Origin of the sequence: Paenibacillus woosongensis, assembly GCF_009725165.1 — a bacterium.
Lineage (GTDB): Bacteria > Bacillota > Bacilli > Paenibacillales > Paenibacillaceae > Fontibacillus > Fontibacillus woosongensis.
The window spans coordinates 1-57,426 of sequence record NZ_WNZW01000015.1 but is presented as its reverse complement, the minus strand read 5'-3'; the positions used below and the strand labels follow the sequence as shown (position 1 = coordinate 57,426).

Genomic DNA, 57,426 nt, shown 5'->3' with positions numbered 1-57,426 from the left:
TCAGCCAACTCCTCAATGCCGATTTGTAATATGGTTTCTTCCCCTAGCTCCGGCAGGACGTTGGAAATATAGTTGGAAAAAACTTTGTTCGGCGAAATGATCAGAATGTTTTGAGACGTTAGCGTTCCTTTAAACCTGTACAGTAAAAAGGCGATGCGGTGCAACGCGACCGAGGTTTTTCCCGATCCGGCAACACCTTGAATGATCAGCTCGTGGGAATGCTCATTTCGGATAATGACGTTTTGTTCCTTCTGAATTGTCGCGACAATGTTTTTCATTTTTTCGTCTGACGTTTGGCTCAGTTCCTTTTGCAGCACCTCGTCACTGATATTCATGGAGCTTTCAATCATGTATTCCATGACCTGGCCTTTAATCTTAAACTGCCGTTTTAAACTGATCTCCCCTTCGACTAGTCCTGCAGGTGCCGAATAATCGGCTCTCCCGGCACTATAATCGTAAAACATACTGGCGACGGGGGAGCGCCAATCATAAATTAGATTCTCCTGGCTGTCTTCTTCGTTGAAGGCGTGTACCCCAATATAGTAAGCGTCTCCCTTCGCGTGTCCGTCGGGAATGAAATCCACTCTTCCGAAGTAAGGGGCTTCCACTAATTTTCTGAGTTTTCTCTGTTTATCGACAGCCTTTTCCCCATGATCGATAGCGAGCGAAATGTCGACCCGGTTGGCCGCTCTTTCCGCCGGATCAAGTCCAGCCATGTGATCCCAGACGTACTTTTTTGCTTCAATAACTTCATGACGGGTTGTGCTTATTTTGTTTTCCAAGCGTTCAATCGCTTTTTGCAGCCTGGACACCATTGTGCTTAGATATGCCCTTTCTTCCGCTTCCGTTTGATTCACGGCCATCCTTATCCCTCTTTTCCCTTGATTTCACTCCAAAGTATAGAGAAATTGGAAGAAAAATATAGACTTATATTTACCTTTGTAGTATTATATTTTTATCGTGGCTCCAAAAATAGGGTTACGAATATACCCGATATTGCGTAAAAAACCAAGCTCCTGAGCATCAGGGCTTGGTTTTCTTGTTATTATCTAATCCTTCTTGTTGTGGCTGAGCGCTTACCAAATGGAATTCGTTAGTCACACATATCTGTTACGCAGCCTATCAAGACCGGTCTACGTATGCTGATCTTGTGTCCCCCGGCTAAAAGCTTTAGCGATAATGCCTACGATGAAGCCCCATACCGCATTTGTCACAAAGACACTAACAATGGCAAAGGGGTTCGTCAACGGGCCTTGCAGTTTCCCAGTGAGAATGGGGGAGACAATCCCGCTCAGAAGAATGGCGAACAGCGCATAGCTCAGGCCCGCGCCAATCAGAATGCCGACAGGGTGAGTAACCCGCTTCACCAATACGATAACAAGCCAAACCAAGGAGATCAGGACAGTCATCAGAATGCTGCCGAATTGCTGACCAATCAAGTCCATGACCCCAGTCATTTTCATTACAGGCCTGACAAGCGCCAACGCGCCTAACCCTATGATCAAAAGCTTGTTTTCCTTCATAATATCTTTGGTACTCATTTCTATCACTCCGTTTAAATGAATTAGGATCGGTTGAACCCACTATAACGAAGAAATGTTGCAATCTTATTGCGAACTTATTCGATTACTATAATTTTTAAGGAGTTGCTGAACACTCAGGGTATACTAATATGGGGGAGTTGAGATTATGGCTGAGCATATTTTATTGGTGGATGATGAGGAGAAGGTACTTGAATTCATAAGCTCCTTTTTACAAGGAGAGGGCTACCATATCACAACCGCACATACAGGAATAGAGGCTCTTGCCATAGCAAAGCAGACGAAGCCGGCAGTAATCGTACTCGATTGGATGATGCCCGGGATGAACGGTCTTGACGTGTGCCGTGAATTGCGGAAGAACAGCAAGGTTGGCATTATTATGGTTACGGCCAAGTCGGATGAGATTGACAAGATCATAGGTCTCGAATCGGGGGCGGATGATTACATTATCAAACCGTTTTCTTTAAGGGAGTTATTAGCACGCATTCGCGCAGTTATTCGCAGATTAAACGACAGTCCGTCAGCGGAAGACCATTTGGTCAGAGGAGATTTGATCATATCCGCTTCACAGTATCGAGTGTGGAAGCAAGGGGTCGAGGTAGAAATGACACCCACTGAATTCAAGCTCTTGCTGACGCTAGCCGCCAAACCCGGTATTGTATACAGTCGGCTTCAATTATTGAATGCGGCGTTGGACGATGATTTCATCAATGTGGAACGAACAGTGGACGCCCATATTAGCCGGTTGCGGAAAAAGATTGAGGATGATATAACAAACCCAAAATACATCCAAACCGTGTATGGATTCGGTTATCGATTCGGAGGCGTATAGTGAGATTTCATCTAAAAATATTTCTGACTATGGCTTCGGCTATTGTAGGGATCAGCATCATTTTTGTACTGCTGACACACTTGATTGTGTCCCGCTCCATTGAAGCCGTCATCCAGGAAGCAAGAGGCAGTGAGGTGTCTCTCATTGCCTCGGAACTAGAGAATTATTATTTGCGCCACAATCAATCATGGGAGGAAATCGAACAGTCTGATCTGCGGCTGTCCGTTCATCAGAAGAGCTCCTCCGTCCTCGTGATGGACAATCATCATCAGGTGATCCTGCAGCAGGGCGATTCGCCAATGAAATTAGTAACCCGTCTTGGGGTCAAGCATACCATTCTTGTTCAAGGAAAATCCGCCGGCTATTTTTATTACTACGACCCGGAGATCGCAAGTTTTAATAAAATCTTGATCGGCATTCCGATATCCGTTGTTATTGTCATAAGCGTTAGCGGTTTGTTGCTTCTATTGGTTGCACTTATTATTGCTTATCAATTATCGAAGTGGCTTGCATCCCCGCTGAAGAAGCTTCTACCATCCATTGAGCGGCTAGGTCAAGGAGAGCTTGGCATACAAGCCGATGTGAAAGTTCAGGATGAATATGGGCAAATAGCCAGCGCATTCAATTTGATGTCGGCAGAACTGCAAAAAGCGGAGAAACTACGCAGGAATATGAGTGCGGATATCGCTCATGAGCTTAGAACACCTCTCACCATTATTGGAGGGAAGATGGATGAACTGCAGCAGCGAGGTCAGCCTGTCCCCCCGGAGATGCTGCTGCCGCTGCAAGATGAGCTCATTCGTCTGAATCGGTTAGTCGAGGAATTAAGAACATTATCCCTGGCGGAAGCAGGGCAGCTCCATATAAACAAAGTGGAGACGGATATGGCAGATTTGGCACAGCAGCTGTGCGCTGTCTTAGAGCCTCTTGCAGATGAAAAGAATATTGCGATTCATCTGGAGGTCTTAACACAACAAACAAACCTGCTTGTAGATCCTAATCGAATCCGACAGGTGTTGTTGAATTTGCTTACCAATGCCATTCGCTATACACCAAATCAGGGAACTATATGGATACGCGTGCTCAATACAGACGATCAATGGCTGAATATTATCGTGGAGGATACCGGGATCGGTATAGCTGCCGAACATTTGCCGCATCTATTCGATCGCTTCTACCGTACCGATGACGCTCGTTCGAGAGCGCGCGGAGGTAGCGGCCTGGGGCTTGCAATTGCCAAGCAATATGTAAGATCCCATCAGGGAACAATTAAGGTGGAGAGTCAGGAGAATCAAGGGACACGTTTTACGATTCAACTGCCTTACGCAAATGCGTAAATTGCCTCCTTTGCAAAGTCATTTCCGAACCATTTGAGCTTTGCTGCTGCAACCCGATTACATCATATTCGTGACTAAAACCAAGACCCCTTTGGAGGGGTCCTTTCCATTTTAAAGAGTATCATACACGTCAGCCATCATTTCATACTTATCCGTATTTGCCATTCCTATCTCTCCAATCTACCCTAATACAAAAACTAAGACGAGTGTTAGTATTGTCCCAGCAGACCTTTCTTCATGGCTGTTTTTTCGCAGCGATGAAATACAACGAGCCCCACAATTAGATAGACCAGCGAGTTCAAGATTAAGACCGCATAGTCTGCCAATGGCAGCTGTGTCAACGTCAGATCCTCCATCATCACCGTTCTTACCATATTCACTCCTTTGACGAACGGGGCAAACGCTAGAAACGGAGCTACTGTTAACGGAACAAAGACAAGCCCCATCAATACAAATTGGAAAATTTGCAGAAATGCCTCAATTTGTTTCACGATAACAGCCAGGCCAGCAATCATGAAGCTGACACCCACCATACTTATCATTGTAATTGCAATAATTGGAATTGTCGTCATGGGATTAAGATTTAACCACTGTCCAGAGGTAAGCATCGCAGCAAACAGCAAGATGACCATAATAACCGACTGTAGGCCAAATTGCCCGATGATGCGTGTAAGCATGATTTTCCATACCCCCATTGGAGACATATATATCTGTTCTAACGTTCCGCGCGTGGCCTCTGTGACCACCGAATAACCAATGAAATTCATCGTCATCATCGTTAAGCTCCAGAAGGCTACACTTACAATCGAATATTGCACATTCGCATCAAAGCTTGCTGGATCACCGATGAACATAATTCCAAAGAATGCAGCCAAAAAAATAATATAAAAAGTGAAAACCAACGCAAGGGTATTCGGCAAATAGCGTTTCAGTTCGATATATTCCTTACGAAAATTAGCACTCAATAAGTGTAGCCATTTCATGGTTCTTCCCTCCCTTTACAATCTGAATAAACACTTGCTCGAAGTCGATAGTTATACGGTCAATACTTTCCACAATGGTACCTTCCTCTTTTAGAAGATCAAACAACTCGTAGATGTCCTGACTGTGCTCTAAATTAACTTCCACGATGCTCTCATGGAGACTTGCTTTATATATACTTAAAGGGAATCGGCTGCACAGCTTACTCTCCTGTTCCAAGCTTAACTGCTGACCCAGCTTAATCGAATACGCTCTGGTTTCAAATAGCTTAAGCAAATTCTCCACCCTGTCATCGATGACCACTCCACCTTTATTGATAATAATGGCCCGATCACATAGCTCCTGAACGACGGGCATATCATGGGAGCTAATGATAATCGTACGTTGTTCTTCCTTAACGATTGTCTTTAGAATTTCACGCAATTCATAACTAACCTCAACATCTAGGCCGAGAGTTGGCTCATCCAGCAAGATGACATCCGTATTCGCTAATAGGGCTACTGCGATGGCCAATTTTTGTTGCATCCCTCGAGATAATCCATTGACCAGCTCATTCTCCTTGTCCTTCAGGTTGAATTGCTCTAATAATTTATCCGCTTGATCGGCAACCTGCTTCCGAGAATAACCGCGGTTACCCGCAAAATACTCCAGGTTCTCCCGAACGGTAAGGCGCCAATATAAATTACGGTTCCCCTCTAATACAGCACTAATATGCTCTAGAGCTCTAAGCCTCTTCTTGCTGATATCTAGACCATTAATGGAGATAGAACCCGCATCCGATTCCAACAAACCACAGAGCATCTTGATCGTTGATGTCTTCCCAGCCCCATTGGGTCCTAATAAGCCGACAACCTCACCACGGTTCACAGTGAAAGAAACATCGCGGACCGCATGGATTTTCTCTTTCATTTTTCTTCTTCCGTACGCTTTGCTGATGCCTCGTACTTCAATAATTTTGTCCACCTCACAACCATCCTCTCCGAACGAAATTAAAAAGGTGATGCCATTGTTACCTTCATTGTATTTTTGTATATTCGTTTCTTGAACTGGCTCCAGATGGAAATGACCTCCGTCTGAGGAAGGAGATTGGTGTTGTAAAAGAGATATTAATTCAGGCCTGCAAAAGAGGATTTTGTATCATCACTATTGAACATGATATTTCTGTGCACGGATTGCAAGGTGCTATCCTCTAACATCCCTTATAGTAAGCTTTGAAAGGAGGATCTGGATGGATTGGCTGAGCCGCATGAATAGCGCAATGGAATATGTCGAAACACATTTATCTGAAGAAATTGAATACGAACAAGTAGCTAGAATCGCCTGTTGCTCCACTTATCATTTTCAACGCATGTTTTCGTTTATAACTGGCTTGCCACTTTCGGAGTATATTCGCCGCAGGAGGCTGACCCTTGCCGCATTCGAGCTGCAACAAAGCAATGCAAAAGTAATCGACATCGCTTTGAAATATGGTTACGAATCGCCCGAGGCATTTTCCAGAGCGTTCAAAAAATTACACGGAGTGATGCCTAGTTCTGCGCGTGACAAAGGCATTGAACTCAAGGCCTATCCCCGGTTATCCTTTCATATTTCGATTCGAGGAGATGTGGAGATGAACTATAAAATCGAGGATAAACAAGCTTTTGACATGTTCGGCATTTCTACTGTAATCAATGCCAATAAAGATTTCTTAGAGCAACCGTTTAGTGAAATCCCTAAATTTTGGACCAAGTGTGTATCCGACGGAACTATAGATCGTATCCGTGCCGCCGCAGGCTTGGGAGAATGCCAGCTCCACGGGGTATTATATAATAGCCAGGGTGAGAAATTCTCCTACATGATCGGTTACTTCCTACCCCAAAGTGGCCTGCCCGAGGGGTTTGAACAACTTCAAATCCCCCTACAAACTTATGCGATCTTCTCAACTGGCCTCTACCCTGACGGACAGAGCGGGATTCATGATTTGTGGAGAAGAATTTGGGGGGAATGGTTCCCAAGCTCTAATTACGAATTCGCAAACGGACACGAATTTGAAATGACTTACGATCGAGGCAACAACATGTATGAGATGGAAATTTGGATCCCTGTCGTTAAGAAGCTTAATGCTTAGAAAACAGAGAGCAACACAAGTGCCTGTCACTACGTGTTGCTCTCTTCTTTATAGTATAAAATCACACATACTAAAGATGGGAACGAGAGGAAGATTTAGGGCGCGTGTTGATTCTGGATTATGTACAGGAGCTTACAAAGGGTTAGATCATTCGCAACGGAGAGTATGCTTTCCAGCCATTGGAGCTAGTTTTTAAGAACAAAGAATAAGCACGAACGATCTGGGTTAAGGTCGTTCGTGCTTAAGAGATGGTATTTTTGTTTAACACTCGATCAGCTAAATCATTGACTATCTAATGAACCCGGATAACTAGGTTCAGGTTTATTCTCGCCGTCGAAGTCAGCTTGAATGATATGATTAACCTCGTCCAATATGGCCTCGTAGCTAGTTTCCAATGAAATTGCAATCTCATGAAACAAAATCTGCTGAGTGGAGATTAGCAAATTCTGATCTTGTTGGCTAAACTTTTTATTGTTTAGTTCAACCTTTAGCTTTTGTCGCATTAGAGTATTAATAATTTTTGCAATTTCCTCCCTATTACCTGTATTAACGATTTTGGAATAGGTATGATTCCGTTCCGTATTTTTTTCTATCCAATGAATACCTGGCAATTTAAAGGATTGAATAATTTTCTCTGCTTCATCCCTTTTAATAAGATCTAACATAAGTATGGACTTGTTATCTACTGGAATACTGATTTTTAAACTAGCAGCATGCAGCGGATGTAAATCATAATAATACCTTGATACGCCTGAAATTTCTTTTTCACTTATACTATCGATTCGGCATATGCCATGTCCTGAATATATAATCAATTCACCCACTTCAAACAATGCAGTCGCCCCCTCGCGATCGTCAACTAAGATGACAATATAATTCTATTATACCATATTGTCATCTTAGTTGACGATGAACAAACGCTTTTGTATATTGGATGAGAATTATATTGAAAGGAATGAATAGATTGGGTTCAGAATCACAGAACTTTGACTTGATAGACTTGATTAGCGAGCGCCATGTCCTACTCCGCAACTTAAATAGCCAGTTGTGGAATGATAGTCATGAGTTATATATATCTAATTCGGAATGGTTTATTATGGCAAGAATCTACAAGAAGCAGCCAACGATATCCTATGTAACGAAACAGGCAGGCATTTCCCGGCAGGCCACTCATAAATTCATTAAAAATCTGGAATCCAAGGGATTAGTTGAAATTAGCAAGGCACAACATAACAATAAAGATAAATGCATACGATTAACAAAATTGGGCGAAGAATGTTTTGAAAAAAGAGAGGTCATCAAAGCAACACTTGAGGCAAAAATCATCAAAACGATCGGGGTTGAACAAGCAACTCAGCTTAAGAAGATTTTACAGTCCGATTGGGGACTATAGTGAAACAATCGCTTAAATATGCCGGCTCTAGCCATCAACCTCGGATATCTTCAGGAAGATCACATCAATATATTCTTGCTTGTGAGGGTTTAATTATAATGAAAATTACCCAGCAACATTAGCAGACGAGGTGGGTGTGACACATCATACGATTTTATCCCTTGAAAAAGAAGATTATTCACCATCTTGGTAGCCTTTCGTATTGGGGGAATATGGATGAAAGCAATTGTTCAGGCTCAATATGGTCCACCAGAAGTGCTTCAGTTAAAGAATGTTGAGAAACCAACCGCCTTAGCGAATCAAGTGCTTATCAAAGTACGCGCTACATCGTTAAACAAAGGAAACATAGTCTTACTGCGAGGCAAACCATTTCTAGCACGTTTAGCATTTGGTTTAACAAAGCCCAAATTCGCAGTGCAAGGTGGGGATATGGCTGGAGTAGTTGAGGCAGTCGGAAAGGATGTCCAGCATTTCAAAGCTGGGGATGAAGTGTATGGTGATATGTCGGCCTTTGGCTGGGGAGCTTTTGCTGAATATGTAACTGTTCCTGAAACTGGGATCGTTTTAAAACCCAGAAATCTTTCTTTTGAGGAAGCTGCTGCCGTTCCGATGGCAGGGTTAACGGGATTACAGGGGCTAAAGAAAGGAAACATCAAGCGAGGAGACAAAGTCCTTATTAGCGGAGCGTCAGGCGGTGTTGGAACGTTCGCCGTACAAATTGCCAAAGCCTATGGTGCCTTTGTTACTGCGATATGCAGTACAAGAAACGTAGAATTGGCGCATTCACTAGGGGCAGATGAGGTCATTGATTACACTCAGGAGGATATTACCGATCACGAAGAACAGTATGACTTAATTATTGCGGTGAACGGCTATTATCCACTATCTGTCTATAAACGTGCGTTACGTCCGAACGGAAGATACGTGATGGTTGGAGGATCTGATAAGCAGTTAAACGAAGCGATGTTTTTTGCACCATGGCTCTCCATGACAGGGAATAAGAAAATGACAACTCTGTTGCAGAGGGCTAATCAAACCGATTTAGAGGAACTAAAGAAGTGGATTGAAGAAGGCAAAGTCAAACCTGTAATTGATGCGAGCTATCCGCTTCACGATATTCAACAAGCTTTTCGATATTTGGAAGAAGGCCATGCGAAAGGGAAAGTTGTTATTTCGGTTTGACCTACGTTGAAAGACTGAGGGGCAGCCCCCCTTACCTGCCTAAGCCCCTGAAGCAAGAAAGCCAAGGAACCTGTCCCCATGGCTCTCCTGGCTCTCATTATTTTAATGGATTTGTTCAACCGCACCCCCGCCGATTACAAAGAGCCCCCTGGAGCCGTCCAAAAGGGCTGTTCTTCTTACGGTTACAGTGATTCGCCTTCTGTCGCGGCAGCTTCGGACGGCTTCATCAAGCCTTGAACAGCGCCCAGAAATGGGCGTATGGATTTGATCATGCCGTATCCTAACTTCACGACCGGGATAAATCGCTGGATCATGCCGAACAGCTTCATGCCGCTGCCCAGCGCACCGCCGAGCGCTCCCGCAGCAGCGCCGGTGCCGCCTAATCCCCCGAACAGCGAGCCTAAAATCGGCAGAAAAGCCGATATCCGGGCGTCCGGCTTGCGTGAGCGGGAACGCGCGGAGGGCTTGCGCGCACCGCTTCGCCGGCTGCGGGAACGATTGATCGAGGCATGGGAGCCAGCTCTGCGCTGCTTAGGCCGGGAGCCTTGCTTCCTGGATGAGGTGCTCGGCTGAGCTCCGGCGCTGGCCAGCGTCAAGCCGCTGCTATCGACGTCAGTAATGTAGCCAACGTAGGTCTTACCACTATGCAGAGTGATGCATACCGGCTGACCCTGTAAATATTTGGCCCGCCCGAGCACCTCTTTGGATTGTGCCATGGAAGTTTCACCTCGCTCACTGGTTATGGTTCATTGTACGCCAGGCGCGGGCTGCCCGCTTGTGCGAATGCAGGATGAGCACAAGCCCTCTTCGCCGCACCTGCGACGATCCCCGTGGCTGGTTTGGTGAGTACACAACTAGAACAGGCACATCAAAATTCAAAAAGCCACTTCTATTGAGAAGCGGCTTCTTGCGAAAGTACTCTGATAAAATACGGTTCAAGCCTGCGCCCCCATGCCATTATCCGGGGCAGAAACAGGCTTCACGAGCGCCTTCTTCTCCCAGGCCCGGCTTCTCCAGCGAAGCAGCATGATCATGCCGCGCAGCCATTCATCTACCGTGAAAGCGATCCATATCCCAAGCAGCCCCATACCGAAATGAACGCCCAAGGCATACGCAAGCGGCACCGAGACTCCCCACATCGAGAGCACGCCCATCAATACGGGAAAGCGCGCATCCCCGGCAGCCCGCAGCGAATTGATGATGACCATATTGAACGTCCGGCCGGGTTCGAGAATAATGGAAAGGAGAAAAATACCCGCTCCGGCGGCAATGATCTCAGGGTCTTTCGTGAATATGCCGATCAGGTCATGCCGGAACAGCGATGCAATACCGACAATCCCTAGAGTTAACCCAAAGCTGATCCTCACGCTTCTCATGAGTCGCTTGTAGGCCTCTTTCATTTCCCCTGCCCCGACCATTTGTCCGACAATAATTTCCGTACCTGCTCCGATCGCCAGAGCAAGCGCCATAAAATAGTTCGAGATGTTCATGACGTAAACATGGGTATTTAGCGCAGTGATGCCGATCATATTGACGAAACTGATGATCATGAGGTACTGAGACTGCCAGGCGAGATGCTCGCCCGCCGCGGGCAATCCGACGTGCAGAATCTGTTTGACATAGGTGCCGTTCCAGACCACGTAATCTTTAGCATGAATTGGTGCAGGACTCCGGCGATATAGAATGATAAACAGAACGATAATGCCGAGCAAGCGGCTAACGACCGTGGATATGGCCGCTCCCGTCACGCCTAGCTCTGGAAAGCCGAAGTTCCCGAAAATAAGCAGATAGTTTCCTGCAACGTGTACGAGATTGACACCCAGGGTGACAAACATCACGCTTTTGGTGTGTCCGGTCGAACGGATCACTGACGAAACCGCATAAGAAAGCGCCTCGATCCAGATAAAACCGCCAATGATTTTTAAATAATGACTCGCAATTCCGATTTGCTCGGGATTTAACTTCATCAAATGCAAAATAGGCTCTCCATACAGAAACAGAACCAGGCTGACGAGCACCCCGAATATCAGATTTAACGTAATGGCATTGGCCGAAATGCGGCCCGCCTCTCTCTCCCGCCCGGCGCCGATATACTGGGCAACCGCGACGCTAGTGCCGATACCGACAAAGCCGAACATCAGAATGCAGAAATAAATAATTTCGTTGGCTAAACCTACGGCCCCGGTTACCTTATCGGAGATACGGCTTAACATGAACACGTCCACTGTGCCCAGCATCATCCGCAGCACGGAATCGATGAGAATCGGCCAAGTTACAGCAAAAAGACTAAGTTTCTTCCATGATGGAACACGATCGGTTAATGTCACTTTTAACAAGCTCCTACCCTATTTTTTCTCTGTCGCTTTACCTAGTGTAGTGCCCAAAATCCAACAAGTCTATAATTAATTTTTCCTTCTGGATGAGCCGCTCTTAAGACATATGTACATGTTCTTCCCCTACTTTCTATTAAGCAGAGGTCATTGCTTTGCCGCTTTGTCGCTTTATCCCTTAATAACATACTTATAATGCAGCTTTCAACGAACCGCCGACAGGCTATACCTGTCGCCTTTAGCAGACGAAGCAGCAGATCCTTGCGCGGTTCCTGCGCCTTGCGAGCCATTGCCGCCAGCTTCTCCGCCTTGCCCCAGATCGGGTACAGTACCCGCTCAGCCTCGCCATCCGACAGAGTCTCTATATGCTGCACGAATAGCGACAGCTTGTCTTCGGTTTCCAGCTCTGGCTGAATCTTCAGCTTTAGCGAATCGTGGGAGCGCAGCAGGCAGAAAGTCAAGGTAGGAGTCGAGCGTTCCGTTATGCCATAGGTGTCGGCAAAAACAGCTGTGAACTTGTCATGCATCAGCTGATGCTCATCATCCACAAGGTCCATGTAAGCTTCAACAAGCGGAAAATATCGCTCTGACGAAAGCCCTAGCCCGAACACCGTATAACTGCTTGGCATAACGCTTTTTTCGTCTTCCGTATCTTCATACCATTCAAATTCGACCATCGCCTCACGAGCGTACTCCTCCAATAACGGATGCAGCTCGTAATAAGCCAGCGCATTCGCAAAGAAACGGTGCGTGTCCGATTTGGCTAGCCCCTTGATGGGCAAATACTCTCTCACGCTGGATTTTAGCTTGATTTTGTAGCTTTTCGGAAAGTCCTTTCGGAGTAGAGAGAGAATAAACGAAATCGGTATTCATAAACATAACTTCAAGGATACCATGTAATTGACTCCGATTTTCCTTGCTATTTTAATGGGGAGTTGCTTGCGTCTGTACTCTTTAAAGCCTAATTTGCTATATAGTTTCATGGCTGGAATATTAGTATCCGCTACTTCTTCAATCAAATAAGTTTCATAAGGGGTGTGCTCGAGGATATGACGAATCAGTTGGGAGGCAACACCTTGCCCCCTGAATTCTACGGCCGTCCCTACAAATTCAATGGAGCCTGTGCTCGGCGAAAGATGAACGGTCCTTTCAAATTCTTTTTTCAGAAAAATACCTGCCAAAGTGCCTTTAAAATACCCTAAATATTTACGAAGCTCCTTCTTATCCAGTTTAACTGAAAGTGAAGCCCCATCCGTACATGCAGCCATGCCGGCCACTTGCCCCCGGTATAAAGCCACGTAAAATTGATCCAAGACGAACATATGGGCGAACGCTGCAGCAATTCTATCCGGATCCTTAGAGAAAAAAACAAGCCATTGTGCAAATCCCTCTGCAAATATTTCAGAAATCCCCCTTCTTACGTCCGAATCAGCCAGATCGGCTCGAACCACGTTGATCATAACAAGTTCACATCCTTTCCTTCAATAGAAATGCGGTGAGAGTTGACGGCGAGGGCATAACAAAGCTGCTTTTTAGCAATATCTTGATCTGAGCTAACCCCTGTATAGATCCGTAAAAAAGGAGGGCCATCTCCTTCGCATCACCCGACCTGAACTCCCCAAGCTGCTGGCCCCTTCGAATGAGCTGTGCCGTTGAATCCAGCAACGTGATGTTTATCTGGAGGATCTCCTCATGCTGTTTGGAGTCTGTGGCAGTCCCGGCTAATAGCGATTGATTGATAAGGATCAGCAGATGAGCCAGTTCTTCCCCGTTGATCATGTCGGTGTAGACTTCATCGACAAATTGTGTCAATAACTTTGTAGGAGATTGATCGGACTCGAAGAGCGCAATATTTCGCTTCAATCCTTCAATCGCGAAAGCAACCAGCTCGTTAAATAACTGATCCTTCGTTTTGAAATGGCGATATAGCAGCCCTACACTAATGCCTGCTGTATCCGCGATATCTTGAACGTTGGTCGACCCGAAACCTCGAGTAGCAAATAGCTGAATCGCGGCTGATTGGATTTTTTCTCTAGTGGCATTACGCATTTCTTCAAACTGTCCCTTGGTACGCGGCATATGACTAACCTCTTTTAATGAATGAATTTTCACTCATTATAAACACTGGAATTGAAGCCGTCAATTCCCATTTGTAAAATTGGCCTGTCACCCCATCCGAGGGGGTTTTTGTATGAACTGACGCCTTCCGACATAACGGCGAAGAGGACTTTTGCTGCGCAAGCAAAAGTCCCCTTCAGGCAGCGCACTACTTCAGGAGTTTGACCACAACATAAGCGCCAAATTGGGCACCAAGAGTTATGCTAGAATTGTTCCGTGTACTTTTTGAAATTGTCCATAATCGCTTGCCAGCCAGCCTGCTGATGCTCAGCTGGAGCCGTACTATCTGCGTCAAACGTTTCAACGACCTTCGTTTCGTCTCCTTGATCCGTGAAGATGATCTCGACCCTTCTCCCATCTGCCATCGTATATGAGATCAATTCATGCAGCTTCACTTCGTCATATACTCCAGCAAAATCAAACCCCATGCTGCCATCCTTCGCTTCCATTCGGGTCATAAACTTGCCGCCAGCCCGCAGATCATTCTCTGCCCTCGGCGCATGCCAATCCTCGGAAGCTTGATTCCACTTCGTAATATGCTCCGGCCCTGTCCAACAGCTCCATACCTTTTCAATAGGCGCTTGAACAACTGTCTGAACAGTTATCTTTGTCGGATTATTTGTTCCCATTTTAAAAGACACCTCACTTTTGCTTATTGTTTCTCAATGATATAGACGTCATTCGGATTCAAAATTCATCGGTGAATTTGCTCCGGCAGCCCAAATCGGGAAAATAATTTGGCGTTAATAAAAATTTGGACATGGAGTATTTTCCGGTCTCTGACTTCAATCACGTGAATTCCCCAAGGGGTGAGCACAGATGATGCTTCAAGGCTCGGTATATACTGCGCAAAAGCAGGATATCCGCCGTTCACCGTAACCGGTATAAAGCGGGAGCCCTCGCAATGCCAGCGAGTCAATGAGAAAAACTTGCACAAATCATCCTTCCCTCGCACCCACATGGCAAAAGGCGGCATGGACAAACAGCCCTCCTCATGAAATAGTGCGACCAGCGCATCGATATCAAATTGTTCGAAGGCATCCACATACCGTGACAGCAGCTCACGATCAGGTTCATTATCCATCCGGCTGAGCTCGTCGGAACGGAGCCGGGTACGGCTCATCGTCTCCCTGGCTCTTTGCAAAGCGCTATTCACGGCCGCCGGCGACATCCCCAAGGTTTCTGCGATCTGTTTGGAGGACCAGTCGAAAACATCCTTTAATATAAGAACGGCACGTTGGCGCGGCGGTAAGGTTTGTAAAAGTGCGATGAAGCAGATCTGCAGGGTATCTTTGCGAATAAGCACATCTTCGGGATTCTCTCCAAAGTCAGGAGCAAGCCATATCCATGAAGAGTCGGGCAGCGTTTCGCGCGGTTCGACGATGGTGACCGCCGGATCGGACAGATCAACGGGCAGGGTACGGCGTTTGGCTTGTCTCAGTTTGTCCAGGCACAAATTGGAGGCAATTCGATAAATCCATGTTTTGTGGGACGACTCCTGCCTGAATGAATCCCAGCTTTGCCAAACACGGATGTAGGTTTCCTGGACTGCATCGTTTGCGTCCTCGATAGAACCCAACATTCGGTAGCAATACGATGTTAGCCCCGGCTTCAAGCTCTCTAGTAATTGCAGGTCCAACGCCGTCTCGGTCATATTAAACCTCCTTTGGACGGGGGAAATAGTGTGCATTTTGTCATAGTTTAACACAGGAACGTTCGGTGATCATCCTTCGTTTGGGGATGGATTCATCACGCCGCTACACAAAAAAGCGGATACCTTAAGTATCCGCCGCGCAACAGTTTGTTCGAATGGCTGCTTGAATCAAGAATAGCTGATTACCGGAAGTAATTACTCGTAACGCAAGGAATCCACCGGTTCCCACTTCGCCGCTTGGTAGGCGGGAAGCAGGCCAAAGAATATGCCGATGCTCATGGAGAAGAGAACGCCGAGGAGGATCACCTGCCACGAGACAACCGGGGGCATATTACTGATCATCGCGACGGTATATGCTCCGCCTAATCCAAGCCCCACGCCAATCATTCCGCCAATGGTCGTAAGCGCAGCAGATTCAGTGAGAAATTGCGCCAACACCATGCCTCGGGTCGCCCCTAGCGCTTTGCGGATGCCGATCTCCCTTGTCCGTTCTGTAACGGAGACTAGCATAATATTCATCACCCCGATCCCTCCGATAAATAGAGAAATAGCGGCAATTCCGCCGATGATGGCCGTCATGATCGTTGTAATGGAAGAAAGCGCCTCTTTGATCTGCTCCATATTTAATACGTAATACTCGCCAGGCAGCCCTGTACTGGCCGCCTTCTGCGTAAAATAATCCAAGGCTTTCTGGCCGGTCTCTTCCAACAGAGACAGGTCCGAGACTTGGATAATCAAAGATTGATAGTCTCCGTTACCGAACAATGAAGGCCATACGGTTTGCGGCACGAGGAGGCTCTCTTTACTTAACTCCGCCAGCCCGTTTTGTTTAGACGCGAACATACCGATAATAAAGAATGGAATTCCTTCTATTTCAATGATTTCGCCGACGGGATTTTTCTCCTGCCCGAAAGAGCGCGCTGCTTCCTCGCTGATTAATGCCGCTTTCAGGCCGCCCCGCAATTCATTGTCGGTCATAGTTCTCCCGGCGACGATCTCGATGGATTGAAGCTCCTCGAATTGTTCCGAGACGCCGATGATCTGCATCTGCTTGATGGTATCCCCTGCCGTGACTGAGGACATCGCGGAGCTAGTCGGAGTGACCTTGACGATGGATTCGATTCGCTCAAGCTCGAAGACATCTGCTTCGGTGAACGGGGATATTGTAGCGGAGGCGGCAGCGCCGACGACAGCATCCGTGTTCATATGCATAATTTCCAATGTGTTATTCTTGCTGCCTGCAAACTGCTTCTTTAATGCGGCATCTCCACTTTGACCAAGGGATACGATCGTAATAACTGAACCGACACCAATCATAATGCCAAGCATGGTGAGTAAAGAGCGAAGCTTGTGAGCCAGCAGGGAGGAATAAGCCATTTTGATACATTCCCAGACCATTAGCGTAACCCCCGATCTTCAACCAATGCTCCGTCTCTAATGACCAAAATGCGATCTGCGCATTCCGCGATGGCCAGTTCGTGTGTCACGACGATAACCGATGTCCCGACATCGTTCATGACCCGAAACAAATCCATAATTTGTTCTCCAGTCTTGGTATCCAACGCCCCCGTCGGTTCGTCCGCTAACACCAGGTACGGTTCCGTAACCATTGCCCTAGCGATGGCAATTCGTTGCTTCTGGCCGCCGGATAATTGGTTAGGATAATGGTCCTTCCGTTCGATCAGTCCGACGGCTTCCAGCGCTTTGGTTACTATCCGCGCCCGCGAAGAAGCAGAATCGCCTCTGTAGATAAGCGGGAGCTCGATATTCTGGAATGCCGTAAGCCGGGGAAGCAAGTGAAACTGCTGGAATACAAATCCGATATGTGCGTTCCGGAGCTTCGCGCGTTGCTTATCGGTATACTGTTGAACATCAATCTGGTTTAACTTGTAAGTTCCCGATGTCGGTTTATCCAATAACCCCATCAAATGCAGTAATGTTGATTTTCCTGAACCTGACATTCCCATGATCGCTACGAATTCGCCCTTGCCAATTGAAAAGCTGACATCCTTGAGGACATGGAAGTGCCGCTCGTCGACATGATAAATTTTGCTGACATTGTGGAAATTAATCATGAATCTCAACTTCCTCTTCTTCGTCCCAATGATTGGAGGGCTCGAGAAGGATACGATCGCCTTCAAGTATGCCGTCGACGATATCGATATGCTCTCCATTAACATTTCCTGTTGTCACCTCTCGCAATCTTATGCTATCACCTTCCAGGACGTAGACATGAGTCTTGTCTTCTTTCCGGACGATTGCGGAGCTTGGAATTGAAAGAGGCTGTTGCAGCCCGGTCTCCTCAATCCCAATATACACATGGTACCCGGGTAATAAAGAGGAGTTCGGCTCCTCCAAAGTTACGATAAAGGGGTATTTTGAGATTGTTCCTGATTCGCCGCTCTCCGGCTTGTTTGGGATGCTTCCGATATGCTGCAGCTTTCCATTCCATTTGTGATCCGGCAGAGCCTTCGACTTGATCCATACGGATTGGCCGGGACGAACGCGAACGGAATCGAATTCGTTAATCGTACCGCGTATGACGTAACTATCTGAGGTGATATGTACGACTGGGGGAGCGTCGGATGAGCGTGGGTGAGCGTTCACGGCCCTAACGGTGCCGTCAATCGAACTTTTTACGAGCAGGGACGATTCCTTCGCATCCAGTTCTTCCAGATCCATCTCTAACGTTTTCAGTTCAACCTCTGAGAGTTCCACCTGCAATTGCAGATCCTGAAGCTGGCCAATGTTATAGCTTTTTGCCTCGTCAGGTCCTTTCGCTATAACCTCCTCCTTGAACTGTGCTTCCATTTCAGAAATCTGACGACGGTTCATCTCGGTTTGCAGATGTAGTCGTCTCCTCTCTAGCTCAATCTGTCTCTTTTGTTTCGCAATTGATTCGCTGTTATATTCGAATAGGGGGGTACCGATCTTAACGGATTGTCCTTCCGAGACAAGGATGTTCTGGATTTCCCCCAACGTCTTGTCAACGTAAATTAGCTCCTCCTCCTCATATTCAAAAACGCCTGAAATCAATGTCGTCTCTGAAAGGGATTGGCTGGAAACAGTAAAAATGTTATTATTGGAAATAATCGTATTACGCGGAGCTTCCCGGGTTATGATTAAGTAAGTATTGATTAGCAAAAAAAGTATGATTGCCGATGCGAGTATCCATTTTATTTTCATTTCGATTCACCACGGATTATCGAGGCAGCAGGAAAATGACTGCCGTGTTCAGAACGAATACAAGAGCCCAGATGACAAAGGAGGCTAGGAATCCCTTCTTGATGGAACATGCTGTGGCTACAGAGATGCCTAATCCGATTAATGCATAGCTCCATATTTCGAAAATATTCACATTCGCAGCCAATCGAATAAGCGTGCCGTCTGTCGTGAATTGCGATACAAGGAGGCCAAGGCTGCCGATAGCAATTTGCGCTTCCTCGTTCTGGAGCTGGTCTGGGTTAAAGAAGGGAAATTGCAGGATTTTTCCGATGATTTGAGGAACTTGGGATAACAGGATGATTGCGCCAAGCGCCTTTCCTCCGAGTGGCAGCTTCATAAATTTGACCACCGCAAGTTGTAATAAGTACACGATAAACAGCATAAAAAAATACCATAGCGATGAGAACAAAACAATCAAAAACTTAATCAAATTTAACACGGCCGCTGGCATTTGCACATCATTTTGATTCAGAAGCCCTTGCATTTCGCTAGTCTCTAGTAAGCCTTCGGAAACGAAAAACGTGATCCCGATATGGGCTGTCAACAGAATAAAAATTAGCCATCTAAGCTTCGGAGACTGACCAAGCGCACGAAAAGTATTCGTAGGTGCATAAAGAATCGTAAGGAGATGAGAGAGCTTCGTCTGCTTCTGATTCGTATTCACAACAACTAATTGACCGTTCTCCATTGGAACTTCACCTCCATTTTTATAACTTTGATGTGATCAATCCTTCCACAAGCGCCGCACAGATTAACAGTGAGCACATCACAAGGATGCTCTTAAGGTAATACACCCATGGACGGTGCTTATGAATATAGAAGGTAATCCCTTGAAATCCTACGAATCCGGCAATAATTAATGCCGGGATTTCAAATATGCCGTGCGGGACGATCTTCAGAGCTAGCTCGAACGCGGAAACTCCGTCCATATAACGGCTGGTCAAGCTTGCCCCAAACCAGAACCCGTTAAGAAATAGGATGATGATCGTCGGGAGTGACAAGGAAAACAAGCCAGAAATCAACAAAGCGCTTGTAAACAAGTTTTGGTACAATATAGGGAGCACGCTATTGTCCAGATGATCGATTTGCCGGGAGACCACAGAGGAAGGCCCAATCTCGTTAGACATTCCACTTACGAAAGCCCATCCGGCGAAATACGAAAATAGAAGCCAGCCTGCCGAAGCCAAAAGAAACCACCGATTGCGGTGAAGGTAATTTCGCATATATTTCCATCCCTTAATTTAGGTGAATGGGATAAGGGTGGCACCCCTTATCCCATAGATGAAAGCTAACGTATTTACCAGGCGATAGCTGCCTTGGTACCGTTCTTCTTGACGAACTCTTTTACAACTAGAATGAGACCTGCACTAAGACCTGCGCTTGCAAAAATGGATGCAAGGGCAATGACCGTAGAACCAACATTAATCGCGTTGACGATGACCGTAGCCCAGGCTGTGGAAATGCCTGTGTATGCAGTCAAATCAGCAATGATAAGCTCCAGCATAATTTATCACCTCCTTTCCAGCAGCCCTAGTTTCGTACAAGGGCTCGCTTCACTTTTTGAAACCGATTAAGACAAGCATCATGCCAAGACTTACCGTAACAACAGCCGTTAGAAGCCAGTTCCCAAAGTACAAATGATACAGAAGCGGAGGGGCTCCGAACAAAATAACCATGATGCGCATAAGATTTTTTGATGGTTTCATATTCACCTAATTCCTTTTTGCGCAGTCTCGCTCGATTGTAGCTGGGACAAGAAGTACGATTCGATCGAATCGTTGTCTTGCAAAATCTCGGGCAGCGTTCGCCGGTCCACAATACTTCCTTCGTTTATAAAAATCGCCCCATCGCAGAACGACTTTACAATATCCAACTGATGCGTAGAGAGAAGAATCGAGTTCCCGCCCTTTACGTATTCGCGTAATATCTCCCGAATAAGGATAGAGTTCACAGGATCTAAGCCCGAGATATACTCGTCCAGCAGCAGGAGTGGGGAGCGCCGCAGCATTGCGCATAGCAATGCGAGTTTCTTGCGGTTTCCTAACGAGTAGTGGAGTATCTGCTTATTGTACTCCGTTTGAAATCGGAAACGTTCGATCTCGTCCTCCACCTTCTTGGCAGGAACATCCACCGCGAACAAGTCCATAAAGAAGCGAATGTACTCTTTGCCGGTTAATTCATCGTATAATAACGGGTTATCGGGAATGAACGTCATCATTTGCTTCGCGACTTTTCTTTGTTCGGTTAAGGAAACGCCCCTAACGAGAACCTCCCCGGAGGTTGGCTTTACAAGACCCGCAGCAATCTTCAACGTAGTAGTCTTCCCTGCTCCATTCGGACCTAAGAAACCAATAATCGACCCGGGGAGGATATCGAAGCTAACATCCGAAAGTATGATCTTCTCCTCCGCCCGTTTGGAAATCTTGGATAAGGATAAAATTGTTGCTATGAAAATCACCGCCTACTTCAAATGAAGATCGTTGATGTCAATCCAACGGTGCAATTTGGCCTTCATCAAACGCAAACCAATTGCCGCAACTCCGAACATAAGACCGGGAATTACGATGTATTGCAGGCTGACGAACCAGGAGAACTCAATATAGTCCGCCATGTATAGGATTAACGGCAACAGCGCGACAGGGAGAATGACCCCGAGTACAATATAGTGCGTGATCCCCCTGATAACTTCCTTTTCGGGATAATCTTGAATTTGTTCCGGGTTCAAATAATCAAATCTTGGGTGGATTACACTAGGAATATGGCAGATTAACGTAAAGCACCAAACATAGATGGCCTGGACCGGCAGGAGCAGCAGGAGTAGTATCGAGAACTTCCCCGATAGCAAAATAACCACCAACTGTCCAAATGCAAAGATGGGCCAAGCGAGCAGCTTGTGAATGCTCCACTGCTGCTGCAATTCATTCCAGAGCGTTCTCTCTGCCATGAGGTCAAGGATGATACGTTCGCCGCTTGCTTCTAGTGAAATCTTGCCTGATAGAGAGCTATATAACTCGAACGATAAGAAGTACATAATCATGAACGACATAAAGCTCAAGACAGCGTATTCAATCTTGTCAACATTGACTCTGCTCAGCATCCCGGAGAATATGCCGATCAGGATCCAGAATCCTATGCCGCCGAATAGAGCCTGGAGATTTCTAAGAGTATAACTGCTACGGCAAAGTACTTTGATTCGCGCGGATAACAATCCTGCGTCCTTCGCCGGTACAATCGAATGCAACTTTCCATACAAGGTTTCCAATATTTTGTTGAATGCTATTTGCCGATTTCGGCGTGAGAAAGCGTTTAGTCTTGTCCCAGTAATAGCACCGCCGAATACAATCGCCCAAAGAATCAGCCAACCGGATGCTTGGAGCATAAACAGATCGGCCAATGCAACATGAGGCCACCAACTTTCCAGCAGAAAGCGCAAAACATGCTGAACTTCCTCCATGAACAGTTTCGAGCCTTCCCGCTGCCATGTCTCCAAAGCTTGCACATCCAATTCTCTCTGAATGAGAGGGAAGGTATTTACCCATGGAGCCGCGATTCTTCCAGCTATGGTGCAGAGCGCCACGATAACCGTTCGGGCGATGATTGCCCCGGCCATCGTTCCAACGAGTGCAGCCCGACTCCGGTCTCTTGTCTTAAGGATTCCGGAATATAACGCTGCAATTCCCTGAGTGAGAATTGTAAATACCAGAAACGACAAGGCAAGAATCCAAATGGCATGGAGAGGTGGAATGCGCGTTGTCCATACAATGGCGGCCAGTACCGGAAGCAAGAATGAAATCCACTGTTTGGCATCCCATAGAATATGCTCAAGGCGAAGGAGCAAATGTTTGATCTGCTCTGAGAACCACACATTCTGCAATAAGAAGTCATCTTGCGTATTGAGTTCCCACTTTGCCGATTTAATCCCGCTCAAAGTGGAGACCGCGATCATTAGGAAACTAACTATCGCCCATATCAAATGCAGATGATCGATGCCGCCTTCATTCGGGTTCATATATTTGCTTGTCAGGAATGCGGTTCCCCAAAAGTAGGCAACCATTTTAATGAGTTCCCATAGGAGCATCAGGAAGAATAACCGTGCTCTGCTTTTCCACTCGTTCCTCCAACGAATATACAATCTCCATTTGAGCCATCGAGTTAAATATGGAATGTGTCACCACCCCCTTACGTTGTGGCCCCAGGCATCGTTTGCATATAAATATATCTTAATATGGAATATTATTACATAGGATGAATGTACCAAATTTCTACAATATACCCATATAATCTCACCAGCTTCTTCGTTCTGGGGTAGGAGATTTCCCCCTCATTTTGGACAACAAAAAACCCTCATCCTTAAAGGGACGAGAGCGGCTCACATGGTACCACCCCATTTTTAGCGAATGCCTCAAGACATTCACCTCTTTTAGGTATAACGTTGTATAATCCTATCTATCCACGAAGTCTAAGTGATTTGGATTTTACATCGAAATAGGCAGCAAAGCCAAGCGAAATTCCCCAGACAAGGAACAGTGCATACCACACATATCCCCATGCCGCCATCGGGCTTGCATCCTGTTCTGCAAAAGAGGGAGCGGAAACGACACGTCCGATCGCCATCTCTCAATTTGTTCTGTAAGATAGTCGCTCACCTGTTTCACCCCCATTTACAAAACCCAGCTTTTCAGCCGTATTAATGGCCGAATAATGATTGTTCGTTGAACGAGAAACCCATGCAGACCGAGAAGGAGAAAACAGATAAAACCGTTTTAATTCTTTTTTATCTGTTTCTGGCATTGATAATTGAAAAATACATATTGATCATTATTGTGATATAGACAAATGTCAAACCTATTAAAATTCCGATAGCCTTAATTTTTGGATCAATAGAAGAAAACGCTAAACTAAAAGCAGCTATACCCATATATGATAACAACTGCCGGAATAATGAAAAATTTCATCTTATTTTCTACTTTTACAACCATGTATGACAACCACATCCAGTACATTGTTCCCACATATATCCACCCTCATCTTCACACATTTCAGCAACTTCTTTTTTTCCTGTTTCTGAGCAAATTATTTCTCTCTGGTCATAAATATGAACAAATTGCTCTTGTTCCATAATAGTCTCCTTGGTTTATTTGTTAATAAATAGTTTTATTTACTCTATATTGGTATTATGGTAATATAACCATTGAATTAAAATATAAGGAGATGATTCTATGAAAAAAATCTTCTCAGCTATTTCTGCAACTATTCTTACTGCTTCTCTGTTAGTCATCCCTGTATCTGCTGAACAGGCAACCACACAAAATAGCAGTACCAAAGGAGTGGTACAGTTAGGCGGTTACTGCCCAACATGTAACGCGGTTGGCATTCCTTATCCAAAAAAAGATTATAAAAGAAGCGATTTTAATGGAACCAGTATTCAATACCAAGGCTCCACCTATTATTTTTCATTCATTGATGACAATTTGACTACAGATACACATTGGTGGACAGTTTGGATTAAATAATATAAATATTTCATCTGAGAGAGCTTATAGAGGCTCTCTCTTATTTTTCTAATTTAATAATCGAATCTACTCTCTAATTCAGCTACATTTCTCTTTTTAAATGAAATACTGTTTTCATCGACTAGTATAAACAATATACATATCATCAAATGATCTTGCTTCCTCAATGTGGGATGGTTTTTGCTCTAGACGTTTCAAGCTACCATCAAACATCGAATTACAGTCCAAATCTAAATCCTCCCATAAACCAATAACCAATGAGTCGTGTTAATAATTCGTCTGGCACCTTTGCAAAATTTCCCGGGAAGCCAAAAGAAATTCCCAAACCCCACCAAAAGTGCGGAAGTGCATATAATAACCCGCAGATGAACGCCATATACCCTGCCCAGTTCCGTTTTTTAACGTTCATTTTCATCACCTCAACCGCAATCTTAACATCCTTAGGTTCGCTTTAAGGCGCACTCAAGTTTAATCTTTGTTTAATTTTATGTGCTGGTTTTCCGGACGTGTTGAATCTCATTCCACTTCTCCTTCAAAGCCTTTAAATCTTCTACGAAGAACCTTAGTAGATTGGGTCGTCTTCTTACTGCCAGCGGGTGATAGGTGAAGCTGATAGGCGTACCCTGAAACTCCTGCCAACTGCCTCGTAATTCCTTAACACTGGCACTCTCCTTATCCGGGAATAAGCCTTCCACCACGACATTTCCAAATCCAAATAGTACAAGCGGCTGCTTCTGAAAGATCTGCATCTCTAAATGAGGAAGACACGCGGCTCTAGTGTCAGGCTTATTATAGGCACGCATCGGTCGGCGTTTTAGCAAATAGGTGACATAAACCTCATTTACTTCTATCCCTGCCTCTCTCATGCCGAGTTGGAGCGTTTCTCGGGTACCACACAGAAATGAATTTCCTTGCCGATCCTCCCGGGCTCCGGGATTATCCAGAATCATCATAAGCGAAGCTCTCGGATTTCCTTCACCCCAGATGAGACGATTCCGCTGCTTGGATAGTTCGCACAATTCACAGTGCTCTATACCTTTGGGCGCTTGTTCTTCAGGTAAGATTACAAAGGGATGATCCATCACTTGTCATATAGCTCCTTCCTATCACACACCATGGATCTATTATGCCCGCCCGCAGCAAAAACTTTCCATTCCTTATGGTACGGTTCCCCCTCCCCAAGGCTGTAACAGCAAATTTTAAGGCCATCCTGTTTCAGGATGGCCTTTTTATAAAACTAAATCGTCCGTACCTCATACTCAAAGGGTTCTTCACACGAGTAAATTTCATGGAAAAAACCCATGTAGGGAATATCATCTTCCAGGCATTTTATGCGATATGACAAGTCTTCATCACACTCCGGCTCTTCGCCATTGTTCCGCATAACCTCGAACGCATCGTTAATACTCTCCATAAGGGATACTTGGATAAATAGGGGTAATTTTTCTAGCATTGAACACTCGATACTTGTCTCAGTTCTGTATCCCGCAAGGACGGTTTCAAAATAATCATCCATGAACTTTTTTCGTTTATCGGCATCTGGTTCAAATTGTATCCAGCCCACTCCGTGTGTCCAAAGACCCGCTAGGTCAAACATATACCAGCAGTAACATGAATTATCGAAATCGTATACCATTATCTGACCTGTATCAAAATCTATCGAATAATTCCCATCGTTGTAATCAAAATGGACCATACCAAAGGATTCGAGGTTCCTGTCCAACCCATCTAAGGCTTCTAGGAGCTCTAACAGCTTCTCCTTCAGCAATGGTAGCGAGCCGGGGATCAGTTTCTCGATATAGTCAGCATTGTACTTGTCAAAAAAACTAGACCGGCGATGAACAGGTTGGTATCCTTTCGATATCTGATGCAGTTTCCCCAGGACTTTACCACAATTGTAGTAATACTCGGTAATTGGAACGCCTTCCCGATACTGATAATGATTTTCTACGAGCAATTTTCCCCTTGCTTTCTTAAACAGACAGATAAAGAAGGTATGATTATTATGGGTGATCTCTTCCAGCAAATTCCCCTTCCGAGAGCTGACAACATCCGAGACACTTCCGCCATGCTCGAACAAATACCTGACATATTCCACTTCGGCCAGAAAATCCCCCCGGCTCCTGTCAGGCAAGAAAGCAATTCGGAGTATTGCGTCGTCACCCTCTTTCTCACAGGTATATACGACGTTCCGTCCTCCGTCATGTGCCGGTATCAGCTGAAATTCATAACCTTCCAATCCGTACAGCTCTGTTACTAATGAAAGTAAATAGGCATCACTGATTTTAACAACTTCGCAATGATTTATAAATATCTCCTCCAGTCAAATATTTCACAACGACTTCCCGCATTGAATGATAATCACCTTATTTAGCATTGAAACATCCTCCTCTAAGCTACTTCTCCATATTTTAGTTAAGGACTCCACCAAATTCTAGGGAAACTTTAAATATAATAAAGCGTTTTTACAAAACGATTACCGTATCAACCAAGTTATTTTGTGATGTGGCCTTCGTAAAATAATACTTTTCATTTGGAATAAGTCTCTGGCTTACGCGGGTACGGTTCTCCAATTTAATACAGGTAAGCATACAATAAGTCATCTCTCGGCGCCTTTACGATGAATACTCCAGCAGCACAGTCATTTCATACCGCATCTATACATCTCTCTCAAATAAACTTAGGGATATTTATAGCCAACCGGGAGTCGAAGCGCATTAAATGGCTTACGGTTGAATCTAAATCTAGTCCACTTCCCTCACTGGTTTCACGAAGACGGTTCGAAAAGCCTGCGCACCTTTCCAAATTTCTAACGGTTGCCACAGCTGTTAATCTGGTGAAAACGAACACATCGATGTTCTAACAGTTGGAATCCACGTTATATGTGCCGAATTCAATTCAACATATTAAAAACGTTAAAATAGCAGCATCTACAACCGTTAGATTCTTAAAAAGTGAAAAATCGGCCGATTAACAGCCATGGCAACCGTTAGTACTAAGGGGTATTGTTCGATCCTGTCCACCTTCGCGCAATCTGCCCACTAGGTCGTCATCGTTTCGATGAAGTGATTCAGAACACAGGTGCTACGAATATCGTACGACTGAAAAATGGAACTGCGGCTGCAGCAACGAGTATGTAGAAGAAGTGGATTTTTCTGAGCCAGGTATTCATGCGCATCCATCCTTACGACGACTACGTTAATTCAATCAAGTGCCCGTATAATATACTCGAAAAATCATACTAAATTGCCCTTCAAACGTTTACTCTATGGTTTCTATATGAAAATTCATACACATTTGCTCAAATTGACAAAAAAATAACGATTCAGTATGAATTTTCAAACAGAATCGCTGATAACGCAAAATTCGTATCGATGTTGTTCTCTATGATTCCGCCGTAATCCCCCACGATTTACCGGTAGTAATGCAACTATCGTTCCGTATACTCCACCTGCGGGCTTACCCTACGGAGTTCGGAGACTTGCCCACTCTGGCCGGTCCGGAGAAAAAGCTCATCTCCGCAGGCGAAGCGCAACACGTTTTGGAAAGGATTCAGGCAATTTACCAACGTGAATTTTTACTACGAAATTGAAGTCTAACGGCTGTATAAATCACTGCCTTCTTCGCTTAGCAACTAATAGCGTAACTTATAATAAGGTTAATCTCGTTATCGATTCTTTATTTCTGTGAGAATCATATCCCATAGCACGACATTCGTATTCGGCTTATCGTTTTCATTCCTAATCGTTATGGTAAGCTCTTTCGCCCCATACACGTCCATTTCAAAATAACTGGCGTTTTCGCTGCTGACGATCCTCTCGCTGACCTCGCCGTCCAAGGCGATGATCACCGTACTTTCACCCTGAGGGATGGCGTCCGGAACGCCCATGTTGCCAGAGAAGGTCAAATACTTCCCATCCAACGCGTACGTTACACTCGTTGATCCCGGGTTCTCTCTGCTCAACAAATTCACCTGAGGCTCCATTTGATGGCCCCCGACTTCAAATCCAGCGGGGCTGGGGTCCCAGGAGATCAAACCTTCCTTTACCGGAAGACTGTCGATCCCGACCTCTCTGCCTGCCTCGACGCTTGTTGCCTTCGCAATCCAATGATTTATCCCCTGGACTGCAATGATCGTTCCGAGCGAGAACAGAGCCGCCGCGGCGAAGATCATCCCTATTCCCTTCAAGGTATCCTTCGTGCGAGGCACCCATCTCTGCGCCATATACCCAACGACACCCCCTAGCACATTTGTGAGAATGTCGTCAATATCGAAGCTTCCCAGCCCGGTCGCCCATTGCAATGCTTCAAGAATCGAGATCGTAACGAGAAACAACCCTAAGAACCGGAGAAACCGGACCGATGCCACCCGCGGAACGAACATCCCATAGGGCAGGAACGCCGCAAAATTCGCAAAGTTATAAAACCAAAACCAGGTCACGTTACCCGTTGGTAAAGATAGTGAAATACCGTCCGGGATCAGATTATACCTATTCGCCCCATCGTGGATGCTATTGATCCGGTCAAAGCCGAAATACAGAAAATATAACATAAGTGCGGTATAAGCAGTTAGTCCGATAATCGTTGCGGTTCGAGCTTTTCCTACAATTATATAGACCTCTTTTCTAGCACTTGGTGCGACATGTTGAATGTTTCGGCATCATTATTATCAGTCCATGTGGGCGACGGCACTGATTTCAATCAGTTGCTCAGGGAAAGCCAACGTTGTCACGCCAATGAGACTGCCGGCAGGCCGATGCTGCCCCATATATTCTTTAAACAGCTGGATGCAAGGCTCAAAATGTTCTTCCACATTGGTCAGATAGATCTCAACATAAGCGAGGTTAGACTTTGTAGCACCAAATCCTGCCAGTACACGATCAAGATTCTCTAGCGTCTGCCTAGTCTGCGCCTCGATATCTCCTGCGCCGATCAATGTGCTCTGCATTATCGTGGGAGAATTGTCACGAAATGTAAATCGTGCCGTTGACGGAATAACCTTGGGAAATGCCGCTGCCTTCTTCCCATGCAACACCGTGATTATAAGTTCTAGCCATCATTATTTTGTACACTCCTTTAGCTTAAAGTACGATTAGTATAAAATGGAGACAACTAAAAAAGTAGTACGCACTTTATGGATAGATACTACCAGAAAGGATAGTGTAAACATGGGTATGGCTCAATACAAAGGTAAAGTTAAAGATATTCAAGATACTCCGTTCGGATATACATTATCAGTTATTGGCGGAAAATGGAAGATGGTGATTATTTACCTTTTGGCAGAAAACGAACCGGTTCGTTTTAATGATCTGAAGAGACAGATTGGGGCTATTACTTATAAAATACTGAGTTCACAACTCAAAGAATTAGAGAGAGATGGCATGGTTGAGCGGAAAGAATATCCGCAAATTCCTCCAAAAGTCGAGTACCGTCTCACAGAGAAAGCGAAAACACTGCTGCCTATTTTGGAAGGCCTATGTGAGTGGGGGGCAAAAAACCAACACCCTTGAGTCTGCTTCCTCTTTTGGTATAACAGCTCGCCTTATTCCCGAATTTGTATCCCTAATTTTCCCCTGGTATGCTTGGTTTCAATTTGAGTATGCGCCATGCGCAGAGCTGCCTCACTCAGAGGGAATATGTCGCTGATGTGGACCTTTAGCCTTTGATCCTGCATCCACTCATGGATCTGTTCCAGTTCTTCACGCTTCGGATCGACAATGACAAATTTACCATTCACATCATATGCTCGTGTGATGTCGGCAATGTCTGGAGTTACAATTGAAACCACCCTACCGCCTTTCTTCAGTACTTTGCAATTTCTCTCTTGCTCCAGACCAACAATGAAATCAAGCACCATATCCACGTCCCTGACGACCGCAGAGAAGTCAACGGCCGTATAATCGATGACTTCATCCGCTCCTAGTTGGCGAATAAATTCATGATTTCTTGAGCTTGCTGTTGCAATAACATGGGCACCCGTTAACTTGGCCATTTGAATTGCTATATGCCCAACACCGCCTGCCCCGCCATGGATGAGCACACGTTCGCCTTCCTTCAACTCCCCATAACGGAACAATGAATGCCAAGCGGTTAAGGCAACGGCAGGCAACGCTCCCGCTTCATTAAATGATAGGTTAGAAGACAGTTTTGCGATTTGGGTTCCTTCGGCAACCGCATATTCAGCATAGGTTCCTGAACTCCCCAAGCCGAATACTCGGTCTCCTCGCTTCACATGTTTTACCGCCGCTCCCACTTCCTTAACCACACCTGCAAGATCCAGTCCTAGAATATGAGGAAATTGATGTACCGGAAAAACCTCCTGCACCAGACCTGCCCGGATGTTGCTATCGACAGGATTAACGGAAGTCGCAACTACCTCCACAAGAACTTGGTTGTCGTTAAAGGCGGGTTCGGTCACTTCCTGTTCTTCTAGCACATCTGGATCCCCGTATCCATGAATCGTTATCGCTCTCATACTTCTTACCTCCCAATTTATGAACATACGTTGATTAATTAACACTCGTCTAATACAATAAAATTGTAAGTCTTGATCTGGAAGAGTTCAATCGTTAATCATGCTTGGATTGTTCACTAATCAACATGATTTTCATAAATGTTCATTTTATATAGGAGGTAGTAACGATGACCGTGGATCGCCGAATCTTAAAATCGCGGGAAGCCATAAAAAAGGCCTTTTTCGAGCTCATGGCTGAAAAAGACTTCAAAGATATTACCGTTCATCTCATATCGGAAAGGGCCAACCTGAACCGGGGCACGTTCTATTTGCATTACTTAGATAAGTTTCAACTGCTAGACAAATGCATTGAGGAACAATTTGCCGAACTACTGCGGATCTGTGCATTACAGGGGCACGACCCAACACATTTCCCTACATTCGATTCCATTCTTGCGACCACGGAATATTTGGAAGATCATTACCAGTTCTATACCTCGATGTTGAATAATGAGGGGATGCCTTCCTTTCGGGATCGCATGCACCAATTCATGGTGAAGGGTATACAAGAACAGGTGAATATGAGCGGCATCAATAAAGGGATGAACAAGGATATTCTCGTTCAATTCATGGCTTCAGCGATCGTAGGCATCGTGGAGTGGTGGATCCTTAATAAAATGCCTGTCCCTGCCAACCAATTGGCTCGGGAATTATGGGCCCTGCTGGAAAGAAATCAAATCCATAAATAGTGACTCTTCTTCTTCAAATCTCATTCGTCTCTATCTGTAAATGTGCGCCATGCTCCAGAATCGGTTTAACGGCCGGACAGGTATATGATCCATCATCACAACCACTCCATAGTTCATTTTTTGAAACTAATGCACTTAAATGTAACTACTTTCCAAATATACCCGATCGATTACGATGTAAATCGAGAAACGAAACCCTAAAAGTGATCGTTTACGGTAAGACTGCCTCGCATGGGCAGTCTTTCTTCAAGTAGCGTTACGAACGGGTAAAAGCAATCAATAATGTGTCCTCACTGGAGTAATCAAGAACTCTGTAAAACAACACAGCGTATCTCTTTAAGGCGAAGTCAGCAAGGAACAGTATATTCTCACCGGCTACAGACAGTACCAAATGCATCACGTTATCCTTGTTCGCTTCCGGCGTTCCGGGAACTTGCCGTAAGTCATAATCGAACGGATTTCCCCTCCTAATGCTTGCGCATAGAATGCAGCCTGTGTTCTCGCGTCCTCCGATTGAATGTAAGTGTTATGCGACGAATCTAAGAAGGAAAAATCGACTTACCTGCATTTTTTAAGTAGATGGCAATTCTGTAATTCCGAGTCACAGTGTTAGAGACGCCTCAACAATCTTTTGCCGCTGAATTCCAGGGAAACTTTAACTATAATCAACCTCCTGGCTCATCTCTTGACTTAAGTCAATGCACGAAACCAGCCCCCTAGTTACAATGTAGTCATTACTTGAACTTAGGGGGTGTTTTCATGGATATTCCAAGGATTCTCTTCTTAATTCTGCTTAGTGACTCCGGCGTAATGCCGAGATAACTAGCCAGTTGATGTTGGGGTACCCGGTCGATCAGCGAAGGGCGTTTCATTAGAAGTGTCTTGAAGCGTTCTTCAGGCGAAGAAGCGATAAAAGCAGCGAATTCCTCTTGAACCTCACTGAAGTTCTCCTCTATCATCCTTCGAGTCATTAATTCTAACTGAGGATGCTTGTCATACATGTCCTGTTCCTTATCCAGATCGCCAACGACCATGACCGAATCTTCTACACACACGAAAGTGTAATCGGAAGACTTGTCAGGTTTGTGATAATTGAAAATCGCGATGGCTTGCTCCTCGGTGTAAAAATTGGACGTAACCTCTCTACCCTCTTCATCGAGCGAATACTGCCTTACGCAGCCTTTCAAGATGAAATAGCATGCTGTAGGAATATCTCCTTGATGGAAGATAACGGTTCCTTTTGAAAATTCCTCCGTACAAATTTCGTTCATTATGGCTTGCTGATCTTCCTCGTTAAGGGAAGTCCACCTCGATATGTATTTATATAAAATATCTTTCATTGCCAGTGCCCTTCAGCTCCTTCTCTTCCGTTTCTTCTCTTATTCATATTCTAACGGTTGGGGCTTATTGTAAAGGGCCGATGCAAAGGAGCATTTAAAATTACCGGTAGGAGGGAACACCCATGAAAGCAATGGTTCAAAACTCGTATGGTCCACCGGAAGTTATTAATCTGCAAGAAGTCGCAGAACCGTCGCCTGGAGACAAAGAAATTCGCATACGTATCCAGGCAGTGTCAGTAGGGCCGTCGGATTGCGCTTTTCGCAAGGGCGATCCGTCGATGATTAAATTGATTTATGGATGGTCCAGGCCGAAATATGCCATTGGAGGATGCGAGCTAGCGGGAGTGATCGATGCCGTCGGCAAGGAAATACAGCATTTTAAGCCAGGGGACCGCGTCTTGGGGATGAGCGTTAAAACCTTCGGTGCTTACGCCGAATACAAGTGTCTTTCCGAAGAAAGCCCTCTTGCGGTTATACCGGACACCCTCACCTTCGAAGAAGCTGTCGCCGTCTGTGACGGAGGAGCCACAGCATTGACGTTTCTAAGGGATAAGGCGAAATTGCGGGGAGGACAGAAAGTACTAATTAATGGCGCCTCAGGGGCCGTAGGCATCTATGCGGTGCAATTGGCCAAATACTATGGCGCTGAAGTAACCGGTGTTTGCTCTGGCGGCAACGAAAGTCTGGTAAGAAAAGCAGGGGCAGATTTTGTTATTGATTATACCCAGGAAGATTTCACGAAGGCGGACAAAGTCTATGATGTCGTTTTTGATGCTGTAGGCAAATGTTCCTTCTCGGCATGCAAGCGCGCGCTTACGGCCAAGGGAATTTATCTGACGACCGCACCCAGTTTGTCTATCCTCCTGCAAATGATGTGGACATCTCTGTTTAAAGGCAAAAAGGCTGTTTTTGCAACAGCCGGGCTTATGCAAAATAAAACGAATTTGACGTTTCTCATGGAACTCGCCAACCATGGAACACTGAATGCCGTGATTGATCGTCGATATCCTTTGGAGCGTCTGGCGGATGCCCACGAATATGTAGAGACCGAACGTAAAAAAGGGAACGTCATCATTCATTTCTAAAGTCAAACGTCCCTTATCGTTCAGAAGCTTGCGTTAAATTATCTATTCCCGGCAAATAATCAACTTGTTACCGATCGGAAGTTTGACATGGACATCGCTACCACCTTACCAAATTCCTCTACGCCCCCTAATTTATTCTTGCATCTAACTTACTTCGTCGTCGTATTGAAATTTAACCGAATGACCAGATGCGAAATCGTAGCAATTCAGAAGAAATCCACTTGTGGATCGAATGCTATACTGAGTTTATAAAAATTCAAATATGACGAAGAAAGGATGTACGAACAATGGCTAAACACACAACCTACATTTTATCCGAGGATGCAAGATCACAAGCTGAGTTTTACACGAATGCGCTAGGAGGAGAGGTTCTCTCCATCATGACATACGGACAGCTGCCCGATTCAAATGACGCCATCAAGGACAAGGTCGTTCACCTGAGCCTTGTGGCGGGCGGAGTTAATCTCTACATGTCTGACTCCTTCGAACCGATTCATTGCAGGAACAATATCAACTTGTCACTGGAATTCGCAACGGAGGACGAAGCTCGCGAAGCCTTCGCGAAGCTTGCGGAAGGCGGCAAGGTGAAGTACCCCTTAGAACCTGCTTTCTGGGGCGCCCTGCACGGACAGCTTGAGGACAAATTCGGCGTGCTGTGGATGATTTCCAACGAGGTTAAACCGAGCTAGACAGATCGCGCGTCCACTCCCCTATTACACTGGTTGGCCATTAGGCTGACCTTTTTATATTTTCCAGACCATAGACTCTACTTCCGCTACCAGGATTGATTCTTTAGATTGAGAAAGTTCTGCATAAGCAACGGCAAAGATACAAGAATCGGGGGATCATCTTGCCGGGCAGGATGAAGCATGACTTCCTGGTAATGTACAGGTGTATGAGGTTGAACGACAATCGGCGCGTGCGATCGGGTACGCAAGGTAGCATGCGGCAGCAGGAAATCCTTCGTCTGCATCTCCCAAGAGACAGACGTTGCCATCAAATAATAAGTGCCAGGCCTGACATCCACAAAACGGAAGCGCCCCAATGAAGGAAGCAGCGTCCGTATAATGGGAGCCCTTCGGGGATCGCTGCCCGATCTAATCCGATATCGCGAATGGTCAAGCCGTCTGCAGCAGCAGGTCTTTGGCCTTCTGCAATCGGAGAGCCGAGACATAATACAAGGGCGGAAGCCCGATCTTCTCTTTGAAGATGCGCGTAAAATGATATGGGCTGTATAACGCAATGTCGGCCAGATGCGAAAGTTGAAGCGGTTCGTCAATATGCTTGAATATAGGCAATGACTTCGTCGATTTCTGAATAATGGTCTGTTCCCTCTTTCACCACGCCGTCACCCCGTTTTGAAAATTTCTCATGCTTTACTATATTTCAACCCAGACCCGACTTTATCGACAATGGTTGTACCCTGATCTTGACTTCCGCTCTTGTGACGTCTGCCTTACAGATCGTTTTTACCGCTTATCTAATAGATTCTAATTGAAAAGGATTAAAGCAACGATTAGCAGAAGCAAAAGGATTACCGCGGACCCCAGAATTTTGATCCAGACTGGTGTTGTATAACGCTCGGTACTGTTTTTAATTTCCTGCTGCTTACGCCATCCATACTTAGTCATACCTTTTGGTTTGTATACCGACAAGATTGTTGCCACAAGCACGACTAACAGCCCTCCACTTGGGTGTACGATGTGAATGGAATCCTTCAAAATACTTAGGTCGGTGCTCGACAATGTACTTTTTGATGCTATGGAAGCTGCATGGTTGAGCTCTACTAAGTATGCGACCAACATAAACAGGGCTATTACAGTAAACAAAAGCTTAAAAGAGATCCAATAATGACGGAACAATCCCCACCTGGTGCCAAGGGATAACGCAACTCCGGTGAGCAGCGAGGCAAAAGCCACAGGGACCACAATAAAATTAACAACCATGGACATCATTTGAATAGCAGATCGTATCGTATCGGCATCTTGATTGTTTAGGAGATAGGCGGCTAGGGGGATATAAGCGGCTGCAGAGCCGAGCCATCCCATGGTAGTAATTACATGTATAGCGAGTACAAGCTTACGGAGAGAGGGTGAAAGAGTCATGTGACCCTCCCCCTTGCCCCATTTAAAACAGATGCTGCACCTATTGTCATGAGATGCTGTGGAGGCAAACCCATTAGTATTCTTCCGTATAGTTCTAGTCCAGTCGATGCGGTAGTCAGCGCATGATTGGAACCACCTCGAATGTCCCGGAATATTTGGGACAAGCGATTGGAGTCGGCAATCACACTCCCTCCGCTCTCTGCCATTAGCAGATCTACGGCTTCCCAGCACAACATGGCTGCATAGGTCATATCTGTCTGCAGCTGTGCCATTTCCCTTAAACTAAACGGTTCTGTGTTTTGCACGTGACGCTCCAAATGGTTAATCGTTCGACTGATATGAAGATGAGCGGATTCGACCTTCATCGCCGCAAGTCCTACTTTATATTGAATATGACCCACTGCCGCTTGAGAAGTATGAACCGTCATCGAAATTCCCTTATGAGGTGCTCGTTCAACAAAATACTCGACAGCCCCCCTGGCGAGTCCGAGAATTGCGCTTATTCCTGTTGTGATACTGATAATAAGCTGACCGTAAGGCCTGTATCTGTCACGCCCCTGCAACTGGGCAGGCAGCGAACCTTCCTGATGGGTAACGACATATTTGTCGGGGATGAACACATTTTTGATTTTCAGACTATTGCTTGCGGATCCTTTTAAACTCATCGTATACCAATCATCAACAATCGTCACTTCACTCATCGGCACAACGGCCAGCATCATCTCAACAGCTTTGCTTTCTTGCATGGACTTTACGTCCTTCAAGTTCAACAAGGCATGTGTGGCATGCTTTGAACCTGAACCGAACCTCCACAATCCTTCCTCTACCAAATATCCTCCGTCTACTTTCTTCAAGACCGTTTTTTGTGCCAGCAACACAGAACAAAAGCGGATCTCCTCTACCGGGTTATAGATCGAATCTAATACGACCGGAGGTAAGGATAGTGCTGCATTATAGTTATTTCCGTTGATGATTTGAACGACCCAGCCAACAGAACCATTCCCCTTGGCCACCTCGGATACAATCTCGACCATGGCGCGAATACCAACCTCATGACCCCCGTACTCTTTCGGTGTGCCCAGCTTAAACAGCCCCGCATCTGAAATTTTTTGAATCACTTCTTCAGGAATATGCCGTTCTTCATCAATCATCGTACCGAACTTCTGCAGATAGGGAACTAACTCGGCTGCCCGGTCTAGCAATTGCTGTTCAAGTTCAGTGAGCTGACATTCTGTACTTAAATTGGCCATTAATATCCACTCCTTAATTATACACATGTATATTTAAAGTGTATTTGTAGAATAAATAGTATAATGTATAATTAATTACCACAACCGATAAAATCAGGGATATGTCGAGAAACGATACAGGGAGAGGAATCTGTCATGGACCGTAAAACAACCGAAGACCTTCGAGTTAAAAGAACGCGTAAGCTTTTATACACTGCTCTGTTAGAGTTAATGGACAAACACCCGTTTGAGAATATCACAGTGAAGCAGATCTGTGATCTGGCGATGGTACATCGAACTACGTTCTACACACATTTTCAGGATAAATTCGATTTGCTTTCACGTGCGATGAAACAAATTGCGGAGGAAGAATTTAAGGGCTTTGTTGATGCCTCCTTTTCTCCATCCGAAAATTTCCGGGAATTATTCTCTTTGGCCAAGAAACATAAGAAATTGTTTTCCATTCTTCTAGCGGAAGAGAGGGATTCCTTGAGGAGTCTGTTGCGAAAAGAAATGGGGAGGGGCATCAAAGAATACTTGGCCCAGCATAACTCGATGGATGAAATTTCCGTCGACATGCAAATCAAAATAGAGGCCTACATCGGAGCCGTGCTTGGTGTGGTCACTTGGTGGATTGATAGCAACGTGCCTATCGATCACGAGGAACTATTTTCAAAAATGAATATTTTTTCAGAAGAGAGATTCGCAGAATAACCTCTTAGCTGAGGAGTGACTATTGTGATCCGCTCATTGCAGCTTGCACCGGTACCAGCCGGTGGAGCATCAGGACCAATTAAGAAAGATTTGCTTCTGAAAGGACGGGGCGCATAGTTTCGAATAGTAAAAAGGTCCTCATTAGCTACAAAACAAAGCTAACCGGACCTCATCTTTCCATCCCTTATCATTACAGTCTCTTTGAAACGTCTTTACCTCCCACCACATTAAACCTTAAACCGGTATCCCGCGCCCCATACCGTCTCGATAAACTGGTGCTGCGACGGGTCTTTCTGGATCTTGTCACGAATCTTTCCGACATGAACCGTGACCGTGGCGGAATCGCCGAAGTTCTCGATCCCCCAAACCTTATCCAGCAGCGCATCCTTGGAGTATACCCGATCCGGGTTTTCTGCGAGGAAGAGCAGCAGATCAAACTCTTTTGCCGTGAGCGAGACTTCCTTCCCATGCAGCGTCACCCGCCTGGCATCGACCTGAATCACAAGTCCGTGGATGTTCAGCTCGCGCGGCTTCCGGACCGGCGGAGCACCGGCGCCAGCCGCAACCCCTGTCAAACGGTCATACCGTTCGAGATGTGCCCGCACCCGCGCAACAAGCTCGGAGGGGCTGAACGGCTTGGTCACGTAATCATCCGCGCCTAACCCCAATCCCCTGATTTTGTCGATATCCTCCTTGCGGGCGGAGACCATCAGTACCGGAATAAACTTCGTTTCCCGGATCCGCCGCAACAGATCAAAGCCGTCCATACCAGGCAGCATGACGTCCAGAATAATCAGGTCGTATTCTTGCTCCAGCGCTTCCTTGAGCGCCTCGTTGCCGTCTGCCCGAAGGGTAACCTCATAACCATGAACTTCGAGGTAGTCCCGCTCCAACTCCGCGATCGCTAGGTCATCCTCGACGATTAACACCTTCCGCTTCGACATCTCACACACTCCAGTCACGTTCTATTCTGAACCATCGGGATGGTAAACATCACAGTCATGAACCGCCCCGGCTCGCTTTTTGCATAAATCATTCCACCATGGCGCCGGACAATCTGCTTCGCGATCGCCAGGCCCAACCCCGTGCCAGCCGCGTTCTGATTCCGGTTTACATCCCCGCGGTAGAAACGGTCAAAGATTTGCTCCAGCTCGCTCGGATCCATCCCGGGTCCGTTGTCAGTCACCGCAATAACCCATTCCCCCGCTTGCTGGCCGAAATGAACGTGGATCGTTGGATTCTGTTTATCCATAAATTTCACCGAATTACCGACAATGTTGAGGATGACGCGCTTGATCTTCTGGGCATCCATCGTCGCGACAGCGTCCGCCCCTGCTTCGTAATCGCCCGTCAGACGAACGCCGGCGCTCTCGTACTCCATACACAGCTCATTTATCGTTTGCCGATAGAACTCCTGGAGCGGCACCGCTTCGAAGTCGAACCTCTCCTGTTCCTGATCCAGCTTGGAGTACAGGAACAGGTCGTCAATCATTCGGTCCATGTCGAGCGTCTTCGAATGAATGACGTCGATATACTTTCTAAGCTTCTCCGGATCATTCGCTACACCTTCCCGAATTCCCTCAACATATCCTTTAATCGAGGTCAGCGGCGTCTTCAAATCATGCGAAATATTCGAAATCAGCTGTTTGCGGCTCTCTTCCATCGCCAACTGGGCGCCGATCGCCCGCTGCAGCTCACTGCGCATCTTCTCGTACGAGCGAATGACGCTGCCCACCTCATTGCGAACCTCCGAGTGCAGACTGAAGTTCAGATCCCCTTCCGCGATACGGCGGGAGCCCTGCTCGAGCTGCCGCAGCGGCCGTACGATATCCTTCGTCGTGATCCAGATCAACGGAACCAGGATGATACCGAATATAACCGCAATGACTAGAAATACGAAGATGTGGAATTGGTTGTCCTTGGTCCCCGTCTCCGTCACATTGGCGATGAGATAATACGATAAGGGATCGTCCATTCCAGGAAAATCGTAGCGCACGGAGAGCAATTTGCGGCCCTCCCACTCAGTCATCACGAACGCCTCGTCCGCATGCTTCCCAGAAGTTGAAATGTTCTTCTGCATCTGCGCCAGGAACGCTTCCCCTTCTCTCAATTTACCATAGCTTGCCCATTGGTCTCCCTGCTGAACAACAACGAAGCCCCCGAACGGCTCCAGCCGATCTCCAATTTGTTCAGCGAACGAGGGGGACGCCAGCTCTTCTGGCATATACCGCTCCGCATAACGCAGGTCTACGAACAGATCAATGCCTCGATGGATCGCGTCCTCTGCAGTCTGTTCCTTTACAATACTGTTCGCGAAATAAGAAAGGAAGGCCGTGACGACACCAATCCCAGTCGCCGTAACGATTACTGCAGTCAGGATGATGCCGATAATATACGTTAAAATAAGCTTAAGCCGAATGGACATGAGTTAGACTTCTTTCTTTTGAAAGGCTAGCAAGCCCGTAATAATGCCCATAATATAGTAAGCTGTCATAAATAGCAACGCCGTTACAGACGGTCCGAAATCGCCTCTATACAGGAGCGGATGCAACCAATCCGCGAAGTCCGTTAGGAAGAACCGGTTCAACTGCGGCTGGAAAAAACCAACGACACCCATCGTCATCCACAACACAATGCCGACGACCATTCCGACCCCGCCGCTCCCCGTCCACAAGGACACACTGTTTGCCAGCACCACTAACAAGCCGCAGAAGAGGATCGCGCCGACGACCTCGGCCATAGTCACCCCAAGCGTGGACAGGGCAGACATGCCCCTAAGCACGATGTTTCCGAAAAACGTGGGGATGAACACACTTAGGACAATCAAGCCGCCCGCCGTCCATCCTGCAAGTGTTTTTCCCATAAAAAGGGTCCCCCTGCTGACTGGAAGCTTCAGCGCATTCTTGATGGTGCCATTCTTAAATTCGCCCGCCATGAGGTCGCTGCCAAGCGAAACCATGAACAAGGGCAGAACGACTGCAAGCAGCAGCTCCAGCGCGGTCACCGGCAGGTTCCCGCTCAGTCCGACGCGTTCGCCAATCAAGACGAAGATCACACCGATGAGGAAGGAGAGCGTCAGCAGCACCTTCAGCTTGCCTCCACGGAACAGCTTGCGCAGCTCTTCTCCAGTGAGATAAATAATGGATGCCATCATGCGGCTCCGCCCCTTTCCTTGGCTGTACAGTACAAATAGTAGTCCTCAACGCTGGCGAACGACTCTCGAATCTGGGCAATGCTTGAGCTACCGACCTGTTTTCCCTCATAAATAATACAAGCATGTGTAATCCAATCTTCGATTTCGTGTACCTGATGAGAAGAGATGACAACACTCATCCCCGTCTCCGTTACAAGGCCTCGAAGCATGGCCGTCATCTCCCGGCGTCCCTCGATGTCCATGCCCGAGAACGGCTCATCCAGCATCAGGAGCTTCGGCCGATGGAGCAGCGCGCTGGCAAGCTCGATCCGCTGCTTCATGCCGGTGGAATACTTCTTGATCTTGATCTTGTGGTGCCTGGTCATGCCTACGAGTTCCAGCGTCTCTTCGATCCGCGCTTCGTCGATACCTGGATACAGCTTGGAGTACAGATTCAGATAGTCGCTTCCTGTAAAATAGCCGTAAGGGGCCGGCTCGCCAATCATCAGGCCCATGTGCAGTTTCGTCAGATCAGGCCGCTCCGCGACGGAGATGCCGTTCCAGCGTGCTTCCCCGCGGTCGGCTGTGACCCAGCCGGCCATCGCCTGCAGCGCTGTCGTCTTCCCGGCGCCGTTCGGGCCCAGCAAGGCTGCAACCTCACCGGGATGTACGGTGAGGTTAAGCCCCTGGATGCCTCGGCCGCCGGGGTAGACCTTTGTAAGATCGCAGACTTCAAACATAAGTTAGATCCTCCCCGAAATGAGCTATTAGCTGCGGCCTTCGAACGCTTCGGCGTCAATGATCTCTATGGACTTGCCAGCAGGATGATACACATCAGGCGTTGTGGCGTTGATGCCGCTGATGCCGCCTTCGCCTTCCATCTTCACGCGATGGGTGACGCCCGCTTTGTCCTTGCCGCTCACCTCAAGCTTGCCTTGCACCCCTTGCAGCCTGTTGTCCGCATCGACCGTCAGTTGCAGACGCAAATGCTCAATTGCGACCTCCTCTGTCAGCTCCGGCAGCAGCTCCTCAAGATTTGCCGCTTCAAAACCCTGGAAGAAAGGAATCTGTTTTAGCCTCCCCCACTCTGACGGCACTTCCGAAGCTTTCGAGTGTTCCCTTTTGTCGTCGGCCGATGCCACGTCCATCAACAAACGGATCACAAGTGGAACCTCCTCTTTGCTAACGTCGACCGTAATCGTCTTTGAACGATCCGCATGATTCACTACACTGAAATTATCCTTGAGGTCGCCAACTATGAAATCGAGAAGCGCTTCCTCTGCTTTATTCATCGGACGATGATCGAAGTCCCCCTCTTCCTTCCATTCATGGTGCTTCCCGGCATGCTCATCGTCCAGGTTAATCACCTGATAGTCCAAACCGTGCGTCCGGTCTACGAGATAGGCCGTGTCATCGCCACTGCTATACATGCTGCCGCTGCGTTCAACGCCCTTGAGGGTGAAGTCAAAGTCGCTGCTTACGCTATGCTTATCTTCCGCTGCCTTGAACTTCGTCAAGCCGTCTGCCGCCAGCACCGTCTCGCCATTCAGCGTAACCGCGAAGTTCCCGTTCACCGTTGCACTCTCAATCGTTTGCTCCGACATCTGGTTCGCTTTCAGCACCTCTTTGAAGGCCTTGTAACCATCTATCTCCGGCGTGGAGGCAAATGCCGCCACCGAAAACATACTTACTGCAGCCAACGATGCACCGATCATCAATACTTTGCTTTTCTTTTTCATTTCCAACTCGCTCCTTTAAGGTTGTATGGCTTCTCTTTCGTGCCTACAACCTTAGTTTAGAGGAGGAGTCTAAAGTCCCTCGAAAGGAATAATAAAATATTTCTAAAATGTAAAATCCGGAACGTGACGAAGGCAGCCGTATAATATACTTGAAAAATCATACTAGATTATCCTTCAAACGTCTGATTCTATGGTTTTATATGAAAATTCATGCATAATTGCTTAAATTAAAAAAAGAATAACAATTCTGTGTGTTTTTTCGAACAAAAATCGTTTTGGTGCAAAATTTGTATCGATGTTGTTCTCGATGATTCCACCCCTATAATAGAAAATTCACCCTAAAAAGCTGACCCTACTTATGTTCCGGTTCACCGTGCTGCCTGCAACGGAAAGTTTTAGGGCCATCCTTTTTTACGGAGTGGCCCTTCTTGATCTCGCTTGATTCAGTTCAGCTACAGTAAGCAACAAAAACCGTATCGTTCGCCGATACGGTTCTTGTGCGTCATTCCGTAAATTCCGTAAGTTTACCTATAAGCATTTCCAGCTCATTGAAACTTTTAACGATTTCCTCAACCATTGCTCGTTGATCATCCATGCTGGCCATGATTTGCTGTACAGCCGCTGTAGATTGCTCGGTCACACTTGAAATGGAGGCAACTTCAGTGACGATGGAATTGGATGAAGCCCGGAATGATTTGGACTTCTCTTCTACCTCGGATGCCTGCGCCGAAACCTCACGCGCATCCATCGCAATACGATGGAATACTTGTTCCGATTCCGAGGAGGATATCATGCTTTCGCTTACTGCCGCATTCCCTATGGCGACCTTTTCGGTTAGCGCCTTCGTGCCTACATCGATTTCTTTAATAATATTCGAAATGCTCTCGGTTGACAGACGTGAGTGCTCGGCCAATTTTCTAACTTCCGTAGAAACGACCGCAAATCCTTGTCCATGTTCTCCGGCCCGGGCTGCTTCGATCGCTGCATTCAGCGCCAGCAAGTTGGTTTGATTGGCAATTTCTCCAATGGTATTGGACATCTCGTCAATCTTCATAATCTTCTCGTTTAATTCCTTCACTTCCACAATGATATCCTGGAATATATCGTTCACCTGAGAAATCTGATCGTTTAGCTTATGTACTTGTTCATTCCCCATTACCGTCGCTTCAACCGTTTGGTCAGAAAGCCGTTTCATGGCCTCTGAACTATCCGTCATCATTTGAACATCCCGATGGGATTCTTGAATCGTATCTGAAATATCAGTAATACTTACAGCTTGGGATTCAATGCCCTTCGCAACCTCCGAGAAACCGATTGTTATTTCCTTCGTTAATTGGCCCGAGTGATCGACATGATGCTTGAGATTCCGATAAAATTCATTCAATACTTGGATGGAATGCTTTAGCTCTTGCAGTAATGAATCTGCTATCGATTTGGCCTGCATGGCCTCACGGCTGCGCTGTTCAGCCCCGACAAATAGCCGCTCGTTCAATCTGGCTGCCACGATTGTCATGATTCCATAAAAAATCAACATAATATTCGAGGACATCATAGCGGATACATCCCCGCCCCCTAACCATACTTTGGCGTTGAGACCAACCAGATTCACTATGCTGAACAGCATGATCGGTTTATAGCTGGGATAAATAAGCAGGAAAGCAGAAAGAAGAAAATACACATCTAATACAGGTTTCTGAACGTCATATACGGCAAAAATAAGCAGGAGAACCATGAGCCCGCCGAACAGATATGGCGTTAACCTTATCCATTTTCGAAGTCGATTGAGAACGGTAAGGGAAGCAGCAAACAATGCGCCAACACCTAAAATCCAAATACTTTCATAGTTTCCTGTTGACACAAGGAAAATCGTAAAAATAACATTAATTCCCCATAATACATTTGTAAGCAGCTTATTTCTTTCCAAAAACACCGAATCAAGTCTGTCCATGAGCATCCCTCCAAGTTGACAACTATAGTTGTTGCTCGATATATTCGACACTATTTTACATAATCCTTTGTAAGTCGACAAAATACTTCAATATCGGCAGAACAATAAAAAGAGCTGACTAACGCAGCTCTTTTTCACCTATTGTCTCTTTATTCTATCGTCTTGTTTTAAATGATTGCACCTTCCTTAAGGAAAAGTTCTAAGTGCATTCCCGTTTAACATCGATATCATCTCTGCAATATGCTCTATTGATTCTTTAAATCCTCCATTTGCCCATTTGGTAATTATGGCTACAGTGCCATAAGTGCAATAATCACTTATATACTCAATATCTTTATGATCCAACTTAGGATTTAGGGTTTTTATTTGTTCCTGAAACTCATGATCCGATCTACTAAGTAATTGAATTAGAATGTCTGAATAGCCGTTTTCTCCAAAAATCAGCTTGCTATAACCTCGATTTAAATAGATTAATTCTAACCATGTCGATACTGGCATTTTTTCTTCATAAGATCCTTGCTTTTCCCACTCGTTAACGAAGTCTCTATATATCTCTGCCTCAATCTGCTCTAACATATCAAAAGGGTTGCTGTAATATTGGTAAAATGTGCTTCTGTTTACATCAGCGCCATCACAAATGTCTGTTACAGTTACACTTTTAATACTTTTCTCGTCTAGCAACTTCATTAGACTGTTTATCAGCGCATTTTTGGTCTTGCGCACTCTGCGGTCTTCTTTGTTCATAAAACCACTCCAATTTCCAACAGTAATAAGGTTATTTGTTGATTATCTTGCACATTACCCCTCGTTTGATGGTTGAATTTCTATATACAAAACATTATGATGCAGACATAGCAAAAACGCAACAGATGGTGGTTATCATACACATGTTGGATTATCACACATATGAAGGAGTCAATTATATGGATAAGAAAGTTGCGCTTGTCAGTGGAGCTAATAAGTCAATTGGTTTTGAGGTTGTTCGGGAACTTGCAAAGTTGGGCATGATTGTATATTTAGGAAGCCGCGATGAAGCGAATGGAACTAAAGGGGCTGAAGAGCTTAAAGTTGACGGAGATGTTCGCTTTATACAATTGGACGTATTAGACGAGAACTCAATGGTGCTGGCAATCAAGAAAATCGAACAGGAGCACGGAAAACTTGATGTACTAATTAATAATGCCGGGATAGCCTCCGCAAGTTCTGATTTTAAAGATTTTTCGGCATCTACGGTTTCTATTGATGAAGTGAAGGCGGTATTTTCCACGAACTTTCTAGGATCTGTTCGTCTTACGCAACTGGCACTTCCATTGTTACGGAATTCAAAGTCGGGACGTATCGTAAATACATCTAGTCAGGCAGGCAGCTTTGAATTTATGACAGATGTTGAAAATAAATACCCAAAACCTTTTGCATATTGCACATCTAAACTTGCCCTGAACGGTGCAACAGTGTTATTTGCAGATGAACTACGCGATACTGGAATTAAGGTGAATGCTGCACATCCGGGATTGGTTAGCAGCGCACTTAGCAATTATATGGGGAATCGTACAGGGCAGGATGGCGCCAAAATAATCATTCAGCTTGCTACTCTAGATGATGATGGTCCAACAGGCGGGTTCTTTGATGAAAATGGAGTAGTTCCGTGGTGACATCTGTGCACGAATGGAGAGATGCTGCTGGGTGTGGACCTATGCAGCTGACTACCGCATCAGTACCGGCCATGGCTTTGACTAGGCCAAGCACGTCGAATACATCTCCCGGGGCTATCGGCGAATAATGATATGCTTATAAAAACAACCATTGATGACATGAAAGTCAGCAATGGTTGTAATTCGGCATAACTGTTCACTTGTCGATCAAATCGGTTGTCTTACTGTACAGTTATCGTATAGGCATTAGAGGAGCCTACCGGCGCCGCATTGAAATAAGCGCTGTTATGAACGGCCCCCGGGAACTTAACTCCGTATGTAATCCCGCCTCCGCCATCCTTGACACCTATAATTTCTACCACACTTGGAACTGGAATATCAACTGCCACCGGGTTATTCATAATATTTATGTCCGTTTGCAGGATATTGCCGTCCACTTTCACCGTAACGACATCCCCGTCTTCCGCGGCGAAGTCCCAGATCAGCATGCGGCTTGTCGTCGTATTTTCCTTCATCTCAATCTTGAAGTCTCTGGCTGCGAGGTCCGCCAAATCATCTGATGAAACTAAAAGGACACCGGCCTGCATCCCTTTACCGATCCCATCCGACTGAACATCCTTTATAGTGCTAGTTGAACCCTGAAAATATATGCCCATCCCAAACGCGATCAACACCGTAATCCCGATCCATAATCGATGCTTATTTTTCTTTTTTTCTGTAGAAGATGACCTGCGGTTGACGGATGACTCTGTATATTCTAATGGAACATCGTCATTTTCCGTTTGTCGAGACTCATATTGGTTTGTAGCGTGTGACTTCGGCCTTTGCTTGTTTTGTCTGTAATTTGCCAATTTCCTTCCTCCACTATTCCATATATTGGTTCTCCCGCCGAACAATCGGGTATTTCCAGTACAGCAGCGACATGCACAATCGGATTGCCACAATCGCAAGCAGCATAAGCATAATGGCCCATCCTTTGGAATAAAGTCCTTCGTCAGCCCATTTGTTAAGAATCGTGACCCCTGCCGAAAGAGCGAAGCTGGTATAGATGATCATGTGCAGGAAAGGAAGCAATACCGTTATTTTACGATAGGGAATACCTAAAAATTGGACCCTCGTGGCTAAATATACAAAAAAGCCCAATAATCCTATTACGATCATGCTGCCGCTTTCTACCGGAATCTCGTTAATTAGAATAATCTTTATATCATCGTATATCATGAAAGGAAGGAAAGGCATAGCGATAATGACAGTGAGCATTACTGGATGATAAAAAGTAAGGGCGAGCAGCCATTTTAGGACTCTCATCATATCACCTCCATCTGTTCTTGAAAATCTCCAGGCGCCAAAGTGGATAATTCCTCGGCTGTAGCATTGGCTTTCTTGCTCATACGCAAGGCGTGGGCTCGAATCGCTTTCTCGACCAAATTTCGTACGAGCCGTCCATTGCCTGCGGTCATATCTCCTTCATAGGTCTCTAAAATGGAGAGCAGCGTGCCTTCAGCCTCCCGGCCGATCACATATCCTTGCGATTTCACTTGCAAATGCGCGATTTGCAGCATTTCCTCGGCTGTATAATCGGGGAATGTAATGATATTGGGAAATCTCGAGCGGAGTCCCGCATTACGGTTCAAGAAGCGCTCCATATCTTCGTCGTAGCCGGCCAATATAACGATGAGCCTGTCCCGGTAATCATCCATCGCTTTGACAAGCGTATCGATCGCTTCCTGCCCGAATTGATCCCCTTCCGCCAAGGCATAAGCCTCATCCACAAACAAGATCCCGCCAAGAGCGCGTTCGATAACCTCTTTCGTCTTGAGCGCAGTTTGCCCTACATAACCGGCAACCAGGCCGGACCGATCAGTTTCTACCAGCGTATCGGCCTTGACCACGCCTAGTTCTTTAAATCGTTGGGCCAAAATACGGGCAATCGTTGTTTTTCCGGTACCCGGGTTTCCTTTAAACACCATATGGAGGGCTTGAGCGGAAGCCTTGGGCAGTCCCATCTCCTGACGGCGCTTAGCCACCTCAATTTGTGCCGATAGGCTTCTCACAAATTCCTTAACAGAGGCCAGACCGACAATGGCATCAAGCGCTCCAAGCGCATTCGCCCGCTTCGCCGCAAGATCTACATATGTCGACAGCCCAAAATCCTCCAGATTCAGCTCATTTAACTGATCGGCCGCAATATCAGGGTGATCGGCCAATCGCTCCGCTTGCTTGCGTATCGCCCCTTCCAGCGTATTGCGGACGAGTCGGCCATTGCCTCCGTCCTTTCTACCCGGAATTTGTTTCTCATTAAAATAGGATTCGAGCAAGCCTGGCACATCCGAAGCCAAGGTAAACCCTCGTGCCTTCGCCATGATCAAGGCAATTTGCTGCATTTCCTCAGCCGTGTAGTCAGGGAATTCGATCTGTAGCGGGAAGCGTGAGGACAGCCCCGGATTGACCTGAACAAACCGCTGCATATCTTCTGTATATCCCGCCAAAATGACAACCAAATTGTCTTTATGAATCTCGATAAGACGAACCAACGAATCGATGGCTTCCTTCCCGAAGCCCCCGCCCTGCGCACCATCCTGCGCAAGCGAATAGGCTTCATCGATAAAGAGCACGCCGCCAAGAGCAGATTCGACAACCAGCTTGGTCTTGTTGGCTGTCTGGCCGGCGTACTCCGCTACCAAATCGGATCGCCCGACTTCTACCAGATGTCCTTTTTTCAAATAACCCATGGATCGGAGCATCTCTGCCACCAGCCGCGCCATCGTCGTCTTACCCGTACCGGGATTACCCGAAAAAATCATATTGAGAGTCTGCCCAGTATCGACATGAATCCCGGCTTCCTTCCGCCTTCGATCAACAATAAGCTGTTTCTCCAACGTTCGGACGAATAGTTTGACCTTCTCCAACCCGACAATCCCAGCCAGTTGATTCTCGATGTTAAATGCTTCTTTCTCACCGATTCCGAAATCTGCACCTATCAATAATTGCAAATCTGTATCTGCAATTGCGTCTGACATTAGCCCTCTAAGCCGAGCAGCTTGTTTGCGGACAGCCTCCTCGAACAGATTGCGAACAAGTCGGCCGTTACCGCTGTCATTGCGGCCAGGGATTTGCCGTTGATCGAACAGCTCGATCAAACCCTCATACGCATCCGAATCTATGCGGAAACCATTCTTGTCCACGATTTGAATCATAATTTCCAGCATATCTTCCGCCTTGTAGTCCGGGAACTCCACGATGAACGGAAATCTTGAACGCAAACCTGGATTCGATCGCAAAAAGGTCTCCATCTCCTGGGTATACCCTGCCAGCACAACAACCAAATCATCTCGATGATCCTCCATCGCCTTAACGATTGTGTCGATTGCTTCAGTGCCGTACGTGTCGTTATCATGACGAGCGAGTGTATAGGCTTCGTCGATAAACAATACGCCTCCCAAGGCCTCATTGACTTTTGCCATCGTTTTTGGGGCGGTAGAGCCCACATATTGTCCCACAAGGTCCTGCCTCGCCACTTCGATTAACTGACCTTGTGGCAGCAATCCTAGCGCCTTCAGAATGCGGCCGATTAAGCGGGCGACCGTCGTCTTGCCCGTTCCGGGGTTCCCGGTAAACACCATATGAAGCGACATCGGCACAGAGCCTTCGCCTGCCCTAGCCCTCAGCTTATTCACCTGAACCATTTCCATGAGCTCATAGACAAACTTTTTCACAGGTTCTAGGCCCGTTAACGCATTTAACTCTTCCAGGACATCGTCAATTGACTCCTGACGAACGAAAGATAGTGCTTTGATCGGGACTTCAAGAGAGTTCGACTCCACATAAAAAGAATCGTTCTTGAAACGAATACGCACACGCTCATTGCTACGAATCTCATTACGGGCCCGCAGGCCGGACAATACGACAGTAAGCTCCTTATCGATCCAGTGCTGCACTGCCTCGCCAAATGTTTTGTTTGTTGCGGCTATATCGGCTAACGCCTCATACGTGGAAGGATGAACAACGATACTTGTCTGCATATCCCTTGACAGATCGTCTACCGCTTTCCCAAGCAAGGTCTCTGCGATTCGCCGCATCGTCTCCCACTCTAATGGTGAAGAGATAGCCGCGGCAAGAATGCTTTGCAAGATCGAAATCGGGAGGTGATTTGCCAGCCCGGACGGAACTTGGCCAAATTCACTTCCTCTCTCTGCATGTTCATCGATATAGAAGATGATGAAAAAATCGTCGGCGATTATGCTCAACCCTTCTTTGGTTCGGAAGCTGCCTTCCGCGGCAAGCTTAGCGACCAAGCTAATAATAGCCTGCTCAGCCCCTTTTATCCCCTTAAATAACACCGTTCCCTCAGAGTATTGGAAAGCCTCCACCATATCAATAATAAAATTACCGGATATTTCATCCGCCTCATATCGCTGCAAATCAATTTCGGAAAAGTGGGGTCTAGAGGTTAGCCGATATGCATGCATCTCTCGAACTAGGCATTCCAAGGCTGTTTTCTTACCCGTTCCGGGAGCTCCAGCCAGCAGAATCACATTTCTTGGCTTCTTAATCTGACGTCCATTCATATATCCCTGTTTATATCCCGCAACCAAATCTTTTATGAAGAACGGCTGTCCGATTACTTGACTATTAATGTTCTTCTCCACTTCTCGGAAAAGTTGATCCAATTGCTTGGGAGATAAAGCGCTCTGTGCATCATTCCGGCCTTCTCCCTGCGACGTATATGCTCGAGTCTGAGCAGAACGGGTAGTCGACGAAAAAGTGCTCTGACCCGCAGCAGTCTGCGCCGAATTGCTCGGGCCCGCACTTCTGGCTCGCGATCCTGTATTATACTGTGGCATCGGCTGCTCTTGCCTCGATGGAGCTGGAGGATCTTCTTTTTTGGCGATAAATCCTTTTTCCCGAACCAATTCAACAAGCTGATACTCAGGAAAAATAAATTTGAGCGCTTTTACCACACCATTGAGTGTTTTCACCATGCCTTTTCGGTAGATTCTCATGCTTCCCGTTATCCCTCCTGGGGCCTACTATTCATTCTATTTTCCTATATTATACTATGTCTCTACTACTTTTGCTCTCAAATTCTGGAATGTGCATTCGTATCCTAATGAATTATATCAGGACTCATAAATGATGTTTTTGCTTCATTTATGATACGTTCACCGTGCTGTCTGTGACGGCAAATTTTCAAAAAAAATGGGCCAACCACTGCGGTTAGCCCGTTCTTCTCATTTTGTCTAGGATATAACTTATCTATTACCGCCAGAAGGTTGTACAAGTTGCCTTATCCATCATATTAAACTCGATCATCTTTTCAAGTAATGAGTATTCAACAGGGCGATCCCACGGGATACGCACGATCTCCTTTGTTTGATCATACCCAACCTTCGATATCTCATCAGAAAAACGAGCCATCCCCGCTTGCTCTGGGGAAACCGCCATATGTTTTTTGGATAAACTAAAGCCGATAATGTATGTTCTATGGTCTGTAAACACAGGTTGATTCCACTTCAGCGTAGGCGATAAATTTGGGAACTTCTTCATCACCCAAGATAAAACATCTTCCATACGCTCTCGATGCTGCGGGTTTTCAATATGATCTAAAAATTCCGCAAACACTTCCATACTATCCCTCCTCGTCAACACACTAATACCCGAAAAAGGCATCCTTCTTGATATTCTGTTTGGAAACTTGATTGTTTAGTAAGTAGTTGGAAACCGCCTCAACCATAGACTTTGGTCCTGCAATATAATATTTGCCGCTATTCTTATATAAGGAGCTGAACTTATTTATCTCCTGATGTAACTCGTCCCTCGAATCTAGGTAGGTTAAACTTATCGAAGTACGATTAGCCATTTCGTCAAGTTCACCCTTAAACAGGTATTCCCTATTCCCATTCATATAAAGAAGATGGACGGGTTTTCCGACTTCCTTCGGTGTTGAATCGATTTGCTTGAGGATCGAGCGAAACGGGGTAATGCCGATCCCGCCGACAATGAAGAGTGCCGGGTTTTCATCTTTGAGATAAAAGGGGCCTACTGGCCCGCGCATCGTGACTTTCATACCTGGTGTTAATTCCAGCAGTGCTTTCTTAAACTCACTCGGCTGTTTACCAATAAGCGTTGTGATTCTAACCGCATTCTCAGTTGGAGCGGATGACACGCTGAAAGGGCGCGTACCATTTTTTACGGACTTATGTGTAATGCTAAACAAACCGTATTGCCCCGCTTTCCAGGTTAAGTCTTTCTCTTTTTCGAACACAAACGTATTTACTTCATCTGATTCCTTGTAGCTTTCTATAAACTTCATCTCTCTCTTTTGGAAAAACGGTATTAAATGATCTTGAAAAAAACTCACTATCTCATCTCCTTCTACAACGCACCCGCCAATCTTGCTGTTCTCGTCCGGTTATTTATTGTTCCAACAACAACACGTTTACAAGTTTGTCGATCCAGGCCATCCAACCATATTTAGCGCCTGCAAATCCTTGTTCATTGGTAATTCCGGTTTGTTCAAGATGCAGGTTCACCTTCCCATCCCCCAAATCCTGAATCGTCAACGTAACCGTATGTCTCTCTTCCCCGACTGCCCAAGTAAAGGACAATAGGTTCGGTTCATCCACGAGAAGCACTTCGCTGTCTACGATTCCATCCCAATACTCGTTCGGTTCATGGCGGAACTGAAAGCGATGTCCGACAACAGGCTCAAAATCATTATCCGCAATCCATTTGGCTAACTTGCTTGAATCCGTTAAGGCAGCCCACAGCTTTTCAACTGATGTCGTAAACTGAAAATCCATATTTAGTGATAAACTCATTCTTCATCCTCCTCTAATAGCTGGCCTAATCGCATCATATTGTTAGACCAATACTTCCTGTAGAAAGCAACCCAGTCCTCAACCTCCTTGAGTGGAGATGCGTTTAACTTATACCGCGTTTCCCTGCCAACTCTACGATCATGCACCAGACTGGCCTCCTTAAGGATAGTCAAATGTTTGGAGACCGCCGTACGACCCATTGAAAAATGCGGTGTGATCTCATGTAAAGGTAGCTCATCTGCATCGGATAACAGATGAATCAGCCTGCGCCTTGTCGGATCTGCAATCGCGTCAAATACATCCCGTAATTGTACAGCTTGGTTCATCGTAATCCACCAAATTTCCTCATGTAGTATTTTAAAAAAAGACACTGTTTGGTGTCTAATTTATTATAGGACACCACCTGGTGTCGAGTCAATAAAAAGGGGTTAGCCAAAATGGCTCATGCCTTACGAACAGAGGACGAGTAAAATACGTCACTATGCATATGCTGAATTTTGTCCCAGTTGCCGGGATTGGTCGTGTCCGGGGAGCGGTGCTCAAGAATAGCCTGATATAGATCAGTTTTTTCCTCCAAGTGGGCAACGTGCCGTTTGGCTTCTTCGAGCTTGGCGAGTGCTGCTTCTTTATGCTCCATCATGAGTGTGTAGCGTTGCGGTATGGTCGCATCCCCTTCGAGGCATAAATCGACGTACTTTTTAATGACCTCAATCGGCATCCCGGATTGCTTGAGACATTTGACGCCATGCAGCCAGTTGATCGATTCTTCATCGAACATCCGGATATTATTCTCATTGCGCTGTACGCTTGGCACCAGGCCTTTATCCGTGTAAAAGCGCACGGCGTGCTCGGTAAGTCCCGTGATCTGGGCAGCTTCTTTGACCGTATGCATGTGAAATCCTCCTTGGAAAATATTTATTGAACATGGCTTGACTTCGTGTAACACGAAGGTTCTAAGCTGATTGTAATGCAAAACGGCTTCAAGCGGAATCCCCCCTTCTGCAGTGTCGATCCCCCGGGATTCGCGGCCGTTTGCTGTTAACATTTGAACAATAGGAGGAATTATCATGCAAACCGTAACCTTGAACAATGGAGTGAAAATGCCGATCATCGGCTTCGGTGTCTACCAAGTTCCCGACGCTGAAGAATGCGAAAACGCCGTATATGAAGCACTGATGGCCGGTTACCGCCTGATCGACACCGCCGCCGGTTATTTGAATGAGGAAGCAGTCGGACGCGCAATTAAGCGCAGCGGCGTACCGCGTGACGAACTGTTCATCACGACCAAGCTCTGGGTTCAGGATGCCAGCTACGAGAGTGCCAAGCTGGCGTTTGCCAAATCCCTGAAGAAGCTGCAGCTCGACTATCTCGATCTATACCTGATTCACCAACCGTTCGGCGATTACTACGGCGCTTGGCGCGCGATGGAAGAACTGTACCGCGAAGGCAAGATCAAGGCGATTGGTGTCAGCAACTTCCTGCCCGACCGTCTGATGGACCTCATCGTGCATAACGAAATCGTGCCTGCCGTCAACCAGATCGAAACGCACCCGTTGTACCAGCAAACGGAGACCACCGCTTTTTTGAAAGAGCAGGGAGTTCAACATCAGTCGTGGGCGCCGTTCGCTGAAGGACGGGGCAACATGTTTGGCAACGAAGTGCTGACCTCGATTGCTGAAAAACACAACAAATCCGTCGCCCAGATCGTGTTGCGCTGGCTTGTTCAGCGTGAAGTCGTTGTTATTCCAAAATCGGTGCGCAAAGAACGGATCGTCGAAAACTTCGACATTTTCGATTTTGAGCTAACTGCGGACGATATGGAACAAATTTCGACCCTCGATACACGGGAAAGTCTCTTCTTATCGTACCGCGATCCGGAAGTCGCCAAGATGATGGGCAACTGGAGAGTCGATCTGTAAACCCCGGTCAAAACATAAACTCATTACGGGTTTATCCTCATCAATTTAAGAAAGGACAGGGCGGATGACCCTGTCCTTTCTTAAATTGAATAGAAATTTTACGAAATGGCAAAGTGGGCGAACTCGCACAAAAAGCATGCTTATAGCCTAGCTCCTCCGGTAGCATCAATAAATTGCCCCGTGATCCATCGCGCCTCCTCAGATGCTAGAAATGCAACTACATCAGCAACGTCCTTAGTGGTGCCAACTCTTCCGAAAGCAGACATTGAAGCTGCTTCAGCATGGGCTTCTGGGTTAGCGAGCCAGTCCTTGTTCATATCAGTAGCCGTAATTCCCGGCCTTACTGCGTTAACAGTAATACCTTTTGATGCAAACAGTGGAGCTAACGCCAAAGTAAGTGTCTCAATGGCTCCCTTGGAAGCCGAATAAATGGAATGCGCTGGACCGGCAACACGAGTAAAGCCAGTAGAAATGTTAATGATTCGTCCACCGTTTCGTATAAACGGGCTAGCTGCTTGAGTAAGAAAGTATGGAGCTTTAAGATTAACATTAATGACATCTTCGAACGTTTCAATTGAAGTTTCTTCAAAAGGAATGGACGGTGCAATACCTGCGTTATTGATTAAGATGTCCAATTGCACAGATCCAATTTCCGAACGAACAACATCTTCAAATGCAGCCCAAAGCTTTTTTACACCAGAAATACCAGTGGTTAACTCTGCCTCCAGAGCCGCAGCCTTTGAGCCCAGCGCCTTAATCTCTTCAACAACTTTTAAAGCAGCATCCTTATTACTGGCGTAATGAACACCTATAAATTCCGCTCCGCCTGCAGCTATTTTTTTGGCAATTTCAGCCCCCATCCCACGACTTGCCCCTGTAATCAAAGCAACCTTACCACTGAATCTTCCTTCATTTGTCGACATATGATCTACTCCTTATAAGAGAATTTAAATGATATTCTGGCAAACACTTACCAATACGGATTTAAAGTTACTTGGCTGGCGCCCTCATATTGTAAATAAATATTCACTTAGCCCATAAATGATTTCTACATAAAAAGTACCTCCTTAGTGATTTTTGAATAAAAAGAATGAAAAAAACGCTTAGTACGTTCTAGATGTCTGCGAAAGCAAAATATCATAACGGTCGTTATGTTAAATGATATTATATAAATTGGTTCAAATTGTCAATACCATAACGATCATTATTTTATGTGCTGTTATACATTTCTGTGCACACTGTCATTCGTTCCATGGCAAGGGCGTCAGGAGGCGTCAGGTCAGGATGATGCAACGGCACTCTGGCAAGATAGGCCATCAGCGCAGGCCGGGTATGGCGCCTGACAGTAGCACCAGATCTAGACGGCCGAGTATTTTGCTAATCGTACGCTATAGGCAGGTACTAGACCGATGGATTGGCAGCATTCTGTAACGTATGTTATGATAACGTGAAGTATGAAATGAAAATTGGATAAGAACCGTTTTAATATCGACCGTTATAAAAAAGTTGAGGTGATCTGACTGATGGGACGTAATCGCGAATTCGATGTGGATCAGGCATTGGACGCAGCACTTTGCGTGTTTTGGCGCAAAGGCTACGAGGGCGCGTCGTACACTGACCTGACGCAGGCCACGGGTGTCGAACGCCCCGCGCTCTACTCGGCGTTTGGGAACAAGGAGGCGTTGTTCCTCCGAGTTATTGAACGCTATTACGAGCGCTATCATGATTTCTTCCTGGCGGCGCTGGAGCTGCCGACCTCGCGGGAGGTGGTCGCACACATTTTTCGCGGTTCGGCCGAATTGCAAACTCGTTACCCGGATCACAAGGGGTGTCTATATGTCCACGGTGGCTTGGCTGGCTCGGATGATGCCGAACCTATTCGACGTGCACTGATCGATGCGCGTGCGAAAGGAGAGGCTTCGCTGCGTGATCGTTTCGAGCGGGCAAAGCAGGAGGGAGATCTGCCGGAAACCGCGAACTGTGCTGTGCTAGCTGCATTCGTAATGGCCGTGCTCCACGGTATGGCCGTTCAAGCCAAGGCCGGCTTCAGTCGCAATATGCTAGAGGCTGTTGCTGAGCAGGCTCTCTCCACCTGGCCTATCAGCAATTCGTCCTCCAGAAAGTCATCCTAAACCTTAATACGGCTAGAAACCAATCACTAGCTTAGCAAGGAAATACGAAAAGGCTCCCGGTAAGGGCAATGTCATTAAGTTAGGGCGCAGATCCAAATATCGTGAAAAGAGCAGGTTATCGAAAAGATAGCCCGCTCTTTTTTTGCATGCAAAAGAAAAAAGGACTTGACAAATGGATGGAAGTGTGTGGCGA

At 46.2% G+C, this 57,426-nt stretch carries 60 protein-coding genes and 2 pseudogenes (1 of these 62 only partly in view); 14 read left to right on the top strand and 48 right to left on the bottom strand.

Features of this window, described 5'->3' with window-relative positions; all coding sequences use genetic code 11:
- A protein-coding gene (locus tag GNP95_RS22625) for a HelD family protein (protein ID WP_155613099.1) crosses the window boundary here: on the bottom strand, nt 1-863 show its 5' end (the start). Its footprint begins 1,216 nt before the window's first position; the window shows 863 of its 2,079 coding nt (coding positions 1-863); it begins with the start codon at nt 861-863; its stop codon lies off the left edge, out of view.
- Between the two features lie 270 nt (nt 864-1,133).
- Nucleotides 1,134-1,541 (bottom strand): hypothetical protein, encoded by a 408-nt coding sequence (locus GNP95_RS22620; protein ID WP_155613098.1) that lies wholly within the window; start codon nt 1,539-1,541, stop codon nt 1,134-1,136.
- A 148-nt stretch (nt 1,542-1,689) separates the two neighbouring features.
- Here GNP95_RS22620 and GNP95_RS22615 point away from each other — a divergent pair, with 148 nt between their 5' ends.
- Together GNP95_RS22615 and GNP95_RS22610 are read left to right on the top strand one after the other, a co-directional pair.
- Nucleotides 1,690-2,373, top strand: a complete 684-nt coding sequence (locus GNP95_RS22615; protein WP_155613097.1) for a response regulator transcription factor — start codon at nt 1,690-1,692, stop codon at nt 2,371-2,373.
- On the top strand, nt 2,373-3,710 hold the full coding sequence (locus GNP95_RS22610; protein ID WP_155613096.1) for a sensor histidine kinase: 1,338 nt from the start codon (nt 2,373-2,375) through the stop codon (nt 3,708-3,710). Before GNP95_RS22615 ends, GNP95_RS22610 begins: the two co-directional genes overlap by 1 nt.
- Before the next feature lie 209 nt (nt 3,711-3,919).
- Here the strand turns inward: GNP95_RS22610 and GNP95_RS22605 are convergent, their stop codons facing one another.
- Nucleotides 3,920-4,693, bottom strand: a complete 774-nt coding sequence (locus GNP95_RS22605; RefSeq protein ID WP_155613095.1) for an ABC transporter permease — start codon at nt 4,691-4,693, stop codon at nt 3,920-3,922.
- Complete coding sequence (locus GNP95_RS22600) at nt 4,665-5,654, bottom strand: ABC transporter ATP-binding protein (protein WP_330163579.1); 990 nt, start codon at nt 5,652-5,654, stop codon at nt 4,665-4,667. The genes GNP95_RS22605 and GNP95_RS22600 overlap by 29 nt, the downstream gene beginning before the upstream one ends.
- Before the next feature lie 265 nt (nt 5,655-5,919).
- Between GNP95_RS22600 and GNP95_RS22595 the strand changes: the two genes are divergently transcribed.
- Complete coding sequence (locus GNP95_RS22595; protein WP_155613094.1) at nt 5,920-6,798, top strand: AraC family transcriptional regulator; 879 nt, start codon at nt 5,920-5,922, stop codon at nt 6,796-6,798.
- 281 nt (nt 6,799-7,079) lie between these two features.
- Here the strand turns inward: GNP95_RS22595 and GNP95_RS22590 are convergent, their stop codons facing one another.
- The gene (locus GNP95_RS22590) at nt 7,080-7,622 is read right to left on the bottom strand and encodes a CarD family transcriptional regulator (RefSeq protein ID WP_330163591.1); all 543 of its coding nucleotides are present in this window, start codon (nt 7,620-7,622) and stop codon (nt 7,080-7,082) included.
- 131 nt (nt 7,623-7,753) lie between these two features.
- Here GNP95_RS22590 and GNP95_RS22585 point away from each other — a divergent pair, with 131 nt between their 5' ends.
- Both GNP95_RS22585 and GNP95_RS22580 read left to right on the top strand, forming a co-directional pair.
- Nucleotides 7,754-8,191: a MarR family winged helix-turn-helix transcriptional regulator gene (locus GNP95_RS22585; protein ID WP_230873971.1), complete on the top strand. Its 438-nt coding sequence runs from the start codon at nt 7,754-7,756 to the stop codon at nt 8,189-8,191.
- A 216-nt stretch (nt 8,192-8,407) separates the two neighbouring features.
- On the top strand, nt 8,408-9,373 hold the full coding sequence (locus GNP95_RS22580) for an NAD(P)-dependent alcohol dehydrogenase (protein ID WP_155613092.1): 966 nt from the start codon (nt 8,408-8,410) through the stop codon (nt 9,371-9,373).
- A 182-nt stretch (nt 9,374-9,555) separates the two neighbouring features.
- On the opposite strand, the gene GNP95_RS22575 is transcribed toward GNP95_RS22580, so the two are convergent.
- The 18 genes from GNP95_RS22575 to GNP95_RS22490 all read right to left on the bottom strand — a co-directional run bounded on the left by GNP95_RS22575 (nt 9,556) and on the right by GNP95_RS22490 (nt 23,819).
- Nucleotides 9,556-10,089 (bottom strand): hypothetical protein, encoded by a 534-nt coding sequence (locus GNP95_RS22575; protein WP_155613091.1) that lies wholly within the window; start codon nt 10,087-10,089, stop codon nt 9,556-9,558.
- A gap of 219 nt (nt 10,090-10,308) precedes the next feature.
- Nucleotides 10,309-11,700, bottom strand: coding sequence for an MATE family efflux transporter (locus GNP95_RS22570; protein ID WP_330163578.1), 1,392 nt, complete (start codon nt 11,698-11,700; stop codon nt 10,309-10,311).
- A 41-nt stretch (nt 11,701-11,741) separates the two neighbouring features.
- Complete coding sequence (locus tag GNP95_RS22565) at nt 11,742-12,557, bottom strand: DUF6138 family protein (protein ID WP_330163590.1); 816 nt, start codon at nt 12,555-12,557, stop codon at nt 11,742-11,744.
- A 15-nt stretch (nt 12,558-12,572) separates the two neighbouring features.
- Nucleotides 12,573-13,163 carry a GNAT family N-acetyltransferase gene (locus GNP95_RS22560; RefSeq protein ID WP_155613089.1) on the bottom strand — a complete coding sequence of 197 codons (591 nt, stop codon included), beginning with the start codon at nt 13,161-13,163 and terminating at the stop codon, nt 12,573-12,575.
- A gap of 7 nt (nt 13,164-13,170) precedes the next feature.
- Nucleotides 13,171-13,782 (bottom strand): TetR/AcrR family transcriptional regulator, encoded by a 612-nt coding sequence (locus GNP95_RS22555; RefSeq protein ID WP_155613088.1) that lies wholly within the window; start codon nt 13,780-13,782, stop codon nt 13,171-13,173.
- Between the two features lie 242 nt (nt 13,783-14,024).
- A complete protein-coding gene (locus tag GNP95_RS22550; RefSeq protein WP_155613087.1) occupies nt 14,025-14,450 on the bottom strand; it encodes an SRPBCC family protein in 426 nt (141 codons plus the stop codon).
- A 65-nt stretch (nt 14,451-14,515) separates the two neighbouring features.
- Entirely contained in the window at nt 14,516-15,475 is a 960-nt protein-coding gene (locus GNP95_RS22545) for a sigma-70 family RNA polymerase sigma factor (RefSeq protein WP_155613086.1), read from the bottom strand.
- 195 nt (nt 15,476-15,670) lie between these two features.
- A complete protein-coding gene (locus GNP95_RS22540) occupies nt 15,671-16,873 on the bottom strand; it encodes an ABC transporter permease (RefSeq protein WP_155613085.1) in 1,203 nt (400 codons plus the stop codon).
- The gene (locus GNP95_RS22535; RefSeq protein ID WP_155613084.1) at nt 16,873-17,550 is read right to left on the bottom strand and encodes an ABC transporter ATP-binding protein; all 678 of its coding nucleotides are present in this window, start codon (nt 17,548-17,550) and stop codon (nt 16,873-16,875) included. The genes GNP95_RS22540 and GNP95_RS22535 overlap by 1 nt, the downstream gene beginning before the upstream one ends.
- Complete coding sequence (locus tag GNP95_RS22530; RefSeq protein WP_230873960.1) at nt 17,543-18,619, bottom strand: efflux RND transporter periplasmic adaptor subunit; 1,077 nt, start codon at nt 18,617-18,619, stop codon at nt 17,543-17,545. Before GNP95_RS22530 ends, GNP95_RS22535 begins: the two co-directional genes overlap by 8 nt.
- 58 nt (nt 18,620-18,677) lie before the next feature.
- On the bottom strand, nt 18,678-19,388 hold the full coding sequence (locus GNP95_RS22525; RefSeq protein WP_155613082.1) for a YIP1 family protein: 711 nt from the start codon (nt 19,386-19,388) through the stop codon (nt 18,678-18,680).
- 19 nt (nt 19,389-19,407) lie between these two features.
- Nucleotides 19,408-19,923, bottom strand: a complete 516-nt coding sequence (locus GNP95_RS22520; protein ID WP_155613081.1) for a stage II sporulation protein M — start codon at nt 19,921-19,923, stop codon at nt 19,408-19,410.
- Nucleotides 19,924-19,997: 74 nt separating this feature from the next.
- Nucleotides 19,998-20,204 (bottom strand): circular bacteriocin, circularin A/uberolysin family, encoded by a 207-nt coding sequence (locus GNP95_RS22515; protein ID WP_230873959.1) that lies wholly within the window; start codon nt 20,202-20,204, stop codon nt 19,998-20,000.
- A gap of 49 nt (nt 20,205-20,253) precedes the next feature.
- Nucleotides 20,254-20,406 carry a hypothetical protein gene (locus tag GNP95_RS22510; protein ID WP_155613080.1) on the bottom strand — a complete coding sequence of 51 codons (153 nt, stop codon included), beginning with the start codon at nt 20,404-20,406 and terminating at the stop codon, nt 20,254-20,256.
- Nucleotides 20,407-20,408: 2 nt separating this feature from the next.
- Entirely contained in the window at nt 20,409-21,158 is a 750-nt protein-coding gene (locus tag GNP95_RS22505) for an ABC transporter ATP-binding protein (protein ID WP_155613079.1), read from the bottom strand.
- A 3-nt stretch (nt 21,159-21,161) separates the two neighbouring features.
- Nucleotides 21,162-22,778: a hypothetical protein gene (locus GNP95_RS22500; RefSeq protein WP_196427290.1), complete on the bottom strand. Its 1,617-nt coding sequence runs from the start codon at nt 22,776-22,778 to the stop codon at nt 21,162-21,164.
- A gap of 368 nt (nt 22,779-23,146) precedes the next feature.
- Nucleotides 23,147-23,314: a hypothetical protein gene (locus GNP95_RS22495; RefSeq protein ID WP_230873958.1), complete on the bottom strand. Its 168-nt coding sequence runs from the start codon at nt 23,312-23,314 to the stop codon at nt 23,147-23,149.
- Between the two features lie 355 nt (nt 23,315-23,669).
- Complete coding sequence (locus GNP95_RS22490) at nt 23,670-23,819, bottom strand: hypothetical protein (RefSeq protein WP_155613077.1); 150 nt, start codon at nt 23,817-23,819, stop codon at nt 23,670-23,672.
- Between the two features lie 100 nt (nt 23,820-23,919).
- On the opposite strand from GNP95_RS22490, the gene GNP95_RS22485 reads away from it, so the two are divergent.
- Nucleotides 23,920-24,213 carry a hypothetical protein gene (locus tag GNP95_RS22485; protein ID WP_155613076.1) on the top strand — a complete coding sequence of 98 codons (294 nt, stop codon included), beginning with the start codon at nt 23,920-23,922 and terminating at the stop codon, nt 24,211-24,213.
- Between the two features lie 485 nt (nt 24,214-24,698).
- Here GNP95_RS22485 and GNP95_RS22480 read toward each other — a convergent pair whose 3' ends face one another.
- The 4 genes and pseudogenes from GNP95_RS22480 to GNP95_RS22465 form a co-directional block, all read right to left on the bottom strand.
- Nucleotides 24,699-25,295 (bottom strand): uracil-DNA glycosylase, encoded by a 597-nt coding sequence (locus tag GNP95_RS22480; RefSeq protein WP_155613141.1) that lies wholly within the window; start codon nt 25,293-25,295, stop codon nt 24,699-24,701.
- A 155-nt stretch (nt 25,296-25,450) separates the two neighbouring features.
- Nucleotides 25,451-26,521, bottom strand: coding sequence for a phosphotransferase enzyme family protein (locus GNP95_RS22475; RefSeq protein WP_413773772.1), 1,071 nt, complete (start codon nt 26,519-26,521; stop codon nt 25,451-25,453).
- A 1,359-nt stretch (nt 26,522-27,880) separates the two neighbouring features.
- Nucleotides 27,881-28,792: a VanZ family protein gene (locus GNP95_RS26630; RefSeq protein WP_330163588.1), complete on the bottom strand. Its 912-nt coding sequence runs from the start codon at nt 28,790-28,792 to the stop codon at nt 27,881-27,883.
- 90 nt (nt 28,793-28,882) lie between these two features.
- A pseudogene (locus GNP95_RS22465) lies at nt 28,883-29,273 on the bottom strand (RidA family protein).
- Nucleotides 29,274-29,381: 108 nt separating this feature from the next.
- Here GNP95_RS22465 and GNP95_RS22460 point away from each other — a divergent pair.
- On the top strand, nt 29,382-29,723 hold the full coding sequence (locus GNP95_RS22460; RefSeq protein ID WP_155613074.1) for a winged helix-turn-helix transcriptional regulator: 342 nt from the start codon (nt 29,382-29,384) through the stop codon (nt 29,721-29,723).
- A 32-nt stretch (nt 29,724-29,755) separates the two neighbouring features.
- Here GNP95_RS22460 and GNP95_RS22455 read toward each other — a convergent pair whose 3' ends face one another.
- Nucleotides 29,756-30,688: an NADP-dependent oxidoreductase gene (locus GNP95_RS22455; RefSeq protein WP_196427288.1), complete on the bottom strand. Its 933-nt coding sequence runs from the start codon at nt 30,686-30,688 to the stop codon at nt 29,756-29,758.
- A 167-nt stretch (nt 30,689-30,855) separates the two neighbouring features.
- Here GNP95_RS22455 and GNP95_RS22450 point away from each other — a divergent pair, with 167 nt between their 5' ends.
- The gene (locus GNP95_RS22450; protein ID WP_155613072.1) at nt 30,856-31,416 is read left to right on the top strand and encodes a TetR/AcrR family transcriptional regulator; all 561 of its coding nucleotides are present in this window, start codon (nt 30,856-30,858) and stop codon (nt 31,414-31,416) included.
- A gap of 734 nt (nt 31,417-32,150) precedes the next feature.
- Here the strand turns inward: GNP95_RS22450 and GNP95_RS22445 are convergent.
- The gene (locus tag GNP95_RS22445; RefSeq protein ID WP_155613071.1) at nt 32,151-32,756 is read right to left on the bottom strand and encodes a Crp/Fnr family transcriptional regulator; all 606 of its coding nucleotides are present in this window, start codon (nt 32,754-32,756) and stop codon (nt 32,151-32,153) included.
- Nucleotides 32,757-32,878: 122 nt separating this feature from the next.
- Between GNP95_RS22445 and GNP95_RS22440 the strand changes: the two genes are divergently transcribed.
- Together GNP95_RS22440 and GNP95_RS22435 are read left to right on the top strand one after the other, a co-directional pair.
- Nucleotides 32,879-33,841, top strand: a complete 963-nt coding sequence (locus GNP95_RS22440) for an NAD(P)-dependent alcohol dehydrogenase (RefSeq protein WP_155613070.1) — start codon at nt 32,879-32,881, stop codon at nt 33,839-33,841.
- Nucleotides 33,842-34,128: 287 nt separating this feature from the next.
- Nucleotides 34,129-34,530, top strand: a complete 402-nt coding sequence (locus GNP95_RS22435; RefSeq protein ID WP_155613069.1) for a VOC family protein — start codon at nt 34,129-34,131, stop codon at nt 34,528-34,530.
- Nucleotides 34,531-34,616: 86 nt separating this feature from the next.
- Here the strand turns inward: GNP95_RS22435 and GNP95_RS22430 are convergent.
- The 3 genes and pseudogenes from GNP95_RS22430 to GNP95_RS22420 all read right to left on the bottom strand — a co-directional run bounded on the left by GNP95_RS22430 (nt 34,617) and on the right by GNP95_RS22420 (nt 37,196).
- Nucleotides 34,617-35,185, bottom strand: a pseudogene (locus GNP95_RS22430) (helix-turn-helix domain-containing protein).
- A 146-nt stretch (nt 35,186-35,331) separates the two neighbouring features.
- Entirely contained in the window at nt 35,332-35,946 is a 615-nt protein-coding gene (locus GNP95_RS22425) for a hypothetical protein (protein ID WP_155613068.1), read from the bottom strand.
- A complete protein-coding gene (locus GNP95_RS22420; protein ID WP_155613067.1) occupies nt 35,943-37,196 on the bottom strand; it encodes an acyl-CoA dehydrogenase family protein in 1,254 nt (417 codons plus the stop codon). Before GNP95_RS22420 ends, GNP95_RS22425 begins: the two co-directional genes overlap by 4 nt.
- A 135-nt stretch (nt 37,197-37,331) precedes the next feature.
- On the opposite strand from GNP95_RS22420, the gene GNP95_RS22415 reads away from it, so the two are divergent.
- A complete protein-coding gene (locus GNP95_RS22415; protein WP_155613066.1) occupies nt 37,332-37,889 on the top strand; it encodes a TetR/AcrR family transcriptional regulator in 558 nt (185 codons plus the stop codon).
- A 227-nt stretch (nt 37,890-38,116) separates the two neighbouring features.
- Here the strand turns inward: GNP95_RS22415 and GNP95_RS22410 are convergent, their stop codons facing one another.
- The 7 genes from GNP95_RS22410 to GNP95_RS22380 form a co-directional block, all read right to left on the bottom strand.
- Nucleotides 38,117-38,833, bottom strand: a complete 717-nt coding sequence (locus tag GNP95_RS22410) for a response regulator transcription factor (RefSeq protein WP_155613065.1) — start codon at nt 38,831-38,833, stop codon at nt 38,117-38,119.
- Between the two features lie 14 nt (nt 38,834-38,847).
- Nucleotides 38,848-40,314, bottom strand: coding sequence for a sensor histidine kinase (locus GNP95_RS22405; protein ID WP_155613064.1), 1,467 nt, complete (start codon nt 40,312-40,314; stop codon nt 38,848-38,850).
- A 3-nt stretch (nt 40,315-40,317) separates the two neighbouring features.
- Nucleotides 40,318-41,043 carry an ABC transporter permease gene (locus tag GNP95_RS22400; RefSeq protein WP_155613063.1) on the bottom strand — a complete coding sequence of 242 codons (726 nt, stop codon included), beginning with the start codon at nt 41,041-41,043 and terminating at the stop codon, nt 40,318-40,320.
- Complete coding sequence (locus GNP95_RS22395; RefSeq protein ID WP_155613062.1) at nt 41,040-41,762, bottom strand: ABC transporter ATP-binding protein; 723 nt, start codon at nt 41,760-41,762, stop codon at nt 41,040-41,042. The genes GNP95_RS22400 and GNP95_RS22395 overlap by 4 nt, the downstream gene beginning before the upstream one ends.
- A gap of 27 nt (nt 41,763-41,789) precedes the next feature.
- The gene (locus GNP95_RS22390) at nt 41,790-42,761 is read right to left on the bottom strand and encodes a hypothetical protein (RefSeq protein WP_155613061.1); all 972 of its coding nucleotides are present in this window, start codon (nt 42,759-42,761) and stop codon (nt 41,790-41,792) included.
- A 502-nt stretch (nt 42,762-43,263) separates the two neighbouring features.
- Complete coding sequence (locus GNP95_RS22385) at nt 43,264-44,709, bottom strand: methyl-accepting chemotaxis protein (RefSeq protein WP_196427287.1); 1,446 nt, start codon at nt 44,707-44,709, stop codon at nt 43,264-43,266.
- Nucleotides 44,710-44,895: 186 nt separating this feature from the next.
- A complete protein-coding gene (locus GNP95_RS22380; RefSeq protein ID WP_155613059.1) occupies nt 44,896-45,453 on the bottom strand; it encodes a TetR/AcrR family transcriptional regulator in 558 nt (185 codons plus the stop codon).
- 179 nt (nt 45,454-45,632) lie between these two features.
- Here GNP95_RS22380 and GNP95_RS22375 point away from each other — a divergent pair, with 179 nt between their 5' ends.
- Entirely contained in the window at nt 45,633-46,361 is a 729-nt protein-coding gene (locus tag GNP95_RS22375; protein WP_155613058.1) for an SDR family oxidoreductase, read from the top strand.
- 221 nt (nt 46,362-46,582) lie between these two features.
- Here the strand turns inward: GNP95_RS22375 and GNP95_RS22370 are convergent, their stop codons facing one another.
- The 8 genes from GNP95_RS22370 to GNP95_RS22335 form a co-directional block, all read right to left on the bottom strand.
- Nucleotides 46,583-47,212: a hypothetical protein gene (locus GNP95_RS22370; RefSeq protein WP_155613057.1), complete on the bottom strand. Its 630-nt coding sequence runs from the start codon at nt 47,210-47,212 to the stop codon at nt 46,583-46,585.
- Nucleotides 47,213-47,225: 13 nt separating this feature from the next.
- The gene (locus tag GNP95_RS22365) at nt 47,226-47,672 is read right to left on the bottom strand and encodes a hypothetical protein (protein WP_230873957.1); all 447 of its coding nucleotides are present in this window, start codon (nt 47,670-47,672) and stop codon (nt 47,226-47,228) included.
- On the bottom strand, nt 47,669-51,364 hold the full coding sequence (locus tag GNP95_RS22360) for an AAA family ATPase (protein ID WP_230873956.1): 3,696 nt from the start codon (nt 51,362-51,364) through the stop codon (nt 47,669-47,671). Before GNP95_RS22360 ends, GNP95_RS22365 begins: the two co-directional genes overlap by 4 nt.
- Before the next feature lie 256 nt (nt 51,365-51,620).
- Entirely contained in the window at nt 51,621-51,989 is a 369-nt protein-coding gene (locus tag GNP95_RS22355; protein ID WP_155613055.1) for an iron chaperone, read from the bottom strand.
- A gap of 22 nt (nt 51,990-52,011) precedes the next feature.
- Nucleotides 52,012-52,722: an FAD-dependent oxidoreductase gene (locus tag GNP95_RS22350; protein WP_330163574.1), complete on the bottom strand. Its 711-nt coding sequence runs from the start codon at nt 52,720-52,722 to the stop codon at nt 52,012-52,014.
- Between the two features lie 55 nt (nt 52,723-52,777).
- Nucleotides 52,778-53,182 (bottom strand): SRPBCC family protein, encoded by a 405-nt coding sequence (locus GNP95_RS22345; RefSeq protein WP_155613054.1) that lies wholly within the window; start codon nt 53,180-53,182, stop codon nt 52,778-52,780.
- Nucleotides 53,179-53,508, bottom strand: coding sequence for an ArsR/SmtB family transcription factor (locus GNP95_RS22340; protein ID WP_155613053.1), 330 nt, complete (start codon nt 53,506-53,508; stop codon nt 53,179-53,181). The genes GNP95_RS22345 and GNP95_RS22340 overlap by 4 nt, the downstream gene beginning before the upstream one ends.
- Before the next feature lie 116 nt (nt 53,509-53,624).
- The gene (locus GNP95_RS22335) at nt 53,625-54,074 is read right to left on the bottom strand and encodes a MerR family transcriptional regulator (RefSeq protein ID WP_155613052.1); all 450 of its coding nucleotides are present in this window, start codon (nt 54,072-54,074) and stop codon (nt 53,625-53,627) included.
- 175 nt (nt 54,075-54,249) lie between these two features.
- Here GNP95_RS22335 and GNP95_RS22330 point away from each other — a divergent pair, with 175 nt between their 5' ends.
- Nucleotides 54,250-55,101, top strand: a complete 852-nt coding sequence (locus GNP95_RS22330; RefSeq protein ID WP_155613051.1) for an aldo/keto reductase — start codon at nt 54,250-54,252, stop codon at nt 55,099-55,101.
- Nucleotides 55,102-55,241: 140 nt separating this feature from the next.
- On the opposite strand, the gene GNP95_RS22325 is transcribed toward GNP95_RS22330, so the two are convergent.
- A complete protein-coding gene (locus GNP95_RS22325; protein WP_155613050.1) occupies nt 55,242-56,024 on the bottom strand; it encodes an SDR family NAD(P)-dependent oxidoreductase in 783 nt (260 codons plus the stop codon).
- Nucleotides 56,025-56,624: 600 nt separating this feature from the next.
- Here GNP95_RS22325 and GNP95_RS22320 point away from each other — a divergent pair.
- Complete coding sequence (locus GNP95_RS22320) at nt 56,625-57,233, top strand: TetR/AcrR family transcriptional regulator (protein WP_155613049.1); 609 nt, start codon at nt 56,625-56,627, stop codon at nt 57,231-57,233.
- The last annotated feature ends 193 nt before the right edge of the window (nt 57,234-57,426 follow it).

Excerpts from the sequence above, each read along its gene's own strand:
- GNP95_RS22620 (WP_155613098.1), bottom strand. The coding sequence starts at position 1,541 with ATGAGTACCAAAGATATTATGAAGGAAAACAAGCTTTTGATCATAGGG.
- GNP95_RS22615 (WP_155613097.1), top strand. The coding sequence starts at position 1,690 with ATGGCTGAGCATATTTTATTGGTGGATGATGAGGAGAAGGTACTTGAA.
- GNP95_RS22605 (WP_155613095.1), bottom strand. The coding sequence starts at position 4,693 with ATGAAATGGCTACACTTATTGAGTGCTAATTTTCGTAAGGAATATATC.
- GNP95_RS22595 (WP_155613094.1), top strand. The coding sequence starts at position 5,920 with ATGGATTGGCTGAGCCGCATGAATAGCGCAATGGAATATGTCGAAACA.
- GNP95_RS22585 (WP_230873971.1), top strand. The coding sequence starts at position 7,754 with ATGAATAGATTGGGTTCAGAATCACAGAACTTTGACTTGATAGACTTG.
- GNP95_RS22580 (WP_155613092.1), top strand. The coding sequence starts at position 8,408 with ATGAAAGCAATTGTTCAGGCTCAATATGGTCCACCAGAAGTGCTTCAG.
- GNP95_RS22575 (WP_155613091.1), bottom strand. The coding sequence starts at position 10,089 with ATGGCACAATCCAAAGAGGTGCTCGGGCGGGCCAAATATTTACAGGGT.
- GNP95_RS22560 (WP_155613089.1), bottom strand. The coding sequence starts at position 13,163 with ATGATCAACGTGGTTCGAGCCGATCTGGCTGATTCGGACGTAAGAAGG.
- GNP95_RS22555 (WP_155613088.1), bottom strand. The coding sequence starts at position 13,782 with ATGCCGCGTACCAAGGGACAGTTTGAAGAAATGCGTAATGCCACTAGA.
- GNP95_RS22550 (WP_155613087.1), bottom strand. The coding sequence starts at position 14,450 with ATGGGAACAAATAATCCGACAAAGATAACTGTTCAGACAGTTGTTCAA.
- GNP95_RS22545 (WP_155613086.1), bottom strand. The coding sequence starts at position 15,475 with ATGACCGAGACGGCGTTGGACCTGCAATTACTAGAGAGCTTGAAGCCG.
- GNP95_RS22540 (WP_155613085.1), bottom strand. The coding sequence starts at position 16,873 with ATGGTCTGGGAATGTATCAAAATGGCTTATTCCTCCCTGCTGGCTCAC.
- GNP95_RS22535 (WP_155613084.1), bottom strand. The coding sequence starts at position 17,550 with ATGATTAATTTCCACAATGTCAGCAAAATTTATCATGTCGACGAGCGG.
- GNP95_RS22525 (WP_155613082.1), bottom strand. The coding sequence starts at position 19,388 with ATGGAGAACGGTCAATTAGTTGTTGTGAATACGAATCAGAAGCAGACG.
- GNP95_RS22520 (WP_155613081.1), bottom strand. The coding sequence starts at position 19,923 with ATGCGAAATTACCTTCACCGCAATCGGTGGTTTCTTTTGGCTTCGGCA.
- GNP95_RS22515 (WP_230873959.1), bottom strand. The coding sequence starts at position 20,204 with ATGCTGGAGCTTATCATTGCTGATTTGACTGCATACACAGGCATTTCC.
- GNP95_RS22510 (WP_155613080.1), bottom strand. The coding sequence starts at position 20,406 with ATGAAACCATCAAAAAATCTTATGCGCATCATGGTTATTTTGTTCGGA.
- GNP95_RS22500 (WP_196427290.1), bottom strand. The coding sequence starts at position 22,778 with ATGCTCCTATGGGAACTCATTAAAATGGTTGCCTACTTTTGGGGAACC.
- GNP95_RS22495 (WP_230873958.1), bottom strand. The coding sequence starts at position 23,314 with ATGGCGATCGGACGTGTCGTTTCCGCTCCCTCTTTTGCAGAACAGGAT.
- GNP95_RS22490 (WP_155613077.1), bottom strand. The coding sequence starts at position 23,819 with ATGGAACAAGAGCAATTTGTTCATATTTATGACCAGAGAGAAATAATT.
- GNP95_RS22485 (WP_155613076.1), top strand. The coding sequence starts at position 23,920 with ATGAAAAAAATCTTCTCAGCTATTTCTGCAACTATTCTTACTGCTTCT.
- GNP95_RS22480 (WP_155613141.1), bottom strand. The coding sequence starts at position 25,295 with ATGGATCATCCCTTTGTAATCTTACCTGAAGAACAAGCGCCCAAAGGT.
- GNP95_RS22460 (WP_155613074.1), top strand. The coding sequence starts at position 29,382 with ATGGGTATGGCTCAATACAAAGGTAAAGTTAAAGATATTCAAGATACT.
- GNP95_RS22455 (WP_196427288.1), bottom strand. The coding sequence starts at position 30,688 with ATGAGAGCGATAACGATTCATGGATACGGGGATCCAGATGTGCTAGAA.
- GNP95_RS22450 (WP_155613072.1), top strand. The coding sequence starts at position 30,856 with ATGACCGTGGATCGCCGAATCTTAAAATCGCGGGAAGCCATAAAAAAG.
- GNP95_RS22445 (WP_155613071.1), bottom strand. The coding sequence starts at position 32,756 with ATGAAAGATATTTTATATAAATACATATCGAGGTGGACTTCCCTTAAC.
- GNP95_RS22440 (WP_155613070.1), top strand. The coding sequence starts at position 32,879 with ATGAAAGCAATGGTTCAAAACTCGTATGGTCCACCGGAAGTTATTAAT.
- GNP95_RS22435 (WP_155613069.1), top strand. The coding sequence starts at position 34,129 with ATGGCTAAACACACAACCTACATTTTATCCGAGGATGCAAGATCACAA.
- GNP95_RS22425 (WP_155613068.1), bottom strand. The coding sequence starts at position 35,946 with ATGACTCTTTCACCCTCTCTCCGTAAGCTTGTACTCGCTATACATGTA.
- GNP95_RS22420 (WP_155613067.1), bottom strand. The coding sequence starts at position 37,196 with ATGGCCAATTTAAGTACAGAATGTCAGCTCACTGAACTTGAACAGCAA.
- GNP95_RS22415 (WP_155613066.1), top strand. The coding sequence starts at position 37,332 with ATGGACCGTAAAACAACCGAAGACCTTCGAGTTAAAAGAACGCGTAAG.
- GNP95_RS22410 (WP_155613065.1), bottom strand. The coding sequence starts at position 38,833 with ATGTCGAAGCGGAAGGTGTTAATCGTCGAGGATGACCTAGCGATCGCG.
- GNP95_RS22405 (WP_155613064.1), bottom strand. The coding sequence starts at position 40,314 with ATGTCCATTCGGCTTAAGCTTATTTTAACGTATATTATCGGCATCATC.
- GNP95_RS22400 (WP_155613063.1), bottom strand. The coding sequence starts at position 41,043 with ATGATGGCATCCATTATTTATCTCACTGGAGAAGAGCTGCGCAAGCTG.
- GNP95_RS22395 (WP_155613062.1), bottom strand. The coding sequence starts at position 41,762 with ATGTTTGAAGTCTGCGATCTTACAAAGGTCTACCCCGGCGGCCGAGGC.
- GNP95_RS22390 (WP_155613061.1), bottom strand. The coding sequence starts at position 42,761 with ATGAAAAAGAAAAGCAAAGTATTGATGATCGGTGCATCGTTGGCTGCA.
- GNP95_RS22385 (WP_196427287.1), bottom strand. The coding sequence starts at position 44,709 with ATGGACAGACTTGATTCGGTGTTTTTGGAAAGAAATAAGCTGCTTACA.
- GNP95_RS22380 (WP_155613059.1), bottom strand. The coding sequence starts at position 45,453 with ATGAACAAAGAAGACCGCAGAGTGCGCAAGACCAAAAATGCGCTGATA.
- GNP95_RS22375 (WP_155613058.1), top strand. The coding sequence starts at position 45,633 with ATGGATAAGAAAGTTGCGCTTGTCAGTGGAGCTAATAAGTCAATTGGT.
- GNP95_RS22365 (WP_230873957.1), bottom strand. The coding sequence starts at position 47,672 with ATGATGAGAGTCCTAAAATGGCTGCTCGCCCTTACTTTTTATCATCCA.
- GNP95_RS22360 (WP_230873956.1), bottom strand. The coding sequence starts at position 51,364 with ATGAGAATCTACCGAAAAGGCATGGTGAAAACACTCAATGGTGTGGTA.
- GNP95_RS22355 (WP_155613055.1), bottom strand. The coding sequence starts at position 51,989 with ATGGAAGTGTTTGCGGAATTTTTAGATCATATTGAAAACCCGCAGCAT.
- GNP95_RS22345 (WP_155613054.1), bottom strand. The coding sequence starts at position 53,182 with ATGAGTTTATCACTAAATATGGATTTTCAGTTTACGACATCAGTTGAA.
- GNP95_RS22340 (WP_155613053.1), bottom strand. The coding sequence starts at position 53,508 with ATGAACCAAGCTGTACAATTACGGGATGTATTTGACGCGATTGCAGAT.
- GNP95_RS22335 (WP_155613052.1), bottom strand. The coding sequence starts at position 54,074 with ATGCATACGGTCAAAGAAGCTGCCCAGATCACGGGACTTACCGAGCAC.
- GNP95_RS22330 (WP_155613051.1), top strand. The coding sequence starts at position 54,250 with ATGCAAACCGTAACCTTGAACAATGGAGTGAAAATGCCGATCATCGGC.
- GNP95_RS22325 (WP_155613050.1), bottom strand. The coding sequence starts at position 56,024 with ATGTCGACAAATGAAGGAAGATTCAGTGGTAAGGTTGCTTTGATTACA.
- GNP95_RS22320 (WP_155613049.1), top strand. The coding sequence starts at position 56,625 with ATGGGACGTAATCGCGAATTCGATGTGGATCAGGCATTGGACGCAGCA.